The sequence below is a fragment of the Sphingomonas lycopersici genome (assembly GCF_026130605.1).
Taxonomy (GTDB): Bacteria; Pseudomonadota; Alphaproteobacteria; order Sphingomonadales; family Sphingomonadaceae; genus Sphingomonas; species Sphingomonas lycopersici.
In genome coordinates this window covers 574642-628114 of the sequence record NZ_JANFAU010000003.1, presented here as the reverse complement: position 1 = coordinate 628114, position 53473 = coordinate 574642, and the positions used below count along the sequence as shown (strand labels likewise).

Genomic DNA, 53473 nt, shown 5'->3' with positions numbered 1-53473 from the left:
GCTCGATCCGAGCCCACTCCGCATCGCTCAACCAGGTCAGTTGGCTCGCCATCACCGCCTCCGCTTCAAGCAGAAGCTTTGAATCAGCCAAATCACTCAACCGCAAGCTGATTGAGTACGGACCCTAGAGCCTGACGTTGAAATTGACCGCGAGAACGTGGTTCATGATATTGGGCCCGGGCCGGGCGATCAGTTGATTGAGATAGCCCGGTTCCAGCCTGACCCGATCGATCAGCGGAAGGTTGAGCCCGACGAAGGTGCGGGTCTGGTCGAAGCCGGCCCGGGGCCCCCAGCCGGTATCGTTCAGCCCGAAAAAGGTTTCGTTCCAGACGACCGCATTGACCTTGCTCGCGGTATGCAGCGGCGCCTCGATCCGGACCTGCTGGCGGACGCGCCAGCCGGTCTCGCCGCCTTCGCGGAAACGCTGTTCGAGGCGGGTTCGACCGGTCAGTCGCAAGCCATCGGGGCGGGATAGGATCGTATAGCCGATCTGTTCCCAGACGCGATGTTCGTTGGTCGTCCGCCCGGCTTCGGGATCGTGACGAAAAAAGAGATAGCCCGCGGTCAGCGCGAGATTGGGGTTGAGCTTGTAGCTGACGCTCGGGCGCACCAGAAGCTGGGTCAGGCCCGTCAGGCTGTCGTCGACCCGGGTATGCAGTTCGAGTGTCGCATCGACCTTCTCCGACAAGGCCGTGACCGCGTTGACGGCAAACCATGCCTGGCCGTTTTGCTCGGTCTGCGCATGCGCCGGGGCGGCAACGAGCAGCGCGACGGCGGCCGGAATCCAAATCCTGTACACCGTGTCAGCCTTGGGCCGTATCGAAGCGGTAAGCTAAATTGATCGAGGACCTAAAACAGACCACGGTTGAATCTCATATTACATGCATCGTTACGAAATATGTTTCATCGATCGTCGGTGGATCTTTGCTCCGGCGAGGCGATTGAATTTCCATATATACATTGCATGTTTCTGAATATTGCCAAATTGTAATTTAATGTTGTCTTAAACGAGCAAGCTTTATTGCTTGATTTTGTCCGTACGCTCGCCCGCCAGGATCGTGCCGCTGGGCCGCCATCGGATGCGGCGGACCCTCAGTGGCGGGTCACGCCCCCGGCATCATCGGTGCGACCCGACCGGATGGCCGCGCGCCCTGCGGCAACCGCGAACAGGCACAAGGCGAGGTAGCAGGCGGCCGGCAGGATGAAGGAATGGTGGTAACCGAAGGCATCGGAAATCGCACCGGCCGCAAGCGGCAACACCGCGCCGCCGACGATGGCGGTGCACAACAGCCCCGACGTCGCCTCCTCGCTCGCGGTCGATCGTTCGAGCGTGAGCGTGAAGATCGTCGGAAAGGCGATCGAATTGCACAGCCCGACCGCGAGTGCGGCATAGCCGCCGATCCCGCCGCCGACGAGGAACACGATAAGGCACAATGCCGCCGCCGCCGCCATCGCGCCGGCGAGCAGCCGGTGCGCGGGGAAGGAGATCATCAGCCCCGATCCGATGAAGCGGCCGATCATCGCGCCGAGCCAGTAGAGGCTGACGAAATAGCCCGCCTGCTGGAGCGGGATGTTCCACACGTCGGGAGCGTGGAGGAACAACGCCATCTGCGTGCCGATCGATACCTCCGCGCCGACATAGAGGAAGATCGCGAGCGCGCCGAGCACCGCCCAGCGCGCCGACAGCGCGGCGCCGATCGATGCGCCGGCGGCAAGCGGGGGCGCAGCGGCCTCGATCCGACGGCGCATCGCCCAGATGAAAACGCCGAGCAGCACGATCAGCCCCGCGATGAGAAGGAAGGCGGTGTCGATCGACGACAATGCGGCGTGGCGCGCGGCGTCGCTCAGGATCTCGCCGGGCTTGGTATCCAGCCCGCGCAGCAACAGGCTCGCGCCGACCAGCGGGCCGAGCACGGTGCCCAGCGAGTTGAAGCCCTGCGCGAAGGTAAGCCGGAAATGGCGCCGTGCGGGCGGCCCCAGCGCCGAGGCGAGCGGGTTCGCCGCCACTTGCAGAATCGTGATGCCGCTCGCGATGACGAACAGCCCGAGCAGCACGCCCGCATAAAGCGCGGCATTGCTCGCCAGCAGGATGATGACGCAGCCCGCCGCCATTAGCGCCAGCGCCACGACGATGCCGCGCACGTGCCGGAGCCGCGCGACCAGCATGCTCGCGGGCAGCGAGGCGAGCGCATAAGCGATGAAGAAGGCGAAGGCGCTGAGCTGCGCCTCGACGTTGCTGAGGCTGAAGATGTTCTTCACCGCCGCGACGAGCGGGTCGACCAGCGAGGTGATGAAACCCCAGCCGAAAAACAATGCCGTCACCGCCGCGAAGGCGCCGCCGGCGGGAGCGGATCGGTTCATGACTTTTCTCCGGCGCGCCGCGCGGGGCGGGGCGCGCGTTGTTCCAGGGCGAGCGTCTGGTCGTGCAACATGAGGGTCAGCCGGCGAGCTTCGCCGTCGAACCGCGGATCAGCAATTCGTGCTTGATCGCCGCCGGATCGAGCGCGCCGCCAAGCAGGATCGTCGCGGCGGCGGCGCCGAGAAGCTGGGTCGGCTGCCGTACCGTCGTCAGCGCGGGATAGGCGAGGCGGCTCGCGGGGGAATCGTCGAAGCCGGCGATTGCGAGATCGTCGGGCACCGAAAGCCCGCGGCTATGCGCGACCCGCAGCGCGCCGAGCGCCATTTCGTCGTTGCTGGCGAAGATCGCGGTGGGGGGCAGCGGCAGATCGAGCAACGCCGCCGCCGCCTGCGCGCCGGATTCGAGATCGAACCGCCCCGGCTGGATCAGCGCCGGCTCGGGCTCGATCCCCGCTTCCGCCAGCCCGTCGAGATAGCCGCGAAAGCGTCGCTGGGCGAGCGCGTGCTCGGGATGCGGGAGGACGAAGCCGATCCGGCGGTGCCCCTTTTCCATCAGATGCGCGACCATCGCGCGTGAGATCGTGCGATCGTCGATGACGATCGATTCGCCGTAGAGATCGAGCCCGCCCGCGATGCGGACCAGCGGCACTTTGAAGCGCGCGACATGCTCGACCACCGCCGGCATGTCGCACAGCGGCGGGGTCAGGATCATCCCGTCGGGGCGGAGCGTGGTGATGAGACGCTCGATCACCGGTAGCATCTGATCGTCGAGCTCGACCGGCTCGGAAACGAGGTGATAGCCGTGGTCGCGGCAGGTGCGCGCCGCACCCATCAGGATCTCGGTGATATAAGCGGCGCTGGGGTTGTTGAACGGATAGGCGATGATGAACGATTTGTGCCCGGCAAGCTGGCGCGCCGCCAGATTGGGCCGGAAATCCAGCGCCTCCACCGCGGCCATCACGCGATCGCGCAACTGGGGTCGGACGTGCGCCTCCCCGTTGAGCACGCGCGATACCGATTTCATCGATACGCCGGCGTGTTGCGCCACATCGCGGATGGTCGGCACTCAATTCTCCATTACGGCGCGTGCCGGTGATCGCACATGCCTGTCGCCAGCGTGATCCGGTTCGAACGATGCGGGCGGCTGATGGCGCCGGCCGCAGGTTCGGGATATCCAACCGGTCTGTCTTTGTCACATCCGGCGCGGCGGCGGGTCGGTATGTTCCTGCCGCCGCGCCGGATCATCAATGCCGGGCCGTGGCGCGCCGTTCGGTGAAATCGAGCCGGGCCTTATAGGGATCGTCGCCGTGCCGCGCGCCCGCGCCGTCGATGATCTGGACGGTGTCGTCGCCCGCTACCGCCTTCGGCCAAAGCGGGACGCCCCCTGCGCCGTCGGGGCGGCCGGTCTTGACGAAATTGACCCAGTAACGGTGCGTCAGTGCTGCCACCGGGGCCTCGGCGGGGATCATCTTCGGATCGCGCCGCGCGGCGACCGTGTCGAACGCATAGGGGATCTCGCTCGCATGCGGGGCGCCCCCCATCGCCGCGGCGACGGGCGGAACGGCATAAGCGAAGCGATAGAGATAGACCGGCTGGCGCGCGGCGAGCGTGCGGGCGACCGCGCGTGCCGGCTCGATCATCATCGCATCGGCGCTGGTCGCGGTGCCGAGCGCGAGGCCGGTGGCCTTGCCCTCGGGATCGTAAAGTCGGCGTGCTTCGTCGGCGTCCGCGCCGAACGCGGCGAATATCTTGTCCTTGTCGGTCACGAAGGGAAAGCCGTCGGCCGAGTTCGCGCCGATCATCACCGGCACTTGCGCATAACGACCTGCGGTCGCGGCGGCGACCGGCGACCCGGTGATCGTCCGGCCGTCGATCATCGGCCCCGAATAGCCGGGCTGCCGCATCGTCATCATCGAAAGATCGCCGGTGATCTTCTCCGCCGGCAGCGCGCGGAGCTGATCGGCGGTGAGGTTCGGCGCGAAGGCTTCTCCGGCCTTCGCCGCCTCGGCGAGGGTCGGCTGCGGCAAGGCATCGCGTCCGCCGCCGGATTCGACGATCGCGCGGGCAAACAGCCCGCGCGCCAGCGGCGATTGCAGCAGCATGTGCATCGACATGCCGCCCGCGCTTTCGCCGACCACGGTAACCTGCGCCGGATCGCCGCCGAACTTGGCGATATTCGCCTGGACCCATTTCAGTGCGGCGATCTGATCGAGGAAGCCGAAATTGCCGCCGTAGCCCTCTTTCTCGAGCGCCGGGTGGGCGAAGAAGCCGAAACGCCCGAGCCGGTAGTTGAGGCTGACGAAGACGATCCCGTCGCGGGCGAAGGCGTCCCCTGCATAGACCGCGGGCGAGCTGCCGCCGTTGACGAACCCGCCGCCGTGGACCCACACCATGACCGGCAGCTTGGCCCCGGCCTTCGTGCCGCTGGGCTGCCAGACGTTGAGATAGAGGCAATTCTCCGAAGGCTGGGTTGCGATCGGGGCGGCATCGGGCGGGAAGGGGGCCTGCGCGCAATCGGGCGCGAAGGCGCCGGCGTCGCGCACCGCCTTCCAGGCGGTGACCGGCTGTGGCGCGCGCCACCTGTTCGCCCCGACCGGCGGTGCGGCATAAGGGATGCCCCTGAAGACGGTGACGTCGCCGCTGGTGGTGCCCTTGACCGGGCCCGACAGCGTCTGGACCGTCTGGGCGGCGGCAGGAGCAGCGCCGGCGAGTGCGGCGAGGCCCGCGAGCGCGATCAGCTTTCGCATCGTCAATCCTTCCAGCTACGAGCGGCGATCCGCACGGTGACCGCCGGCCCCAGATGCTCGGCGTCCGATCCCAGCGCGAAGGCATAATCGCCCGCAGGGATCTTCCAGCCGCCGTTATCCCAGTCGGCGAGCAACCGCGGGTCGATCGTCACACTGACCTTCTGCGACGCGCCGGGTGCGAGTTCGACGCGTTTGAAGCCGACCAGCCGCTGTTTGGGGTTGCCCGCTCGCGAGACGAGGTAGAGCTGGCCCACCGTCGCGCCGGCGCGGCCGCCGGTGTTGCCCAGCGTGAAGGTCGCGGTCCTGCCGTCGGTCTTGAGCCCGCCCGCGGTGAAGCTGGTGTAGGAGAGCCCGTAGCCGAACGGGAACAGCGCCTTCTCCCCCTTGCGGGCGAACCAGCGATAGCCGACGTCGGAGCCTTCGATGTCGTAATCGGCGGTCAGCCGCGCATCCTTGCTCGGGGCCTCGCCGGCGAAATTGGGCTCCAGCTCGGCATAGCCATCGAGGATCGGGCGCGGGAGCTGGCCGGCGTTTTTCGGGAAAGTGATCGGCAGCCGGCCCGACGGATTGGTCTCGCCGAACAGTACCGAGGCGATCGCCTCGCCGCCGCGCGCGCCCGGATACCAGGCTTCGAGCACCGCCGCGGTCTTGTCGAGCCACGGCATGTCGACCGGATTACCGGTTTCGAGCACGACGATCGTGCGCGGGTTGGCGGCCGCCACCGCCTCGATCAGCGCATCCTGCCCGTGGGGGAGCGAGAAATCAGCCTGGTCGAGTCCCTCGGTCGACCATTTGGTCGCGAACACGATGACGACATCGGCCTTCTTCGCCTGGTTGACGGCATCGGCGACATAATCGCCCATCCGCCACACCACCTCGGCGCCCGGCGCCATTGCGCGGATCGCCTTGACCGGCGACGAGCGGTGATAGTTTTGCTGCATCAATGCGGCGAACGGCCCCTCCGCGCCGATCGCGACGGTGACGGCCGGTCCGCCTTCACCCTGCACCTGGCTCGAGCCGCCGCCCGACAGCACGCCCTGCGTCGCATAGCCGCCGATCACTGCGATCCGCTTCGCGGTCTTGGCGAGCGGCAGGACATTCCCCTCGTTGCGCAGCAGCACGATGCCCTGCTTGGCGGTATCTTCCGCCACCTTGGCGTGCGCGGCGAAATCGATCGCGCCGCCCGGCTTCGCCGGATTCTTGTCGAGCCCCGCGGCATAGATGGCGGTGAGCACGCGCTTGTTCATATCGTCGAGCCGCGCGGCATAGCGCGGGTCCTTCGCGGCGGCATCGCCCAGCGTTCTGGCGAAGAACACCGCGGGATCGAGCTGCTCGCCCGATTGCTGGTCGAGCCCGTGGAGCGCGGCGTCGAGGCCCGGCACCGCGCCCCAATCGGACATCACGAAGCCCTTGTAGCGCCAGTCCTGCTTCAGCACCTTGTTGAGCAGATAGTCGCTGTCGCAGCCCTGGCTGCCGTGGATGCGATTGTACGAGCACATCACCGACAAGGGGTTGCCGCGCTCGATGCCGATCTGGAAGGCGAGGAGATCGCTCTCGCGCGCCGCCGCATCGGATATCTTGACGTCGATGAACTTGCGCCCGGTCTCCTGCCCGTTGAGCGCGAAATGCTTGATCGTCGAGATGATGTTGTTCGATTGGATACCGGTGATCGCCGCGCCGACCAGTTCGCCGGTCAGCAACGGATCTTCGGAGAGATATTCGAACGTGCGCCCGTTGCGCGGATCGCGCGTCAGATTGGCGCCGCCGGCGAGCAGCACGTTGAAGCCCTTGGCCCGCGCCTCCGCGCCGATCGCCGCGCCCCCCTGGCGGAGGAGATCGGGGTTCCAGCTCGCCGCCATCGCCAGCCCCGAGGGAAGCGCGGTCGCGCCGTCGTGGCGGATGCCCATGACATAGGAGACGCCGAGGCTGGCGTCGGTCTCCTTGAGCGCCGGAACGCCGAGGCGTTCGATCCCGGCGATATAGCCCGCGCCCGGGATCGCATCGGCGGGCGGCCGCGGCGCGTTCGGCGAGAGCGGCAGCGGCATGATGCCGTGGGTCAGCACGGTTTTCTCTTCGGGGGTCATCTGCCGCACGGTCGCCGCGGCGCGCGCCTCGGCCGCCGCGACATTATCGGTCGTGCCCGCGGTGACCGCACTGGGCAGCATCGCCAGCGACGTGGCGGAGGCCATCAGGATCAAACGCATCTTCTTCTCCCGGTTCGTAATTCGGCAATGCGATGGCAGGAGAGGGAAGACCGGCCGCCGGGCCGGCCTCCTCGCTCCGTCAGTTGATCGGATCGGCGCGCCGGCATCAGAATTTGATGCCGGCACGGACGCCGAAGCGACGCGGATCCTGGAAGTTGACCGTACCGTCCCGGCCGAAAATGGGCGTGTTGGGCTTGTTGAAACTGCCGAAGGTCGCCGTCGTCAGCACGACATTATTCTCGAGATTGAGGACATAGGCTCCGATGTAGAATTTATCGTTCGCCGCCTTGTAGGTGATCGAAAGATCGGTCTTGGTAAAGGCCGGCTGGATATAGTCGATCAGGCTGGCGAGATCGGTGAGATAATATTTGCTGCTGTAATTGAGCATCGCATTGGCGACCAGCGAGCCGGCGCTGCCCAGATCGATCGTATAGGTTGCGCCGACACGCCCTGAGACGCGCGGGCTGCGGTTGAGCGCATGCCCGTCGAAGTCGAGCGAAACCGGGCCGTTGGGGCCGACGCGGCCCGGATTGAATTGCGCGTAGCGCGCATCGAGCCAGTTGAACCCCATTTCCACCTGCAGCGCACTCGTCGGCCGGAGATAGGCTTCGAGCTCGACCCCGTCGATCTTCGCCTTCGCGGCATTGGTGGTCAGCTGGCACAGCCCGCAGCCGCCGAAATTGCCGACCTGCGACAATTGCAGCCCCTTGTAATCGTAATGGAAGACCGAGGCGTTGACGCGGAGCGAATTGTCCGCGGTGTGGAGCTTCACGCCCGCTTCATAGGCGGTCAGCGTTTCGGGCTCATAATAGAGTTCTTTCACGCTATAGACGCATTGCGGCAGCGCGCCGGGGCCGGCGAGGCAGCCGTCGTTGAAGCCGCCCGCCTTATAGCCGGTCGCGACGCTCGCGTAGAACAGCCCGATCGGGGAATCGTAATCGATCCCGCCGCGCCACGTCGTCTTGGAAAAGCTGCGCGAGGCATTGTTGATCTGCAGCGTCACGCGGTTGCCGGGGATGCCCAGCGCCGGATCAGTGTCGAACACCGTCGCGCCGACCCGCGATTTGTCGTCGCTCGAATAGCGCACCCCGGCGGTGAGCCGCAGCTTGGGCAGCAACTCATAGCTCGCCTGGCCGAACGCCGATTTGTTGCTCGCGATCGTCGGATCCTGCGGAAATCCGAAGCGCGTGGCGAAGGGCGGCAGCCCGAGATCCTGCGGGTTGAGCAGGAAGAAATAGATGCCTGATTCTTCCTTGAAATAGTAACCGCCGGCCTGGACCTTGAGCGGGCCGTGATCATATGCGAGCCGCACCTCGTGCGAGGTCTGCCAGTAATTGCCGTCGAAGGTGCTGCGGTTCAGCCCGCCGAGCCCCGTTGCATGTTCGTGGCGTTCGCTTTCGCGATACGAGCCCAAATAAGTGAGCGTGAACGGCCCCATGCCGATGTTGAGTTCGCCCATGATCCCCTTGTCGGTGTTATCGACATAAGGGGACCACAATTGCGGGGTGTTGCTGCTGCGTAGCTGGTCGCTGCTTGCGCCGCGGGTGTTGTAGATCGCCTGCGCCGGCCGCGTCGCATTGACGTCGATCAACGGCGCGGCGCCGGTGAAGAAATTGGTGGTGGGCACCGATCCGATGCGCGTGCCCTTCAGCTTGCTGTAATCGCCGACCAGCAACAGGCTGATGTCGCTGGTCGGCTTGAACAGCACCGACAATCGCGCCGATTTATTGTCCTTATAGGGATCGAGCGAGAAGCCGTCGCCGGACGTGTTCTTCACATAAGAATCGTAGCGATCGAAATTGCCGGCAAGCCGGACCGCGAGCACGTCGGTCACCACCGGCGCGTTGACGATGGCGGTCACATTATAGTGGTTGTAGCTTTCGTAGCTTGCGTCGACCTGTGCACCGAGATCGAATTTCGGACGCGCGCTGATCAGGTTGATCAGGCCGGCGGTGGTATTGCGGCCGTAAAGCGTGCCCTGCGGCCCGCGCAGCACCTCGACCCGCTCGAGGTCGAAGAAGCTGACCTCCTGCGCCTGCGGTCGTGCGACATAGACCCCGTTGACAAGGAATGCGGCCGAGGGATCGCCTTTCTCGGTGCCGTCGGTGCTGGTCACGCCGCGGATCGTGATCTGCAGGCCGTTGTTCCGGACGATCGAGACGTTGGGAACTTTCTCCGCGAGCTGGGTCGGATTGGCGACGCCCTCCTGGACGAGCTGGTCGCCGGCGACCGCGGTCATCGCGATCGGGGTCTTTGAGAGGAGCGTCGCCGAGCGAGTCGCGGTGACGATGATGTCGCCGCCGTTCGCGGTGGAATTGGCGCTGTCCTTCGGCGGCTGCGGCAGATCCTGTGCGGCGGCGGGAACCGCCGCGAGCGCGAGTGCCGATGCGCAGGTCGCCCATGCAATTCTGTTCATGATCCCCTCCAATAATGTAATATTATTGTTTTTGTGCACGCTAGGGGCGTGTCTTTCTTACTCCCGGGCTTTGGCGTAACCGATTTGACAACGTAGTCAAGATAGCGTTGTCAATTTTTTCCGGCTGCGTTGTCCGGTGGGCGTCGCCATCGCCGCGGGCTGATCGGGCCGGTAACGCCTTTCGTCGCAAGCCGCGGGAAACGAACGCAAAAACGATGCCAAGCGCGGGTTGGGCGGTTGAAACATTCCGTTTCCGAAACCGCTCTTGAGGGCTGGGCGGGGGATCACGATCTGCGCTGACAGAACAGACCTTGGGAACAGGCAGCGATCCCCCGATCAAGGATCGACCTCAGGCGAGGGACCAAAGCGCAGGGGTATCCTGCTGATCGCGGCCCTTCTTCTTGAACAGCCAAATGGAGCCCGTCGCCCGCCGTCTTCGGCGGGCGGTGGACGCGCCCATCGCCCGTTCAGCAATGAATGGAGAAACGAACATGCGTACGATCCTTGCAGGCACCGCTCTTCTGGCCGGCGTACTGGCCGCCGCGCCGGCGATGGCGCAGAATTTCAACGGGCCTTATGTCGGGGTTCAGGGCGGCTGGTCCGAGGAGATCGCCCGCAATCCGCGAACCGATCTCGGCGTCGCGCCGCTTGATGCGACGCGCGACTCGGCGACATTGGGCGTCTTCGCGGGCTATGATCACCAATATTCGGACAAGATCGTGGTCGGCGCCGAAGGGTCGTTCAACTTCAACACCAAGGACAATCTGCGCAGCTCCACTGCCGCGAGCGACGTGACGATCGATCCGAAATATTCGTTCGATATCACCGCGCGCGCCGGGTACCTCGTGACGCCCAAGACGCTCGTCTATGTCCGCGGCGGCTATGCCAACGAGCGCTTCCGCACGACCATCGCGCAAGCCGCGGGGAGCGCATCGGCCGCGCAGAACCGCGACGGGTGGCTGGTCGGCGCCGGGGTCGAGCGGATCATCATCCCGCACGTCTCGGGCCGCGTGGAATATCGCTATACCGATTTCAGCAAGGACGGCGGCCAATTCGATCGCCATCAGGTGCTCGCCGGCGTCGCTTATCGCTTCTAGGTCACCACAATATCCCGCGGACGGGGAGGAGCGCCGGCGGCGCTTCCTCCCCGAGCGACTGAAGGAGATCGATCTCGATCGTGCGGCACATCGCGGACAGCGGCACGTCGTGGACCGTGTTGGAGAAAGGATCGACCAGATCGTCGCCGATCCGAAGCACCGCGAGGAACATCAATCCCGCGACGGTCGAGCCGAGCGGGGTCGCGATACCGAGCGTTTCGACCAGCCCGACCGGCAGCAGCAGGCATAGCAGGTGGGTGAAGAAGGTCGGCACGAAGCGATATTGCGTCGGGAGCGGGGTATTTTTCAGCCGCTCCATCCCGCCTTGCGCATTGGCGATATCGACCAGGGTCGCTTCCAGCCGCGATTGCAGGATCGTGTCGATCCAGCCGTGGCGCCGCGCGTCGTCGATCCGGCGGCCGGTGCCGTCGAGCAATCCATTGGCGATATTCGCGCGGATCAGCGCCGGTTCGGCCTCGCCCTTCGACAGGAAGTGCAGCACCTCGTCATCGACCGGCTGGCGGCGTAGCTGGCAGCGCAACGCGTTCACATAAGCGAGCTGGCGCAGGACGATCCGTCGCCGCAGATCGTGCGCCTCGGCGATATTGAGGAAATTGCGGAGTTGCCGCGAGAGGTTGCGGGAGGCGTTGATCATCGCCCCCCATAAGACGCGGCCTTCCCACCAGCGCTGATAGGCAGAGTTGCTGCGGAACCCCAGGAACAGCGCCAGCGCCGAACCGAACAGCGTCAACGGCAGCGAGGGGGCGTGAAACGGCAGCACGAAATAGCCGACCGTGACGGCGACATCCCACACGAACAGCAGCGCGAGCGGGCGCCACACCTCCTCGACGAGCCGGCTGAGCCGGGGAACCGCGGCGACGATCATGGCGCGGGGAAACCGCGCGTCGCTTCGCGCGACTCAGCGCCAGGGCGCGGCGCGGTCAATCAAGCGCCCCGATCGTGCGGCGCCAGGCTATTGTATCGCGACAAAAGTCGGGTGGTGCGTCCGCGCTCATATCGTTCCCCGCTAGCAAGGCTCGCTAATTCATGACAGCGCGACGGCGATCGAGAAAGCCCGCAAATTCCGGAGCCGGTCGGGTGCCGATTTTATCCCGTCGGCGGCGGCGCTTAACCCTCCTTGACAAATAAACCGTCGGATTCGAAAAAAATCGAAAGTCGATGCGGACGACCGCGCCGCAAGGCCGTTGCGGTTCCACCGTGCGACGAGAAGCAAAAACATGAAAAGAGGTGCTGCGTGGGACGGCGAGAGGGTCTGAAGGCGATTGTCGTCGCGCTGGCGGTCTGCGTCGCGCCGGCTGGTCTCGCGCAGACGAGCAAAGCGCCGCCGCGCTATCTCGAGACCCCCGCCGGCGCGAAACCGCGCGTGGTGATCACCGCCGACCCCGAACTGGACGACAATAATTCGCTGATCCGCTATCTGCTCTACAGCACCGATTATCGCACCGAGGGGCTGATCTACGCCAGCAGCCAGTTCCACTGGAAGGGCGACGGAAAAGACACGAGATTGTCGGTGCCGGGGCGCGAATATACCCGTTTCGGGCTTCACATATGCCCGTGCACCTCGTGGCGTTGGGATCCGCACGAGCGGTTCATCGACGATGCGGTCGCCGCTTATACGGCCGCCTATCCCAATTTGCGGGTCCACGATCGCGACTATCCGTCGCCGACACTGCTCAAGTCGAAGATTCGCTGGGGCAATGTCGCGTTCGACGGCGAGATGGCCAAGGATACGCCGGGGTCGGACCTGATCAAGTCGCTGTTGCTCGATCGGGAGGAGGCGCCGATCTATCTGCACGCCTGGGGCGGGCAAAGCACGATCGCGCGCGCGCTCAAGTCGATCGAGGAGCAATATCAGGGCACGCCGCAATGGCCGGCGATCCGCGCCCAGGTGATCCGCAAGGCGGTGATCCACCCTTCCGGCGATCAGGACGACAGCTACGCTCATTATATCAAACCGCACTGGCCCGAGATCCGTTATCGCCAGCAGGCCGGCGGGGTGCCCTTGGGCTATAATGCGCAGGCAATGGTCAGCGAGGCGGACGCGGCCTATTTCACCCCCGCCTGGATGAGCGAGAATGTCGTCGAGCGCGGCCCGCTCGGCGCGCGCGAGCGCGTCTGGGGGGACGGCAAGCAGATGGTGAAGGGCGATATCTTCGATTATTTCGGGATCGCCGATACCCCGGTCGAGGACCTGCGCAAACAGGGCTATATCGTCTGGACGCCGCCGCACGCGAAAGGTGCGTTCCTCGGTGAGGGCGATACGCATACGTTCCTGAACCTGATCGACAACGGCCTGCGCGGCTATCGCGGCGACAGTTTCGGTGGCTGGGGCGGTTATGCGCGCAGCGGGCCGCCCGACGGCGGTTTCGGGCTGGCGATGGTGGAGGCTGCCGCCAACAGCCCCGACGGTTTGCGGCGGCCGATCGTGCGCGCGGCGACGCATCCGTTCCTCGCCGCCGCGCAGCGCGACTGGGCGGCGCGGTTCAAATGGGCGGTGACGCCGGTCTATGCGGGCGCCAACCACAATCCGGTGATCACGCTCGCTGGCCCGCACCAGCTGCGGGCGCGTGCGGGGCAGCGGATCGCCTTGTCGGTGCGGACGTCCGACCCTGACGGCGATGCGGTCTCGGTCAAATGGTGGATCTGGAAAGAGGCGGGGAGCTACAAGGGCGATATTGCGCTGGCCCCCGATGCCGGCGAGCGCGGCGGTTTCGCGGTGCCGGCCGATGCCGCGCCGGGCGATCAGATCCAGTTGATCGCGGAAGCGACCGACAATGGCGCCCCCGCGTTGACCCGTTACGAAAAGGTGGTGGTCACCGTCGTGCGGTGAGCTGGGCGCGGCGGCCGCGACGGGCCGCCACGCTCGGGCAGTCTATGCCCGCATCAGTTTGCGCAGGTCGGCGTGGGGATCGCTTTCTACGCGGCTTTGCAGATCGAAGATCATCGTCTGGCGCCGCGCAAGGTCGTAGCGCGGCCAGGCGGGGATCGCCGGCGATTGCGGGTCGCCTGTCCGCGCGAACGCGACCCACGCCGAATGCATCTGCGCGGACATCCGCGCGGGGGGATCGCCGGGGCCGACGAAATCGCGGATATTCTCGTATGTGCCGAACACATAGGACAGTTCGGTGGCATGCCCGGCCTTCAGCCGGCCGCCGAGCGTCGGCAGCTCGCGGTCCATGCGATACATCCACACCGGCGCCGGCTGCTTGAGCTTGCGCTCGACGAGCGTGATCGAATCGACCCAGAACATCCGGTTGCCGTTCATCGCAGTGATCAGGTCGCCGGGCGAATAGCCGGGATAGGCGGCGCGCAGCGCCGGGACGAGTTGCGCGGCCGTCTTGGGATAGGCCTTGCGCGCCGCCGCCTCGAGATCGCTCTCGGTCGCGCTCGCCAGCCCCTTGTCCCCCATCGCGAACATCGTGCCTTCGTCCTTGTTGGTGCCGATGATCAGCGGGATGTTCGCCGCCGTCGCCGCCGCTTCCGGAGTGAAGGGGCCGCGCGACAGCGCGTTGCCGTCGATGCTCGGGGTGAACCCGCCGGACAGAAAGCCGCCGCGATCGAGGCTGGCGACCTTGCCGATCGCGGTCTGCTGGCTGTCGAAGATCTTCTGCGCATCGATCGCCGCGAGCGCCGCGACGTCGCCCGGCTTCACTCCCAGGGTCTCGGTCAGGGCGCCGCCCAGCGCCTGGGCATAATCGCGCGGAGTGGCGTTGAGCGCAGCGCCGCTCTGGATGATCGCCTTGTGATAGAGACCGCGGGCGGGGGGCATGCCGAGCAACAGCGAGACCTTGGCGCCCCCGCCGCTTTCGCCGAAGATGGTGACGTTATCGGGATCGCCCCCGAACAGCGCGATATTGGCTTTCACCCATTTCAGCGCCTCGACGATATCGAGCATCCCCGCGATGCCAGAGGCGGCGTAATCCGGCCCCCAGCTTGCGGGGAGCTGCGTATAACCGAACACGTTGAGGCGGTGGTTGACCGAAACCAGCACGATACCGTCGCGCGCGAAATGATCGCCCCAATAGGTCGGCCGGCCCGCCGCCCCGGTCGAGAAGGCGCCGCCGTGCAGCCACACCATCACCGGCCGCTTGCCTTTCAGGTCCGGCGTCCAGACGTTGAGGAATAGGCAATCCTCGCTGTGCTTCTCGTCGAACGGCATGTCCCCCTGGCCGGGGCTTTGGATCGCGGCATTGCCGAACGCGGCGGCATCGGCGACCTCGGTCCACGGCGCGAGCGGCTGCGGCGGCCGGAAACGGAGCGGGCCGACGGGTGGGGCGGCATAGCGCAGGCCCTTGAACGCCTGTACTCCGCCCCATTCGAAACGCCCGCGCACCGGGCCGTTGACGGTGTTCACCACCGGCGTCGCCGCGCCGACATCGCCGGCATCGCTGCGGGTGGCGGTGAGCGCGCCGACTGCCGCGATCGATCCCAGCAGCACGCGCCGCGTGATGCGAGTTTCGTTCATCATCGAATACCCCTCCTGCACGCGGATTCCTGCCTGTCGTTTCCCGTCGTTCTATTTTTGATATGAAGATAATCGAAAGTAGTCAATTGCTATCCGTAGTTCGTGCCGCTATGAGGCGAAGCCGATCGTCGTGCTCGGGCGACAGATTCGTGCCGCAAATCGTGCGGGCGGATCAATCAGGAGAGGGGATAAATCAGTGAAAGAAATCGCAATGCGGCGTACCGCGCTCGGCACGGCAAGCGCGCTGGCGCTCATTCTCGGCTGGGCCGGTGCCGCCTCGGCGCAGACCGCGCCCGCGCAGGATGAACTGCCCGCCGCCAAGCCACAGGGCAGCCAAAGCGACGCCCCCGAAATCGTCGTCACCGGCACGCTGCTGCGCGGGATCGCGCCGGTCGGCACCAACGTGATCGGTGTATCGCGCGAGGATGTGACCGCAACGGGCGCGCAATCGTCTAACGATCTGCTCGCGACGATTCCGCAGGTAAGCAATTTCAACACGATCCCGACCGGGACGGCAGGGTTCGGCCAGCCGATCGTGCAGACCAATTTGCGCAACCTCGGCGCATCCGGCGGGACGACGACGCTCACCCTGATCAACGGCCATCGCGTCGTCGGGCAAGGCATCCTGCAGACCTATGTCGATCCGCAGATCATCCCCCCGGGCATGATCCAGCGCGTCGAGGTGATTCCCGACGGGGGCTCGTCGATCTACGGCTCCGATGCGATCGGCGGCGTGATCAATTTCATCACCCGCAAGCGCATGAACGGGATCGAGGCGAACGCGCGTTACGGCTTCGCCGCCGGATATAATACGTTCGATACCAACATCACCGCGGGCAAGGATTGGGGCTCCGGCTCGCTGATGGTGTCCTATGCTTATGCCTGGCACAATAATGTGCAGGGTTACGAGCGCGATTATGTCACCCAGGATTTCCGGGCGCACGGCGGCGCGGACAATCGCAGCTTCAACTGCACACCGGGCAATATCCAGATCGGATCGACCTTTTATCCGCTTCCCGGCAACACCGCGGGCGCGCCCAATCGCTGTAGCACCAACAGATATGCCGATATCTATCCGCGCGAGAACCGGCACACCGTGTTCGCGACGCTCGATCAGCAGCTCAGCAGCAGCATCTCGACCAATATCACCGCTTATTATTCGCGGCGCGAAACCAGCATCATGCAGGCGACGCTCGCCGGCAGCGGAACGATTACCAGCGCCAACCCCTATTTCCGGCCGATCGGCAGCGAGACCAGCCAGCGCGTGACGTTCGATTTCGCGCCGGTTTTCGGCAATGGCATCGCCAGCCCGGCGCGGTTCGATTCATGGGGCATCACGCCGACGTTCGACGCCGATCTCGGCGGCGGGTGGCATGTGCGCGGCCTCGCCAATTACGGCCACAGCTATAACGAGACGATCGAATATCAGGCCAACGCCGGCAATATCGCGAGCGCGCTGGCCGGCACCACTACCGCGACCGCGCTCAATCCCTATAACGTGGCGCAGACCAATGCCGCGGTGCTGACCGCGATCCGCGACGCACGCAATTTCTCCCAGGCGAAGCAGGATCTCGCCGAGGCGCGGCTCGTCGCGGACGGGAGGCTGCTGACCTTGCCTGGGGGCGACGTGAAACTGGCGGTGGGCGGCGAATATCATTTCGAGAAGATCGCGGCGAATATCGCGTTCGGCTCCGCCGCGGCGCCGTTCCGCAATTCGGCAACCGGTTCGCGCAACGTCGCCTCGGTCTTCGGCGAGGTCTTCGTGCCGATCTTCGGAGAAGCGAATGGGTTCGTCGGGGTCCGCGCGCTCGATCTGACCGGTTCGGTCCGCTATGATCATTACGACGATGTCGGCGGGACGACCAACCCCAAGATCGGCTTCAATTACAAGCCGATCGATGGGGTCACCATTCGCGGCAACTGGGGCACGTCGTTCCACGCGCCCAGCCTGGCGGATACGGTGGGTGCGGTCGATTCGCGCATCTCCTTTACCACCGGCGTCGGCTATACCGCGGGCGCGCCGCTGATCTGGATTTCCGGCGGCAGTTCGACGCTGAAGCCGGAAACCGCGCATACCTGGTCGTTGGGGGCGGACATCAACCCGTCCTTCTTCCCCGCGCTGACGGTGAGTGCGACCTATTACAACATCGATTTCACCAATATCATCAGCGTCAATGCCGGCGGTCTGGTCGGCGGATCGACCGCCTGGTACGGCGATCCGCAGAACGCGCCGTTCTTCATCCGCAATCCGACGATCGCGCAGGTGAACGCTTTTTCGGGCGGTTTGCGGCCGGACAACTTCCCGTCGCTGGGGTTCCTCTACGGCAATTTCGGCACGCCTTATGCGGTGCTCGATCTGCGGCGCTACAACCGCGGCCGGTTGTTGCAGGATGGCATCGATTTCAACGTCCGGCTGAATCAGGCGACCGGCTTCGGATCGATTAACGCCAGCTTCGGCGGCACCTATACGCTGCATCGCCGGTCCAGCCCGTCCAACAACGGCATCTATATCGAGCAGTTGGACAATGGCGTCAGCCGCTTCAGCTTCATCGCCGCGCTCGGCGCGGAGGCGGGGCCGGTCACCGGGCGGGTGCAGCTTAGCCATAGCGGCGGCTACCCGATCCAGTTCGACGCAACGCAAAATCACGTCGGGAATTTCGATACGGTCGATCTCTATTTCGCGCTCGACCTGGAGAAACTCGGCGTGCTCAAGGCGACCTCGCTGACGCTCAATGTCGACAATCTGTTCGATCAGAACCCGCCGTGGCGCAACGCGACCAATGGCTATGCCAATGGCTCGACGCTTGGCCGGCTGTTCCAATTCGGTATCCGCACCAAATTCTAGTGCTCCTCCCTTCCCGTGGGCACCATTTCCGGTGCCCACGGGACTTTTTTGTTCCCATCGCGCGAGAGATGAACATGAGCCAGATTTCGGGGTCGGTTCGCAAGATCTGCCACCTGCTCGCGGGCGTGGCGCTGGCGATCGGCGGCGCTGCCGCCGCCGCGGCGCCCGATCCCAAGCCGCGCGTGCTGGTGTTGACCGATATCGGCAACGAGCCCGACGATTCGGAATCGTTCGTCCGCCTTCTGCTCTATGCCAACGAATTCGACATCGAGGGGCTGGTGGCCGTCACCTCGACCTGGCAGCGCACCCGCGTCCAGCCGCAATTGCTGAACGAGCGGATCGACGGCTATGCGCAGGTGCTCGCCAATCTGCGGCGTCATGCGGACGGCTATCCGGCGCCGGCCGCGTTGAAGGCGGTGGTGCGCGCCGGGGTGGCCGACTATGGCATGCGCGCCGTCGGCGACGGCAAGGACACCGATGGATCGCGCCGCATCATCGAGGTGGTCGACCGGCCCGATCCACGCCCCATCTATATCCCGATGTGGGGCGGCGCGGCGGATCTGGCGCAGGCGCTATGGACCGTGCGCCGCACGCGCACGCCGGCGCAGGTGGATGCCTTCGTCGCCAAGATCCGCGCTTATTCGATTTCCGATCAGGACGATTGCGGCCCGTGGATTCGGCGGAATTTTCCCGACCTGTTCTGGATCGCGAGCGTCCACGGCTGGGGCCAATATGGCTTGGCGGCGTGGACCGGCATTTCCGGTGATCTGTTTCTCGAACAGAAATGGCCCGCCGCCGAGACGGTGACCAACGCCTGGCTGGAAACGCATATCCGCCGTGGCGCGCTGGGCCGGCTCTATCCGCCGCACGCTTTTATCATGGAGGGGGATACGCCCTCCTTCCTCGGGCTGATCCGCAACGGGCTGAACGATCCGGAGCATCCGGAATGGGGTGGCTGGGGCGGGCGTTACCTGCCGGTCTATGAGGGCGCTGGGCATCGCGCGGATGCGCAGGATCTCTACGCCGATCCGAGCGGCAAAAGCTGGATGAGCAGCCAGGCGACGATCTTCCGCTGGCGACCGGCATTCCAGAACGATTTCGTCGCGCGCATCGCCTGGACGCTGTCGCCCGAAGTGAAGCGCGCCAACCATAATCCGGAGGTGGTGCTGAACGGCGAGCGCGGGCTTGCGCCCGTCATGATATCGGTGAAGTCGGGGGCGACGGTTCGCCTGTCGGCGGCGGGAACCCGCGACCGCGACGGGGATCGACTTACCTATCGCTGGTGGCAATATGCCGAGCCCAGCGGCGCGCCCGGGATCCCCACGCCGAAGCTGGTGATCGCGGGTGCGGACACCCCGGAAGCGCAATTTTCGGTGCCCGCGTTCAAGATCGCCGCGGCCAATGTCCCGGTTCCCAGCACCCCGCTTGCCTATCATGTGATCCTCGAGGTCACCGATTCGGGCGAACCGGCGCTGACCAGTTATCGTCGGGCGATCATCAGCGTCCTTCCGTAGAGCATCGTCCATTTAATTGGATTGCCCTTGTGTCCCCGCGAAGGCGGGAGCCCAGACTGGGGCCCCGCCTTCGCCGGGGTGGATCACATTTCGTGCGCGGCGCCTAGACGGTCAGAACCGGCGTTCCTCGACGATTTTCAGGCCATAGCCTTCGAGGCCGATCAGATCGCGGTGGCCGCGCGTCAGCAGGACAATGTCGTGAATGCCGAGGTCGGCGAGCACCTGCGCGCCGATGCCATATTCGCGCAACTCGCCATCGGCCTCGCGCGGCCGGCTTCCGTTGTCGAGCAGGACCAGCACGCCCGCCTCTGCCTCGTCGATCGCGCGCATCGCGCGCTCGACGGCGTCGGCATAATCGCCCGTGCCGCCGAGAATGTCGGTCAACGGATCAGAGCGGTGCATCCGCACCAGCGTCGGCGCCGGCGAGACGAGGCGGCCCTTCACCAGCGCCAGGATCGCGGTGCCGTCGAGGCGGTTGCGATAGGTGATCGCCTTCCAGGCGCCGCCCCAGCGCGAGTCGAACGGCTCTTCGTCGATCCGCTCGACGAGATTGTCGTGGCGGCGGCGATAGGCAATCAGGTCGCGGATCGTCCCGATCCTGATGCCGTGCTTCGCGCCGAAGGCGACGAGATCGTCGAGCCGCGCCATCGTCCCGTCGTCGTTCATCACCTCGCAGATCACGCCGGACGGGTTGAGGCCGGCGAGCCGGGCGATGTCCACCGCCGCCTCGGTATGGCCGGCGCGCACCAGCACCCCGCCGTCACGCGCGATCAGCGGGAACATATGCCCCGGCGTGACGATCGCGTCGGCGCCATTGGCCGCGTCGATCGCCACCGCCACGGTCCGCGCGCGATCGGCGGCGGAAATGCCGGTGTCGATGCCGTGTCGCGCCTCGATCGACGCGGTGAAGGCGGTGCCGTGGCGCGTGCCGTTGTGGCGCACCATCGGCGCTAGCCCGAGCGCGCGGACGCGCGCTTCGGTGAGCGTCAGGCAGATCAGCCCGCGACCGTGCACCGCCATGAAGGCAATGGCCTGCGGCGTGCATAATTGCGCAGGAATGATCAGATCGCCCTCATTCTCGCGATCCTCGTCGTCGACCAGAATGACCATCCGGCCATTGCGGGCATCGTCGAGAATGTCTTCGACCGGGGAGATGACGGGCGAGCGGGGAGCGGTAACGATCATCGGAGAAGCCTTTAGAGAGGTGGTGTCGCTTGCAGGATGCTCGCGGTCCATTGGCGGTGAATGGCCTGCCGGCGGTCGTCGCGCATCGCGGGAACGAAGAGTTCGAGGTTGTCGGCAGCCGCGGGCCGTGCGGGCAGACCGAGCGCCTCGGCCGCCATCCGCGCCGCGCCCAGCGCGCTGAGCTCGGGGTCCGCGCGGCGTTCGACCGCGCGATCGAGCAGATCGGCAAGCAATTGCAGCAGGAAGGCGTTGCGCGTCGCTCCGCCGTCGACCGAGATCGCGGGCATCGTGATGCCCAGATCGGCCTCCATCGCGCGGCACAGGTCGACGATCTGCAGCGCGATCGCCTCGAATGCGGCGCGCGCGATATGCGCCGGGGTGGTGCCCAGCGTCATCCCCGCGATCAGCCCGCGCGCGCGATCCTGCCAATGCGGCGCGCCGAGTCCAGCAAGCGCCGGGACGACGACCACCCCGCCGCTGTCATCGACCGTCTCGGCAAGTGCGGACAGCGCGGCTTCGTCCGCCATCCCCAGCAGCCGCGCGACGAAGGCCGCGGTATGCCCCGAAACCGCGATATTGCCCTCGAGCGCATAATGCGCGCGATCCCCGCGGCTCCACGCGATCGTGCTCGAAAGGCCGTTGGCCGATTGCACCGGCCCGCCGGTGAGCGCCATGATCGACGATCCGGTGCCGATAGTTACCTTTGCGGCGCCAGGCTCGCGGATGCCGTGGCCGAACAGCGCGGCGTGCGAATCGCCCATCACGGCGTGGATCGGGATGCCGGCGGGCAGCGCGGTGCGCCCGGCCGCGACGGTGCCGAACAGGCTGTCGGAGGCGCGCAGGTCGGGCAGCAACGTCCTTGGCACGCCGAACAGCGCAAGCAGCGTCGCATCCCATTCGAGCGTACGCAGGTTGAGCAACTGGGTGCGCGCGGCATTGCCGTGATCGGTCGCATGGACCGTCCCGCCGGTCAGGTTCCACAGCAGCCAGCTATCCACCGTCCCGGCGCGCAATTCGCCGGCGGCGGCGCGATCGCGCGCGCCGGGGATCGCATCGAGCAGCCAGGCGAGTTTCGCCGCCGGGAACAGCGGGTCGAGCCCAAGGCCGGTGCGTTCCAGCACCATCGCCTCGTGCCCGGCGGCGCGCAATACGGCGCATCGATCCGACGAGCGACGGCATTGCCAACTGATCGCGGGGGCGAGCGGCCGGCCGGTCGCCGCATCCCACAGCACGATCGTCTCGCGCTGGTTGCTGATCGCGACCGCGGCGATCGTCGTGTCGGGCGCGCCGGTGACAAGCTCGTCGACGGCGGCGGCGACGCTCGCCCATATGGCATCGGCCGATTGCTCGCTCCACCCCGGCTGCGGATGCGTCAGCGTCATCGGGCGGCTGGCGCGCGCGCGGATCGCGCCGTCGGGGGAGACCAGCAGCGCCTTGGTGTTGGTCGTCCCTTGATCGATCGCCAGGATCGCCGGCTGAGGCATCAGCCCCGCTTTCGGGCGGCGAGTTCCCGTGCGGCGTCGGCGATTCCCGGCGCGGTGAGATGGGCGCGTTCCATCAGCCATTCGGCCGAGCCGGTCGGCTGGAACCCGTCGAAACCGAGGATGCGCATCGGCACCGGATGCCGCGTCGCGACGATTTCCGCAACCGCCCCGCCGAGCCCGCCGCGCACGACATGCTCCTCCGCGGTGACGATCGCGCCCGTCTCGCGCGCCGCGGCGAGCACCGCGTCCTCGTCGAGCGGCGCGATCGTCGCCATGTTGACGACGCGCGCCGTGACGCCTTCGTCGGCTAGCGTCGCCGCGGCATCGAGCGCGCGATGCACCAACGTGCCGGTGGCGATGATCGTGAGGTCGCTGCCGTCGCGCAACGTTTCCGCCCTGCCGATCGCGAACGGCGCGGGATGCTCGATCCCCGGCACGGGCATGCGGCTGATGCGGATGAACACCGGCCCCTGGTGCGCGGCGGCAGCGCGGATCGCGGCGGCCGTCTCGGCCGGATCGGACGGCACGATCACGACAAGATCGCGCATCGCGCGCAGCCAGGCGAGATCCTCGATCGAATGATGCGTCGCGCCCAATTCGCCATAGGCCACCCCGCTGGAGATGCCGCACAGCTTCACATTGGCGTTGCTGTAGACGAGATCGGCCTTGATCTGCTCCAGCGCCCGCGCGGTAAGGAAGCAGGCGGCGCCGCTGACGAAGGGGATCTTGCCGCCATTGGCGAGCCCCGCGCCGACCCCGACCAGATTCTGCTCGGCGATGCCGACATTGATCAGCCGATCGGGGAACAGGTTGCGGAATTTGCCGAGTTTGCTCGATCCGACGCTGTCGTTGACCACCGCGACGATCCGCGGATCGTCCGCCGCGAGCGCCTCCACCGCGCGCACATAAGCGTCGCGGCAATCGAACATGCCGGTGGCGGCGGGTGCGGCGGCGCTCATGCCTCTTCCTTCGACGCCAGTTCGGCGAGCGCCTGCGCGAATTGCGCCGCATCGGGCACGCCGTGGTGCCAGTTCACCTGATCCTGCATGAACGAGATTCCGTAACCCTTCAGCGTGTTGGCGATCACGCAGCGCGGCCGATCGCGCGGCGGCGCGCCTAAAGTATCGAGCAGCGCGGCATGATCGTGGCCGTCCACCTCCACGACCTCCCAGCCGAAGGCGCGCCACTTGTCCGCCAGCGGCTCGAGCGCATTGGTATCCTCGGTGCGCGCGCCCTGTTGCAGGCGGTTGCGATCGACGATCGCGGTGAGGTTGCCGAGCTTGCGGTGGCCGGCGAACATCGCCGCTTCCCACATGCTTCCCTCCTGCAGCTCACCGTCGCCGGTGAGCACGAAGGTGCGATAGTCGGCGCCGTCGATCTGCCCTGCCACCGCGATCCCCACGGCGACGGGAAGGCCGTGGCCGAGCGGCCCGGTGTTGGTCTCGACCCCCGGCAGATAGGTGCGATTGGGATGCCCGTTGAGCCGCGAATTGGGCTGGAGATAGGTTGACAGTTCCTGCTCCGGAAAGAAGCCCGCGCCGGCCAGCGCCGTATAGAGCGCCCCGGTGCAATGGCCCTTGCTCATGACGAACCGGTCGCGCGTAGGATCGTCCGGGCGCGCAGGATCGTAACGCATCACCCCGAAATAGAGCGCGGCGAGCACGTCGGTGGCGGACATGTCCCCACCGGGGTGCCCCTGCCGGGCGTCGAACACCATTTGAAGGCTGCGTCGCCGCATCCAGTTTGCGCGGGCACGGACCACGCCGACGCGCACTTCGGCGTCATTCGGCCCGGCGATTGGATTCTGTAGCAATTCGCCCTCCTGATGCGGCGACCGTTAACCGGATCGCTGCGCAGCTACAAGCAAAACTTTCGATTATCTTCGTTTCGCGCTTCGTATTGCCCTTACCGCAATAGACGAAAAGCGCCGGGCCCGCGCTAAGATCGTTTGACATCGCGGATTTCTGAAGCCAATCCGTGTATCGGAAAATGAAAGTTACCGAAGCTAATGCGCCATTGTGCGCTTCGGGAGGGGCTTTGAATCGCATTGCACGCTCATGCCGGTCGGGTTGCGCGATCTCGCTTGCCGCGCTGCTTGGCGCGCCGCTGTTGAGCGGGTGCAAGGTGATGACGATTCAGGAGGACGCCGCCTTGCGCGCGCGCCGCGCGGCGAATTTCGATGCGGCGCATTATGTCGATGAAATCTGGGCGAAGAAGGCGGTGCCGACGATCGAGCGCCGCGCCGTGCCGGCGGACAAGCTGGTGCGCGCGATCGATACGGGGCTTGATCGCGCCGGAGACGATTATGGCCGGCGCGTCGGCGAAGGATCGGCCTGGACCTTCGTGATCAGCGGCACGGGCGTGGTGACCGCTATCGATACGACCTCGCGGCGCGGGAGTGCGGACGTTGCCTTGTCCGGCGGGGCGGCGGGCCGCGTCGTCCGGCTTCAGATCGGCCCGATCGTCTCGGGCACCGCGATTCGCGACGCACTGCCGTTCGTTTCGTTCAACGATTTCGCCGATCAGCTCGCTTTCGCCGATGTCGGCCGCGCGCTGACGAAGCGTTCGCTCGACAATCTGCGCCCGGTGCTGGCTCGATTGCGGCCGGGCGCGTCGATCCGCTTCACCGGCGTCGCCAATGTTCGCGCGCCGGGCGAGCCGCTGACGGTGACCCCGGTCGCGATCAGCGCCGGCGGGGTGAGCTGACCGATCATGTCGCTCCTCTCGTCTATCAAAGTCCCGCTTCGCGCCGAGGGCGTCGCCAAATCCTATGGCGCGACGCGGGCGTTGCGCGGGGTCGACTTCGATGTCGTGGCGGGCGCGGTGAACGTACTGATCGGCGAGAATGGCGCGGGCAAATCGACGCTGATGCGGATTCTCGCCGGCGTCGAGCGCCCGGACGAGGGCCGGCTGCTGCTCGATGGCGAGGCCGTATCCTTCCTGTCGGTGCGCGATGCCGCCCGGCGCGGGATCGGCATCGTCTTTCAGGAACTCAATCTCTGCCCGAACCTGTCGGTGACCGAGAATATTTTCCTCGGACGGAGCGTCTCCGCCGGCCTCGGGATCGACAAGAAGCGCGAGCACGACCGCGCCGCCGCCGTGCTCGCGCGCCTCGGCGCGGCGATCGACCCGGATGCGTTGGTCGGCGACCTGCGGATCGGCCAACAGCAGATCGTCGAGATCGCGCGCGCGCTCGCGGAGGACGCACGCATCCTGATCCTCGACGAGCCAACCTCTGCGTTGAGCGACAGCGAGGTGGCGACGCTGTTCGAGGTGATCGCCGAGCTGAAACGCGACGGCGTCGGCATCGTCTATATCTCGCACCGGCTCGAGGAGCTGATGCGGATCGGCGATTTCATCACCGTGATGCGCGACGGCGCATTGGTCGCCTCAGTGCCGGTGGCCGAGGCGTCGGTGCCGTGGATCGTCGAGCAGATGCTGGGCGAGACCGGCGGGCTCGACGTCCGCTCGGCCGCGAATACGCCAGGCGCACCGGTGCTGGAGATCGAGCACGCCACGGTGCGACGCCCCGACGGCATGGCCTTGGTCGACGACGTGTCGCTGACGCTGCGCGCGGGGGAAATCGTGGCGATCTACGGCCTGCTCGGCGCCGGGCGCACCGAATTGCTCGAACATATCTGCGGCGCGCGGCGCGGGGAGGGGACGATCCGGCTCAATGGCGAACGGATCGAGCGGCTGTCGATCGCCGCGCGGATCGAGCGCCGGCTGCTGCTGGTGCCGGAGGATCGCCAGCGCGAGGGGCTGTTCCCCAATCTCCAGGTCGGGGGCAACCTCGCCATGTCGTTCCTCGATCAGCTGGCGCCGCGCGGGTTGATCTCGCGCCTGTCCGAAAACCGTGCGGTCGCCGCGATGATCGGGCGGCTGGGAATCAAGGCGCGGTCGGGGGCGACGCTGATCGGGGCGCTGTCGGGTGGCAACCAGCAGAAAGTGGTGATCGGCCGCTGCCTGATGCGCGATCCCGTCGCGATCCTGCTCGACGAGCCGAGCCGGGGGATCGATGTGGGCGCGCGCGCGGAGGTGTTCGCGACGATGCGCACGCTCTCCGCGGAGGGGCTCGCGATCCTGTTCACCACCTCCGACCTGTTCGAGGCGCTGACCATCGCCGATCGCGTCGTCGTGATGGCGGCCGGGCGCGTGACGGCGGACCTGCCGGCCGATGTGGCCGACCAGACCGGCCTCGTCCGGGCCGCGAACGGCATTCCTCTCCGCCCGCCGGCGATCGCCGCGCACGGGGCGATTTGAAGGCGATCATGGCAACCAATATTTCCTCCGCCGCTGTCGATGGCCGGGCCGATGCGAAGGATGGCGGCGTGGCGCTTCTCGCGTTGCTGATCCGTCTGCGGGCTTTGGTCGCGCTATTCGTCGTTTTCGGATTCTTTGCGGTGCTTGCGCCCAATTTCCTGTCGCTCGGCAGCATGTTGATCATGGCCAAGCATATCGCGATCATCGCGGTGCTGGGCATCGGGATGACCTATGTGATCCTGACGGGTGGGATCGATCTGTCGGTCGGTTCGATCGCCGGCTTGTCGGGGATGGTGGCGGGTGCGCTGATCCTCAACGGGCTGACGGTGGCGCCTCTCGGTTGGGTGATCTATCCCTCGGTGCCGCTGGTGCTGCTGATCGCGCTGGCGCTCGGCGGGTTGATCGGGCTGGCTAATGGCGTGCTGGTGACGCGCTTCGGCGTCGCACCGTTTATTGCCACGCTCGGCATGCTCTATGTCGCCCGTGGTGCGGGGCTGTTGCTGTCGAACGGCACGACCTTCCCCAATCTCGTCGGCAGCGCGGATTACGGCAATCAGGGTTTCCCCTTGCTCGGCGCGAGCCGCGTACTCGGCGTACCGCTGCCGGTGCTGATCGTTGTCGCGCTCGCGCTCGCCGCAGCGCTCGTTGCGGCGCGTACGCCGTTCGGGCGGCATGTCTATGCGGTCGGCGGCAATGCGCGCGCGGCATTGCTGTCGGGGGTGCGCGTCGCGCGGGTCAAGATCGCGGTCTATGTGATTTCGGGCATTTGTGCCGCGCTGGTCGGCCTGATCGTCGCATCGGACCTTGTCTCGGCGCATCCGGCGAGCGGCGAGACCTTCGAATTGAGCGCGATCGCGGCGGTGGTGCTGGGCGGCGCGTCGCTCGCCGGGGGGCGCGGCACGATCGGCGGCACGATCATCGGCGCATGCGTGATCGGCACGCTCGGCGACGGCATGGTGATGATGGGCGTCAGCGAATTCTGGCAAATGGTGATCAAAGGTACGGTAATCGTTGCAGCCGTGGTACTCGACCAGCTTCAAGGCCGATTTGTCGGCACGAAGGACTGAGGGCAGGAATGGCACGGCAGCGCAAGATCCAGACCGAGAAGACACAGACGCCGCAGGCCGGGGCGAAGGCGCAGCCCGGTCGGCGCGGTGCGATGCATTCGAACAGCTCGCTGCTCGGCGAGCCGCGCCGCATGAAAATGCTCGACTGGTTCCAGGAAGTCGGCAGCGCGCGCGTGCGCGATCTGGCCGAAGCCTTTTCGGTATCGGAGGTGACGATCCGCCAGGATCTGGAGCGTCTCGAATCCGAAGGCCATATCGTGCGGGAGCATGGCGGCGCCTATCTCAAATCGGTGCCGCAACAGGTGCGCGCGATGGCGCTGCATCATCTCGTCAACATGGACGCCAAGCGCCGGATCGGGCGCGCCGCGGCTGCGCTGGTCGAGGATGGCGAGACGATAATCCTCGATTCGGGCTCGACCACCACCGAGGTCGCGATGAACCTCGGCGATCGCGAGCATCTGACCGTGATCACCAATGCGCTCAACATCGCGTTGGTGTTGGGCGCGATGCCGACCTGTACGGTCCATATGCCCGGCGGCCAGTTCAAGGCCCCGACATTGTCGGTTTCGGGGGAGCGTTCGGCGGACTATTTCAAGGGATTGTTCGCGCAGAAGCTGTTCCTGGCGACCGCCGCCGTCTCGTTCGAGGCGGGGCTCACCTTTCCGGCGCTTGCCGATATTCCCGTCAAGCGTGCGATGATCGAAACCGCGTCGCGCGTCTATCTCGTCGCTGATTCGAGCAAGATCGGGAAGACGTCCTTCTCCTCGCTCGGCGGGATCGAGAATATCCACGCGCTGATCACCGACAACGGCATCCGCGATGAGGATCATCGCGCCTTCACCGACGCAGGTATCGAGGTAATTGTTGCATGACAGCATGGCGCTCCCGAACCTTTCTCATTGCGGGAGCGCTGGTCGCGGCACTGGCGGCGGTGTGGATATTTGCCGTGCCGGCGTCACGCGGGCCGAAGCTGATCGTGATCGTTACCCCGTCGTTGGACAACCCCTTCTTCGGGCAGGAAGCGCTCGGCGCCGAGGAGCGCGCACGCGAGCTAGGCTATCAGACGCTCAAATTCTCGCACGGAGACGATGCGTACAAGCAGAGCGAGCTGATCGACACCGCGATTGCGCGCAACGCCGCGGCGATCATCCTCGACAATGCGGGCGCGGATTCGAGCGTCGCGGCGGTGACGCGCGCGAAGAATGCCGGGGTGCCGGTGTTCCTGATTGACCGGGAGATTTCGGCGCGGGGCGCTGCGGCGGTACAGATCGTGTCGAACAATTATCAGGGCGCGACGCTCGGCGCGCAGGCCTTCGCCGAGGCGCTGGGCGAGCGCGGCACGTATCTCGAACTGGTCGGCCGTGAATCCGACACCAATGCGCGGATCCGCTCACGCGGTTTCCACGACGTGCTCGATCAATATCCGGGACTGAAGATGGCCTCGCGCCAGAGCGCCAACTGGGATCAGGCGCAGGCGTTCGCGGTCACGCAATCGGTGCTGCAGGCACATCCCGAGATCAAGGGCGTGATCGCCGGCAACGACACGATGGCGCTCGGCGCGATCGCCGCGCTGGAGAGCGCGGGGCGCGGCGACGTCACGGTGATCGGCTTCGACGGGTCGAACGACGCGCGCGACGCGATCCTGGCCGGGAAGATGCGCGCCACGGTGCTCCAGCCGGCGCGGCGCCAGGCGCGCTATGCGGTGGAGCTCGCCGATCGCTTCCTGAAGACGGGGACGACGCGCCAGCCCGAAAAGCTGCTGATGGATTGTTTCCTGATCGAGCGGGCCAATGCGCCGCAGCTCAAGGATTTCGCGCTGGCCGAAAAGCCGGTCTCAATCGCCGCCAATTGAGGATATTATGACGACTAAGCAACGCTTCGGTGCCGGCATCTGGCACTTCGCAACCTATGTCGACCGCTATGCGACCGACGGCTACGGCCCGCCGCGTAGCTTGCTGGAGATGATTGATCTGGCCGGGCAGGTCGACGATCTCTCGGTGGTCGACATCAATTTCCCTTTTCCCGGCGGCACGGTGTCGCTTGCGGAAATCGACGCCGCGCTGGCGCGCAACAAGCTGTCGGTGATCGGGATCACGCCGGAGATCTATACCCGGCAGTTCGCCAAGGGGGCGTTCACCAACCCCGATCCGGGCATCCGCCGCCTCGCCAACGACTTGTGCAACGAGGCGGCGCAGGTGGTTCGTCACTTCGGCGCGGATTATGTCAAGCTGTGGCCGGGGCAGGACGGCTGGGACTATCCGTTTCAGGTCGATCACAAGGCGCTGTGGACGCATTCGATCGAGGGCGTGGCCGAACTGGCGGCGCAGAACCCCGATCTCAAATTCGTCATCGAATATAAGCCGCGCGAGCCGCGCGTGCATATGAGCTACGATTCGGTCGCGCGCACCTTGCTCGGGATCGAGCGGATGGGGGTGCCAAACGTCGGCATCCTGCTCGACTTCGGTCACGCTCTCTACGGCGGCGAATCCCCCGCCGACGCCGCGCAACTTGCGATCGATCATGGCCGGCTGTTCGGCATGGACGTCAACGACAATATGCGCGGATGGGACGATGACATGATCGCCGGTTCGGTCCATCCGATCGAATTGTTCGAATTCTTCTGGACCTTGCGCAAGAACGGCTGGGAGGGCGTGTGGCAGCTCGATCAATTCCCGTTCCGCGAGGACTGCGTCGCCGCGGCGAACAGCGCGATCGGTTTTCTGAAACGGATCGAAGCAGCGCTCGACCGGCTCGATGTCGAGGCGCTGCGCGCCGCGCAGGCGCGACAGGATGCGGTCGAGGCGCTCAACCTCGCGCGCAAGGCGTTGTTCGGCGATTGATCCGCCGCCGGCAGGCGAACTCGCTGATGCTCTGCAATAACGGCGATTCCGCCAGCACATGTAGCCTTTGCCGTCGACGCGCGTTGACCGCCCGACATGTCCTTCTTGCATCGACATAGCGCGAAAAACGCATTCGACACCGCCGGCAGACCGCCTATTGAGGTGGGGCGATAGCTCATGCATCTTTCTCCCCTCCGCTTCGACGCGCTGCGTTTTCTTCGGCCCCGCCGCCGCGGGATCGCCTCGGTCAATGCCGAGGTGCGCGACGGGATCGTCCCCGCAGCCGATGCGCTCGCGCGTACCAGCGATCTGGAGGGCGGTACGCCCGCCAGCGCCAATTACCGCACCGTTGCGCTGATCATCGCCTGCGCGATGTTCATGGAAAACCTCGACGCCACGGTGCTGGCGACCGCGCTGCCGACGATGGCGCGCGACTTCGGCGTGCGCGCACCGGAACTCAGCATCGCGCTGACCGCCTATCTGCTCGCGCTGGCGATGTTCATTCCGGCATCGGGGGCCGCGGCGGATCGTTTCGGCGCCAAACAGGTGTTCCGGGCAGCGATCGGGCTGTTCCTCGCGGGCTCGTTGGTGTGCGGGCTGGCGCCGAACCTGACGATCCTGGTGATCGCGCGTTTCGTCCAGGGGATCGGCGGCGCGATGATGCTGCCGGTCGGGCGGCTGGTGTTGCTGCGATCGGTCGCCAAGCGCGATATGGTATCGGCGATGTCGTGGCTGATCATCCCCGCGCTGATTGGCCCGATCATCGGCCCGCCGGTCGGCGGCCTGATCGTCACCTATTTCGACTGGCGATGGATTTTCTGGCTCAACCTTCCGATCGGCATCGTCGGGATCTTCCTCGTCGGGCGGTTCATCGCCGACATCCGCGAGCCTTCGGTGCATCGTTTCGACCGGATCGGTTTCGTGCTGTCGGCGGTCGCGCTGGGCTGCTTGTTGTTCGGGTTCGAAATGTCGAGCCGCTCGGGGGCCGGCGTGCTGGCCGCGATCTTGATCGTCCTGGGGGCGGCGAGCGGCGCGCTCTATCTGCGCCACGCGGCACGGACCGAGCATCCGATCCTCGATTTCTCGCTGATGCGCATCCCGACCTTTCGTTTGTCGCTGCTGGGCGGGTCGCTGACGCGCATCACCCAAGGCGCGCAACCGTTTCTGCTGCCGCTGATGATGCAGCTTGGCTTCGGGTTGTCCGCCGCGCAGAGCGGCGCGATGACGCTGGCGACCGCGATCGGATCGCTCGGGATGAAGGGCGTCGCGCCGCGCTTGCTGCGGCGTTTCGGGTTTCGCTCGAGCCTGATCTGGCTCGGATTGCTTGGGGCGGGGAGCTATGCCCTGTGCGGACTGTTCCGCCCCGGCTGGCCGCTGGCCGCGGTATTTGCGGTGATGCTCGTATCGGGGTTTCTGATGTCGTTCCAGTTCACCGCCTATAACACGATCGCCTATGACGAGATCGCGAAGGATCGGATGAGCGTCGCGACGAGCTTCTATTCGACCTTCCAGCAGCTCATGCTATCGCTCGGCATCTGCACCGGGGCGACCGCGCTCCACGTGTCGATGGCGATACGCGGGGAGGTCACGCCGGGCTTCACGGATTTCTCCGCCGCCTTCTGGACCGTCACCGCGATCTCGCTGTTGTCGGTGTTCGTCAACGCCCGGTTCGATCGCGACGCCGGCGCCGAAATCAGCGGGCGTGGCTACGGATCGCGCGGCGGCCTATCCAACCGCGAGTCTCCCGCCGGCTGAGCCTGGCGGCATCCGCTTTGGTGGTCCCGGCGATATCGAACGCGCCGGGACCGCCGAAAGCGACGATGGTCAACTACGCCAGTCGGCCGGAACCTGGCCACCGTTGGCGGCAAGGCCATCCATGACGGCCTTGTGAAGGGCGATATTCTGCTCGGCCGTACCAGCGTCGCCGGCATGGACGTTGAGTTCGTCGGCGAGCTCCTTGCGGGCGTCGAGGCTCGAATCGAGATCGAGCAGCTTGAGCAGATCGACGATCGAACTCTGATAATTGCCGCCGCCACCTTTCTCGGCCGCAATCTGCGCCAGTACGGCGCCGACATCGACCGGCGCAGCGGGGGCTGGCGGGGCGGCGACTGTCGTATCGGTATTGGTATCGGCATCCGCCGCAGGGGCCGCGGCCGCGTCGGCGGGCGCGGGTGCCGCAGCATCGGACCCACGGTGGAAAATCTTGTTCATGATCGAGCTGAAAATACCCATCGCGCTACTCCTATACCGTGACAGGAAGTCGGCCATGCGCTTCGCCATGATCTGCGGCGGAGGATTCGGCTTGGCACACCTCCAAGCCGAGTAAGCCCGTCTCGACGAAGGTTGGCAAGCCCCCCAGTGATGGGAGACCGCGCGATTGGGCCGCGAAAATTCGGTCGCCTGCGAACCACTTCGCAATCCAGATCAGCTTTCGCGGGATTTTGCCCGATATGGCGCGATCCCGGCCGCTCAGGCGGGAACCCGGTCGTCGGGCTGGCGTCTGTTGGTCGAACGGACAGGAGCTGAACATGCCCGATCGACCGAAAGACAGTCATGCCCGCAGCGATGCCGACCTCCGGGACCGGGAAAAGACTCCGACGCAGTCGGGGTCGGCAGGCGGCGAAATGGCGCGCGATGTGGGATCGCGCGACGAAGAGCGTAGCGCAAAAGGCGCCGACCCCGAGATGACGCGGGTCCAGAAGAAGGACAAGATCCAGCCGACGACGAGGACGCGCGCCGATCACGAGGGCGCGTCGCGATAAGCCGCCGATATCGCCGGTTCGCTGCAATGGCGCGGATCGTGACGGATCGCGGGACATATCGGCGCTGACGGTGCGCGCTCATCTGGTTGCGATCCCCGTTCCCCGATTGGGTGACGTCCGAGCGATATTGCCTTTCCGGCGGGATAGATGGGGGGATCGCTTGGCGCGTCCGCCAGCGGAAAGGGCCTTGGAAGGGGCCTGCCGCAGATCAGCGGGAAAGATATCGAAGAAGTTCAACGCATCGCGCGCGTCCCGAGCGGTGTCGGTCTCCGCGCCCTTCGATTTGAAGAACGCGATCTTCCTGAGCGCGGGAAGATCGTGCACGCGCAGTTTTTTCGCACTGAGGTCGATCAGCCCGGATCGCCGCATCTGTCGCAGCGTGCGGTTGACGTGGACGGGTGTCAGGCCGGTGATGTCCGCCAGGTCCACCTGGGTCAGCGGCATCTCGCACGAGCCGCATCCCTTGCTCACCTGGCCGGCGCGTTCGACGAGCTCGCAAAACAGATGCGCCAGCCGTTCGAGGCCGTTGCGCCGGCCAAGCGAGATCAGCCATTCGCATTGCCATTCGGACTCGAGATGCGCCTTCTTGCGGATGACATGTCGTGCAAGCGGATCGCATTCAACCAGCCGTTCGAGCGTGGCGGTCTCGATCCGCACCGCGCGAACCGGCGTCAGCGTAATCACATGCTGGGGAGCAGCCGGCGTCCGCCGCCACGCGAGGTCGCAAAAGTCGCCCGGCACGTAAAGCGCGGTTATCTGGCGTCGGCCGTCGCTGAGGAGGCGATAGCGCGCGGCCCAGCCGTCTATCAGCAGGTAGATATGGGTCGTCTCGTCCCCCGGTCTCGCAAGGTAGCTGTGCGCCTTGCGGGTGATCAACCTGTCGGTCGTTTGCATATCCGTCATCGCCGAAACCGTTTCGGTGGCTGCAATCGGTGACCCGTGCACCCTCTCCTCCTGTTCGTTCCCCGGAACCGAAATGCTTGGAACGGCGCGAGGGTGCGGCCTCTTGATCGCGCCCGCGCAAGAGAGGGCCGACGCGTTTCGTTTATGCGGTCAACGGTGTCTTCAGGCTCGCGGAAAGTCAGCATAACATATTGGTTTTACGAATTTTATTACGGTGGCGTCCTAATCCCAGGTCAGGATGATGCGGCCGTTCGCCGACACGCGGAAATCGATCCGGTCGTCATAAGTGGCGTGAGGCTGCACCGCGTCGCCGGCGGCGGTGACGAGCGACGCTTTGGGCAGTTTTCTTCGTCCTGCTCGCACGACGCTCAGATCGGCCGTGCATGTCTCGCCGCCTTCGAGTTGCAGGCTGATCGCGCGCTCGCCGGTTCGCTCGCTGGAGCGGATGAATTCGTTGCAGAAAATCCGGAACGGCGCGTCGGTCACGAGATGGTGCGAGCGAGTCGCGTAGACGAATGCGGCACCGCAACCGTAAATCTCCTGCCCCACCTGGCCGGCGGGCTGGCCGTCGCCGTAGAGATCCTCGAGCGGAAAGGAGAGGTTGCGGTCGATCCGACCGCTGCGCGATTTATCGGCCAGTGCGTCGGGCGGCAGGATATCGGGATAATAGAACCACGCACGATCGAGCGAATATTTGCAATATTCGCTGACCAGCAGTCGAACGGCGGGTTCGACATCGGGGCCGCAGTTGGAAAGATAATGCTCGAATGCCGTGAAGGAATCAAAGCATTCGTAAATCGCCATATAAGGTGCATCGTGCAGGCAGGTCGGGCCGAGGAAGGTATGATAATGCTGCGCGTTGCCGATCTCCGATTCCCAGATCTCGCAATTGTGGAAAAAGCTGGCGAGATAGGCGTAGCTTTGCGCGAGATACTGGTGCTCGGTGGTGATCCGCCATAGCCTGAGGCATGCCGCCGCTCCCCAGGCGGTGAGGTTAGCCTGATACATGAGGTTGAAGCGCTTGCCGATCGCCGCATCGATCGCGGCGCGCGCTTCGCGAAGATATTTGTCGTCATCGGTCAGCTCGTAGAGCTGGATCATGACATAAGCATAGATGCCGTTGACGTCGGTCTGGCCGAACTTGCCGTCGTCGCGCGTCTTGGTCTTGATCGAAAAGTCTTTGATGTCGTAGGTTATCGGCCAGATATAGTTGAAATGCCGCGCCGCGCGGATGCCGTAGTCGATCGATTTAAGCAGCAATTCCCGCGCTTCATCATCGCCGTCGAGCGCCAGCCGACCGAGGTTGAGCAGCGGGTGATAGAAATACCATGAATCGATTGCGTCGGCGTCCTTGTCGTCGCCGACATTGGGGAGGTAGCGCCGCGTGGTGCCGACTGCGGGGTCGTAGAATTTTCCCAAGCCGCGCTTGAGCTGGCCTTCGAGCGCCACCGGCGCGCCGCGCCATTTGCCATAATCGTGCAACGCCGCGATCACCGACATCTGCACCATGAAATCGGGATATTCGGCGTCGAGATAGGGCATGACATAGGATTGCCCGTAATGGCGGACGACCGTCGGCGATCCCTTTTCGAGATCCGCGAGCGTCCGTTCGGCGCGCCAGATCCAGTCGCGATATTCGAATGCGGGCGGCGTCAGCTCCTGATAGGCGACGCCCAGCATCTGCAGGAACTGGCGCGCCATCTCGGCCTCGTTGTCGGCGGCCCAGTCGCGGAAAACGAGGATCGCGTCGGACACCACGACGTCCTCGCCCGCCGGGAGCGGCGCGGTGGGCGGCGTGCCGCTTTGCGGCGGGGAAGGGGGCAGATAGCCGAGCTCGGGCCATTCGCCACCCACCGCGCCGTCGGGCTTGGTGTCGGTGGCGCGATAATATGCGTTCATCGCGGTGAGGTTCTGGAAATAGAGCGCGCTGCCGAAGGCGGGCTCGTCGAGCCGGAAATAGAGCAGCCCGCTGTTCATCCCGCGCTGTGCCGCCTCCACCTTTCCCTGGGCGCCGAGCGGATCGTCATCGCTGTCGAGCGGATAGAGATCGCGCGGCGCGAACGGGATCAGCAACGGCGCCGCCGGCGTCAGCCGCACCGTCATCCGCAGCCGGTGGAGGTCCGCGCCGCTGGTGCGGAAGGCGACGACGTGCCGGCCGACCGGGCTGTCGATCTCGAGCCGCAACGCCTCGTCATCGGAGCGTTCGGCCTTGCGGCAGGAGAGATTCCCCGCCGCGACATAAACGGCGCGCAGCGCAAGGCCGCCGCGCCCCGGTCGGCGGATCAGCGCCCACACCGAGTCCGATCCGACGCAGACCTCCACCGTCAGATCGCCGAGCGAGAAATCGCCCAGTTTCTTCATCCCGGCGCGCAATTGCTCGCGCAGCGCGAGGACGAAGCCGCTGACGCCGGGCAGGTCGCCGTCGAGCGCGGGCGCACGATCGGTGGACGATTTTTTCGCGGCCGGGGCGGCGCCGTGCGATCGGGTCGCGTTCATTGCAGCGACGCCTCGACGCGATAATGGATCGGCTTGAAGCTGCCGCCGTTGGAATCGGGCGCCGAACAGGCGGTCAATCCGATCACCAGATCCATCTCGGCGCGAAACGCGATCCGGTCGCCGGCCTTGCTGACCGGCGGCAGCACGCTGAGCTTGCCCGATTCGCCGTCGACCGCGACGTTCATGAAGCAATTGAACGCGATCGGGATGCGATCCGGCGCCACGCCATAAGGGCGCAACGCTTCGGCGAGATTGCCGAAACATCCGCGATGCGGCGGCAGATCCGGGTAGAAATGCAGGAAAGTGTCGATCGAGCAGGGCGTCAGCAGAAAATCATGCACCCCGACGCTGTCGTCGATGATCGTCAGCATCGCGCGCGAGCGGTTCGAATAGAGCCGGTGCCCCGTGGTAAGCCTGATCGTCTCGGCATAATCGAGCGTCCGCCCCGACGAGATGACTTCGTCCATGTCGCGCGCATTGTACGCCAGCAGATCGGCGACCTGCTCGCCACACGGATCGATCACCGTCAGCGTCGCGCCGCGCGGCAGGGAAAAGGCGGTGCCGCTGCGTTCGGCGATGATCTGCACCTCGGGAGTCACGCGTCGTCCCCGCGATATTCGAAGGGCGCTTCCCAATTGCCGTCGACCATCCGGCCCGAATATTGCCGCGCCTCGCTCGCCTCGCCGTAGCGCGCGAGCATCGGATTGCTGGAACCGGCGAGCTCGCGATCGCGCGCCAGTATCTTCTCCCGCAGTCCTTCATATTTGTCGGCCTCGCGCAGCCGCTCGAACTGGTCGTGAAGATTGAACACCAAAGCGGGGTGATCGAAGCGCCGCGCGGGCCGGCTGGCATTGGGGTTCAGCCCGACGATGAAAAAGGCCTCCCCGCCGAAACTCAACGAGAAATGCGGATTGGCCGGGTCCGCGCTGACCCGCGCGTCATAGCGCTGGCCGCGCCACACGTCCTTGTCGCTCAGCGATTGCACGCGCGCCCAAAGCGCGGCTTCGAATGCATCTTCGCTCAGATCGGTGGGGCCGTTGAAGACGACGGCATAGCTTTGAAACAGGATCGGCTCGCCACGATAGCTTTCGACGAACCGCAACAGGCCCTCGTGGATGCGCAGATCGTCCCACGCGCTGTCGATCCTGTCGCACGCCAGAACGGTCAGCCGCCCGCGCGCCAGCGCGGATTTGGCGCCGACGCAGGGAAATGACGATGCGGCGACGTGCGCGAAAAGTTTTCGCTCAAGTTTCGCCTGCGCGTCATGAGTCCAATGAAACATCGATCGATCTCGCCGGGGAAATTGGCCTGTGGGATGACGACTAACGATCCGGGCGCATGCCGGTTTCAAAACATTAGAAGCGAATCCAGCCGCGGCGCGTTGTGGAGCGGTGGCGAAAGACGTCTTCCTGATCCCGCAAGTCTTGCCGATGGAAGCGCGTATCGCGGCCACGCTGCCCGACGGCCCCGAGTGGCAATATGAACCCAAGTGGGATGGCTTTCGGTGTCTCGCCTATATCGCGCCGGGAAACGTCAGCCTCTATTCGAAAACCGGCAAGGATCTCGCGCGCTTCTTCCCCGAAACCGTTGCGATGCTCGCGCGGCTTTTCGCCGAACCGTGCGTTCTCGACGGCGAGCTTGTCATCACTCGCGACGGTCGTTCCACGTTCGAGGCGCTGCAGGCGCGATTGCATCCTGCGGCGAGCCGGATCGAGCGGCTCTCGCGCGAGACCCCGGCGCGCTATGCGCTGTTCGATTGCCTGCAATCGGGCACCGAGCGGCTGATCGACGCGCCGCTCGATGCGCGGCGCGCGGTACTCGTCCGATTGCTCGCCGGGGTCGACGATCCGGGGCTGTTCCTGTCCGACGCGACCTTCGATCGCGCGCGCGCCGCGGATTGGCTGGCGCAGAGCGGCGCGGCGACCGACGGCGTGATCGCCAAGCGACGCAGCGACGGCTATCACCCGGGCGAACGATCGATGATCAAGGTTAAGCGTCGACGCACCGCCGACTGCGTCGTCGGCGGCTTCCGATATGCCAGCAACGCGCCGATCGTCGGCTCGTTGCTGCTCGGGCTGTACGACGAAGACGGCCGGCTCGATCATGTCGGCTTCACCTCCGGGCTCAGCGATGAAGAGCGCGCGGTGCTGACCCCGCAGCTCGAAAAGATGATCGAACCGCCCGGATTCACCGGCCGCGCCCCCGGCGGCCCGAGCCGGTGGTCGACCGATCGCTCGGCGGAATGGCAGCCGTTGCGCGCCGAACTGGTTGTGGAGGTCGAATTCGATCAGGTCACCGGACAGCGCTTCCGACACGGCACGCGCTTCCTGCGCTGGCGGCCCGACAAGGCGCCCGGCCAGTGCACGATGGAACAATTGTGCGGCTGATCCCTGAGGAGGAAGAATGATCGTCGACGCGCTGGGGTGGATCGCGCTTGTGGCGACGTGCATCGCCGCGCTGCTGACTGCGGCCAACCTCGGCGCGCGTGCCACCGGCGCCGGCTTCGCGGTGTTTTTCGTCGGGGCGCTGGCGTGGTGCGTGGTCGGCTATGCGACTGGGCAGCGCCAATTGCTGCTGTCGAACGCCTTTCTCGCGCTGGTCGATCTGTTCGGCGTGTGGCGCTGGTTCTATCATCGCGCGCGCGCCGATGATGCGGTCGATCGCGTCAAGAACGAAGAAGAGCGCCGCGCGCCGCTGTTTGCGCTCGAGGAACTGATCGGCAAGCCGCTGCGCGGGCGCAACGGGATCGCGCTCGGCACCGTGCAGGGCGCGCTTGCCGACGGCCTGACCGGTCAGCTCCGTTTCCTCGTCGTCAAACCCGAAAGCACGATCGCATCGGAGGACTTTCTGCGTCTCGTCTGGCGTCGCGGATTGACGGTGTCGGCCGAGGCGATCGATTGCAATCTCCTCCCGCACGACCTTGCTGCGGCGCCACATCGTGACGCCGATCGGCGAAGCGATGTGGCGGTGATCGACCAGCGCAATTGATCCACGACCGGGGTAGGTTCAGGCCTTGGTGCGCCCCGATCTGGTGGTGGCGTTGGGATTGGGTGGCCCCTCGTATTTCTTGTCGCTCTGCCCGCCCGCGAAGCGCCCTGTCGGGTGGTCCTGATGCGGATTGGGATAAGCGCCGCCCGTGCTTTCACCCGCGCCGGCGGGCTCGCTGACGCCGTCCTTGTGTGCGGGACGCTGGCGGTTCGCGGTCGATTTCCTGGGCATGGGGCTCTCCGTATCGCAGGTTCGGGTTCCCGGCGCCCCCGGGGGAGGGGGGAAGGGGCGCCGGGAGCTCTGGATCAGACGGCCTGCGCCTGACGCGTAGCCTCGGCGATATCCTCTGCGCCGCCGAGATCCTCGCCGGACATGCGGCCGGCACCCGGACCCGCGCCGAGATCGGCGCCGGTGGTGACGTCGTGATCCGGGCGCGATCGCGTCCGTTTCATCAGGTCGGCCGCTGCCTTTGCCGCGGGGTCGGGCAGGTCGACGGACGCGCCGCCGCTGCCGCCGTCGACCGGGAGATTGCCGACCACATCGTCGATGCGATCCCATTGCTCGCCGTCGTTCCACGGCCCGGTCATGTCGCCTTCGCCCTGCGAGGTATTGACATAGGTGCTGGCATAACGCGCGATACCGGGCAGCTTGCCCGGCGGGAAATTGTCGCTGATCGCGTAGAGCGCCTTTTCGAAACTCTTCTGGTGCGCGATCTCTCGGGTCATCAAAAAGCCCAGAGCATCCTTGATCCCGGGATCGTCGGTGATGTTGATCAGCCGTTCGTAGATGATCTTGGCGCGGCTCTCGGCGGCGATGTTCGAGCGCAGATCGCAGGTGGGGTCGCCGCGACTGTCGACATAGGCCGCGGTCCACGGCGCACCCGACGAATTGGTCAGCGCGGGGCCGCCGCCGAACAGGATTGACTGGGTATGGCTGTCGCCGCCCTTGGTCAGCGACATATAGAGTTCCGCCTCGGACAGCGCGGCTTCAGCGAGCTCGGCCTTGGCGCCCTTGGTGAGCATCGCGACGATCGAGCCGATCACTTCGAGGTGGCTGAGTTCCTCGGTCGCGATGTCGAGCAGCATGTCCTTGCGCCCCGCATCGTCCTCGCCGAGCCCTTGCGTGAAATAGCGCATCGCCGCCGCGAGTTCGCCGTCCGGGCCGCCGAATTGTTCGAGCAATAACGAGCCGAGCACGGGATTGGGTTCGGCGACGCGGACCGTATATTGCAGCTTCTTGTTGTGCATGAACATCGCTTTGGCTCCCAAAGCCGCGATAACCGGCAGGAAAGCCGCCCGTTCCGGCCACAACAACTTAGTTTAGCAAATCATCATTTTGCCGCTCGATTGTTGCGCTTGTCGAACGATCGATCGGAAGGAACCGCGATCAATCAATGTCGTTCTGATCTTCATCGAGATAAGGAGAAAGACATGGGCGAGCTGACGGACAAGGTCAAAGGCAATGTCAACGAAGCGGTCGGCAAGGCGAAGCAGGCTTTGGCGCGGAAGGAAACCGATCCGAAACGAACCGCAGAAGACGATAAACTTGCCGCCGAAGGCAGCGCTCAGGAGCTGAAGGGCAAGGGCCAGCAGTTCAAGGGCAAGGTCAAGGGACTTCTCGGCGACGATATCTGAGCGGCGGTATCAGGCGACTGCGCGGCCGGCGTCCCGATAATCCTCGGCGTCGCAGAATTGGACTTGCGCCTTGCCGCGCGCTTTCGAGCGATAGAGCGCGGCATCCGCGCAGGCCATCAGATTCTCGAGATCGACGCCGAATTCGGGCGCCAGTGAAATGCCGACGCTGACCGTGACGCGCATCTCGATGCCGTCGATCAGATAGGGTTCGCTGAGCTGGCGGATCACGCGGCGCGCGAGGATTTCGGCCTGGTCGCGGTGCTGGACGCAGGTCTGGACCAGCAGGAATTCGTCCCCGCCGAGCCGGCAGGCGACATCGTCCGCGCGGACGATCGCGTTCAGCCGCCGCGCCACTTCGAGCAGCATTTTGTCGCCGGTGGGGTGGCCGTAGCGGTCGTTGATCGACTTGAACCCGTCGAGATCCATATAATGGATTGCGAGCTGGCTTGTCGCCTGCTGCGACGATCGGAGCCCCGACTGGAAGGATTCGCGCAGCGACAGCCGGTTGGGCAAACCGGTCAGTGCATCGAAGCGCGCCAGCTTGGCGAGATCGTGCTTGGTGGTGAGGTGGTCGACCATTACGGTGTAGAGGTGACCGATCGAGCCGAGGCTCATTCCGGCGACGGCGAGCAGCAGCAGCGCCTCGAAAATGAAGAATTCCGCGTGGAGCGGCTCGGCATAATCGCTCGCGGCATGGATGAACATCGTCAGGGCGGTGGGCACCACCGAGAGCGCCAGGGCGATCACGCAGAGCCGCGGCCGGCCGGCGTTCCGCGAGACGATGCCGGCGCCGAAGGTGAAGACCAGGCTGATCGTGCTGATATGGACCAGCGGCTCATGCTCCATCAGCACGCGGATGTTGATCCCGGCCAACAGCAGCGCGAAGAGATAGGTCAGAATCTCGTAACGACGTTCCCAGCGCCGGAGGCCGGCGACGGGCTGGGCCGAGCCGCCGGCGCGATCATAAGCGGAAATCAGCATGACGCGCGCGACGGTGACCGCGATCGCGCTCACCGTCAGCGCGGCGATCCCCACATCGTGCCACTTGGAATAGATCAGCGCGCCGACGATGACGTAAAGCGCGCCGAAACCGACGATCACCGCGCGCATCGAAAAGAGCGTCGATACGAGATCGCGATACACCGGATCGGGCAAGTCGCCCGCGCAACGCATCCAGAATTTGCCGATGGCAAGACGTTGCCGGCTGCTCGTCCGGGTCGGTTCCATGACCCATTGTTCAACGGAGAAGGTTAACGCATTGCTATCGGCGCGCCGAACCGACGCGCGCGGCGGCGATCGCCGGGGCGGTTACGCCTCCTGGATCGCCGACAATTTCCAGACCCCGTCCGCGCCGCGCACGAAGGTCCAATATTCGAGCGTCTCGGTGACGCGGTCCTGCGAGCCTTCGGCGATCGCGCCGGTGGCCCGGTCGCGCATCACGTCGCGGCTTTCGTAGCGCATCGCGATCGTCGCATAATCGCTGTCCGCCTCGCGCCACGCCTCCGAAACCTCGGCATCGAGCAGTCGCGTGCCGGTGACGTCGTTGCGCAGCCCGTGGGTCGCATTCTGGCTCAGTTCCTCGGAGAGATAGGACATGATCTCCGGCGTGGTGAGCTGGCGCAGCCGCGCATAATCCTCGCGGCCGAACGCATCCTGCACGTCGATCAGCAGCCGTTCGAAATCGCGCTGGTCGGCGGGAGTGACCGGAATGTCGATGCCCTGATCGGCGACCGGCTGCGGCTGCGACGGCGCCACGGCGCCGCCCCACGGACCGGCGCCGGGCGAGGGGGCTTGCGGCGTGTAACCGGCAAAGGCCTCGCGCGCATTGGGCATGGCCTGCGGCTGCGGCTGTTGCCGGCGGCGACGGATGAAGCCGATCACCAGCCACAGCACGCCGCCGATCAAGGCGATCTGGAGCAGCGCGGCGAGCATCCCGCCGCCGGCGGCGCCCCAGCCGCCGCCGAGGAAATGACCGATCAGCCCGCCGGCGACGAGCCCGCCGAGCAGCCCGCCCGCAAAGCCGCCGAACCGGCTGCCCGGCCGCGCCGCCTGGTTCTGGCCGAAGCCGGGATTGTAGCCGGGCGCCTGCTGCGTCGCGGTGCGCGGGGTCATCGAGCGATCGACCGGCGCGACATAGCGCGGCGAATTCTCGGTCTGGCGCGGCGCGGTATAGGTGCGCGAGCCGCGGCTGCCGAAACTGCCGCCGCGGCGCGCATCGGCCGGGGTGATGGCCGCGCTGGACAGGCTCAGCATCAGCATCGTCAAGGCCAGCGCGCGGGTCGACTTCTTGGTCACGGGGTATCTCCTTGGTGCACTGATATAGTAGAATAAGGCACCGCTTCCAATCTCCCCCGGCGGGAGATTTCGCACCGGACACATTTTGATACCGAATCCGCGCCCCCGGCACGCCACAAACCGGCCGTCACCCCGGCATGACGGTTGAAAAAAGACCGGAACCATCCGTCTGAAGCTATCCACTAGCCCCCGAACAGCCCGACCACCGCGTCACGCTTGATCTTGCCGGTCGGGGTGCGCGGCAGGTCGGCGACGAAGAGGATCGTGCGCGGATATTTGTACGGCGCGATCGCCGCCTTGACGTGGTTCTGCAATTGCGCGGCGAGATCCGCGTCGGCGCTGACGCCGGCGCCGACGACGATCGCAGCGGCGACCTGCTGCCCGCGCTCGGCCGAGGCGATCCCGACCACCGCGCATTCTGCGACCGCCGTATGCGAGAGCAGCGCCGCCTCGACCTCCGGCGCGGCGATATTGTAGCCGCTCGAGATGATCATATCGTCGGTGCGCGCGACATAGCTGAAATAGCCGTCGGCATCGCGGCGATAGATATCCCCGGTCACGTTCCAGCCGTCGACGACGTAGCGCGTCTGGCGCGGGTCGGCGAGATAGCGGCAGCCGGTCGGTCCCTTCACCGCGAGCCGGCCGGTGCCGGTCGCGATCGGCGCGCCGGCGTCGTCGAGCAGCGTCGCTTCATAGCCCGGCACCGCCTTTCCGGTCGTGCCGGGGCGGATATCGTCGCCCGCGGCGCTGATGAAGATGTGCATCATCTCGGTTGCGCCGATGCCGTTGATCAATTTGATCCCGGTTGCGCGATGCCAGTCGTGCCAGATCGGCTCGGGCAGATTCTCGCCCGCCGCGACGCAGCGGCGCAGCGTGGCCGGCGCGCCGGCATCGCCGAGCATCGCGAGCATCGCCTTATAAGCGGTGGGGGCGGTCGCCATGATCGTCACGCCGAGCGATCGCGCCGCCTCCAGCAAGGCTTTGGGGCCGGGCACCTCCACCGTCGCCGCGGTGCCGCCGAAGCGGAACGGGAAGATCACCTGCATCCCCAGCCCGAAGGTGAAGGCGAGCGGCGCCGAGCAGATCCAGATATCGTCGGGACGGGGTTCGAGGATCGTCGCCGCGAAACTGTCGGCGCAGGCAAGGATATCGCGGTGGAACTGGACGCAGCCCTTGGGGACGCCGGTGGTGCCCGAGGTGAAGGCGATCAGCGCCGGATCGTCGCGGTGGGTCGTGACAGGGGTGAAATCGGCGTCGATCGCGCCGAGCAGGCGTTCGAGCTCACCGTCGCCCGCGTCGCCGTTGTAGCAGAGCGTTGAGCGTAATGTCGGCGACGCAGCGGCCGCAGCGGCGAAATCGTCGCGGGTGCGGCTGTCGACGATCGCGTGGCTCACCGCGCCCTGCGCGATGATCGTGCCGATCTCCGCCGCGCGCAGGATCGGCATCGTCGTCACCACCACCCCGCCCGCCTTGAGCACCGCGAGCCAGCTTGCGATCATCATCGCGCTATTGGGCCCGCGCAACAGCACGCGGTTGCCCGGCACCAGCCCCTCACGCTCGACGAGGATATGCGCGATACGATTGGACAGCGCGCGCATCTCGCCATAGGTCCAGCGGCCCGCTGCGTTGACCACCGCGATATGCGTTGGATCGCCGCGATCGATCAGCTCGACCGCTGCATTGAACCGGTCGGGATAATGCAATGCAGGGAGGTCGAAGCGGAAATCGGGGAGCTGGTCGTCGGGCGGCAGGCGATCGCGCACGAAACGATCGACATGGGCGGTGGGGCGCGCGGCCATTTCCATGATGTCCTTGTTTATTATGCTTCATTCCGCGGCGTGGACCGCCGCTCTCCTGTGGCGGACCTTCCTCAACTGTCGGTCGCCGGTCAACGGTCGGATCGCTCGATTGCGGCATCGTCGGTTGATGCGCGCAGCAATTATCGGCATCTTCTGTCGCGCAGACGGCGGGAGGCCGGACGATGACCCCAGAACAAGACAAAGCGTGGTTCGCGCCGAAGCGGTTTGGCTATCGCGCGGGTTTGCCGATCGCCTGGCAGGGGTGGGCGGTTCTCGCGCTCTATTTTATCGCCATCGCGCTTGCGCTGGGGCTTCTGTCGTCGGTGGTGGCGCGCCTGGTCGCGATCCTGGTCGCGACCGTCGTGCTGATCGGCATATGCAAGAAAAAGACCGCCGGCGGATGGCGCTGGCGCGACGGCACCTGACGCCGCCGCGCGCGGGGTCTAATGGCGCGCGGCTTGCCCCGCGGCGTCATGAAGCTACGATGATGCGGATGGAACCATCCCCCTATAAAGCGACGCCGCGCGAGACGGCCGGTTTCACCTTGCTGCTGATTGCGGTCACCGCGGCGATGATCTGGTCGGTCTGGGCCTTTTCGGGCGCGATCCTGTGGGCGATGGTGCTGGCGGTGGTGTTCAGCCCGCTCAAGGAGCGCATCCAGCAGAGCATGCCCGAACGGGCGGGGCTGGCCACCGCGATCACGCTGCTGATCATCGTCGGCGGGGTGATGCTTCCGGTCGTCATGCTGGTCGAGATGATCCTCGGCGAGGCGGCGGGGCTGGTATCGCGGCTGCAATCCAAGTCGGTCGACTTCCCCGCGCTGTTCAACCAGACGGTTCATTCGCTGCCGGATTGGGCGCAAAGCTGGCTGCATCAATCGGGCTGGGACAATCTTTCGACGTTGAGCGACCGCGTGGCCGCCAATATCCAGTTGCTCGCGCAGGCGGTGGCGAAGCGCGCGCTGTCGATCGGCGCGGATCTGTTCAGCTATCTCGTTGCGCTGCTGGTTGCGCTCTATCTGATCTATGTGCTGCTGCGGCACGGCAAGACGATCGTCGCGCGCGCGGGCGCGGTCGTACCGCTCGCGCCGCACCGCCGCGCAGTGCTGGCGACCAATTTCGTCTCGGTGGTGCGGGCGACGGTGAAGGGCACGGTGGTCGTCGCGGTGGCACAGGGCAGCGCGGGCGGCGTAGTGATGTGGGTGCTCGGGGTGCCCAACGCGCTGCTCTGGGCGGTGGTGATGACCTTTTCGGCGCTGCTCCCCGCGGTGGGCACCGGATTGGTATGGGTGCCCGCGTCGCTCTATCTGCTCGCGATCGGCCATGTCTGGCAGGGGATCGTGATGGCGCTGATGGGGGCGTTCGTCATCGGCACGATCGACAATATCCTGCGCCCGATCCTCGTCGGGCGCGAGACGCAGATGCCCGATGCGCTGGTGTTGCTCGTCACGCTGGGCGGGCTTTCGGCGTTCGGGTTCAACGGGTTGATCATCGGGCCGGTCATCGCTTCGCTGTTCCTCGCCACCTGGGAAATGGTGCGCGAGGAGCAGGAGCATGCCGTCGCCGAGGCCCAGGCGCGATCTCCCGGCCACCCGCCCGCCACCGTGCCGCCTGCGCCTGCCGCAACCGCGGGCGAAGGTTAATAAGTGATCGTGATCACCACGCTGTCGGTATAGGCGCCGGCCGCCACCCATTGCCGCGCGGGAATGCGGCCATAGACCGGCACCGAGTTGGTGAAGCTGAGCACGCCCAGGGGCACGGTGCTGGTCACCTTGCTGGTGCCGCCGGTGCCGTCGCCCCATACGATCGTGCGCGCAACGTCGGTATAGAGATTGTAGTTGAGCTGGTTCGAGCCCTTGCGAAGCTGACGGGCGAGCGCGGTGCCCGAAACGCCGGGGCTGAGCGTGACGTCGATCGTTCCCGACAACGCGAGCAACCCGGTGCAACTGATCGAGATATTGCCGTTCACATCGTCCGCGGTCGGGGCGGTGGGGTCATAGGCGCCGAAGGCGATATTGGTGGTGCTGACGGTGCAGGTGCACAGGGCGCACAGCGCCGCTGCGGGCAGCGGAAAGGCGAGCCCGGCGAGGAGCGCCGCGATGCGGATGCTGGTGCTCATTGATTTTCTCCGTTGGTCGCCGCGATGCAGCGCACCGGTTTCTTGTCTTGCGGGGCGGCGGGGACGGTCGCGCGGCAGGTCAGCGCGGCGCCGCGCACCGTGATTGTCGCCCCGGGCCGGGCATCGGGCAGATAGATTTGCCCGTCATAGCCCGTCACCCCCGCCACCCCGCCTGCCGATACCGCGAGCCCGGCGGGCAGGATCGCGCCCTGCGCGTCGACCAGTGTCAAGGTCGCGGGATGGACTGGCGCCCCGCCGAACCGCACCGCCACCGCCTGCCGATATCCCGGCACCACGGTCTGCTCGGCATAAGTGACTTCGGTGTCGAGCGGCAGATCGTCGAGATCGACCGCGATGCGATTGGCGGCATAAGGTTGAAGCCCGGTGACGATCGTCCGTGCGCCGCCGCCGGCGCGCCCCGCGACCGGCTGGTTCTCGAAATAGACCTGCGCCTTGGCGTCGCTCTCCACCTCGACCGCGGCAAAGGCCGAATCGAGCCGTTGCGCGGGCGCGAGCGTGCCGCCGATCATCAGCAACGCGCCTTGCGCGTGAAGCCGCACCCCGGTCGACCCGTCCTGTTGCGCCGCCGCCAGTTCGAAGTCCCCGGCGCGGTTGCGCCACGAGATCGCCCCTTCCGCCAGCGACGGATCGCCGGCACCGCGCGCGAAGAGCAGGCGATAGCCGATCCCCTGATCGGGCGGCGGAACATGGGTGAGCGTTGCGGTGGTGCGACCGCCGTCGACGAACAGGCTGCTGCTGGTGCGCCGGCCGAGCGGCACGGTCAGCGCCGCGAACACGCCGCGATCGCGGTTGCCCGCCGTATCGGTCTGCCGCGCGCTCACCGACATATAGGCGGGGCCGACATTGCTCGAGAAGGACAATGCGCTGATCGAATAATGCAGATTCTCGCCATGCCTGTCTTCGGCGTGGCTTGCGCTGATGCTGCCGAGACGGCCGAGCGAGACGCTGCCGGCGACGACCAGCTCGCTGCGCGACGCGCCGTCCGGGGCGGGACCGCCGACCTGGACGAAGGCGGCGCTTTCCTCCTGATAGCTGGCGGAAATGGTATAGATGGCGGTGATCTGCTGGAATTGCGCGCGCCACAAGATGCCGTCGCCCCATGCGCTGTGCGAGGCGGCGGCGGAGACGCTGAATTCGCCGATCGGCGCGATGACCAGCCCGGTGCCGACGCCCGCGGCCTGCGATCGCGCATCGCCTTCGATCCGGCCGAACACGGTGAGCATGTTCGACAGGCCGTGCCGCCACGAGGCGGCGGCGAAGGGCGCGCCGTAGGAGAAGCTGCGCCACCCATAATCCTTGCGCAGGAAGCCGGCTTCGAGCGAGAAATCGTCGAGCTCGGGACGCAGCAGGCGCGGCGAGGTGTAGAAATTCTGCGTCACGGTGCGCAGGGTGCCGGCGGCGTCGCGGATCGTCATCGACACGCTGCCGGCGCCGTTGAAGGTCGGCTGATAATCGACCGTGAAATCGCCCGGCTGGACATCGAACCGCCGCCCGCTGTTCGCGGCGACCAGATCGACCACTGATGGCAGCGCGGCCGACCCGCGGAACACCGGCAGCGGATAGGTGATCTCATTGGGGGTCAACGAGAAATCGGTGCCGAGCCGGATTCCGGCGAACCGCACCGGCAAGTTCCAGTCGCCTGCGTTGGTCAGCGTATCGCCGATCGCGAGGCGCAGCCGCTGGTCGGGAAAATCGCGCCGGAAGCTGGTGTCGAGCCGGATGGCGCCGCCGTGGCTCTGCACCGCGGCGGTCGAGCCGAGCACCCCCCAGGCGCCGGATATCCCGCCGTCGAGATAGGCGGAGACCGCGGCATGTCCGTCGGCGCCGATCAGCGACAGATCGTAGCCGAGGAAGGCCGCCGGCACGATCCGCGTCCGCGCCAGCGGCGTCCGCGCGGGGCCGAAATGGGCCGTGGGGAACAACCGGTGGTCGGCGTCGACCAGCAGCGTCGTCCCGTTCGCGTCGAGCCGCACGGCGATCCCGGCGCGGCCGTCGAGCGCGGTGAACGCCTGCCCGTCCAGCGTGAAATCGCCGGCGAGCGGGGGCAGATCGAGCCCCCATTGCCGTGCCGCCTCGGTCGGCACGAACAGATGCCCGTCGCGCCGCGCGACCAGACAGGGATCGTCGAGCGAGCGGCCATTGAGCGCGACCCCGACCGGGATCGGGAGGCGACTGTCGGGCGTGGCGGGGTTGCGGGCGGGGGGAATGGCGGCGGTGCCGGGCGGTTCGTCGGCGGCGATGGCCGCGGCGGGCGAGAGTATCATCAGCGCGAGCAGCGCGCCTTTCGGCATCCGTTGCGCGCCGCGGCAGGGGCAGGTGATTGTGGGGATCACCGTCGCCGCCGTGGTTCAGCCGCCGCCGCCCGGATCGGGGGGAGAAGCGCGAAGCCGGCCGTCGGTCGTCTCCAGCTCCACCGCGGCGATCCCGCCGGGGGGCATGTCGGGCAGCGCGAGATCGATGCTGCCTTTGGCGAGAAGGTAGAAGGCGCGCACGACGCGGCGTGGCGCCGCGCCCGGCGCGCGCGGCTGCACCACGATCGCGGTGACCTGGGTATGGCGATCGCCGTGGTTGCCGATCACCAGATGGGTCGCGCCTTCCTGCGTCGCTCGCGTCGCCCAATCGAGCGCGGGCGCGGCGCGGGCCGGCGCGCGGAACACCGGGATGCTGATCCGCAACCGCGCCTGGATCACCCCCGGCAACGGGTTGGCATCGGGCAGTTCGTCGACGATCAGCCGCCAGCTTTGCTCGGTCGCACCCGGCGGGCCGGGCAGGCTGCAGCGGATCAGCCGCGTCTCGCCCGCGGGAATCGCCACGATCGAGGGGTTGAGGCTCGGCCCCTCGGCGGGATCGAGCAGGTCGTTCCCCGCCGTGTCGCGCCGCCACGCGAAGGCGCGGATCTGGATCGTCGTCGGCCTGGCATCGTCGTTGGCGATCGTCAGCGCGCAGAACCTCTTGTCCTGCGCGACCTCGATCCGCACCGGCAGGATGCGCAAGGTTCCGGCGCTCGCTCGCCCCGTCGGCGCCGCGAGACAGACGCACAGCAGCAGCGCTCCGGCGCGGCATGGGATCCGCGCCCGGCTTTTCTTTTCCATGACCCCGCCGTCAATAGTTGATGGTGATCGTGATCGTGTCGGTATAGGCCCCCGCCGCGACATTCTGCTGCGCGGGGATGCGGCCGTAGATGGTGAAGGTGGAGGCCGAGGTGCCGGCGATCGTCGCGGCCGGCGTATCGGTCCCCGGGGTATTGCCCCAGTTGGTCGTACGCGTCGTGTCGCTGTAGAGCGCATAGCCGAGCGAACTGGCCCCGTTCGCCATCTGCCGCGTGGTGACCGTGGCGCCCGATGTCGTGCCCGCGTTCAACCCCACCGTGAAGCTGGTGCCGGTGGTGCATGTCACGTTGAACGTGCTGGTCGCGTCGGTCGGGCTGGCCGCGGTCGGGTTGTAATTGCCGAAGGACAGATTGTTGCTCGTCACCACGCAGGCGCTCTGCACATTGGCGGAGACGCCCATCGTCGTGGTCGCGGTAGATGCCGCCGCCACATTGGGCAGCAACATGGCGATGGCGGTGAAACCTACCCCCAGCGATTCAAATCGCATCACCGACCTCCTTTCATCAGAGTGTCCCGGCCGGCTTTAAGGCAGAATGGTTGTAACGATATTAACATTGGTGTCAGGTGGGTTGTAATGCGCCGCGGGGTTGCTGGCGAAAGCGGTTGTTGTAGAGATGCCGCCCGATCCGGCGCCGTCGCGCGATGCGGACGGGATGAGGCGGGGGGCATCGATAGTGGCTGTTGAGAATGTCTCCGGGTCGGGCAGCGCCGGGTCGCTCGATTTGCGCCTGTGGGTCCGCCTGCTCGGCTGCGCGCGGATCATCGAAAAGCAGCTCCGCCGCAACTTTCAGGAGCAATTCGATACGACGCTGCCGCGGTTCGACGTGATGGCGGCGCTCGATCGCGCGCCCGATGGGCTCAATATGGGGGCATTGTCGCGTGCGTTGCTGGTGTCGAACGGCAATGTCACCTCGATCGTCCGGCAGTTGCAGGAACAGGGCAGCGTCGTCGCGCGCCCCGATCCCGGGGACGGCCGCTCGGCGATCGCCGCGCTGACCCCGGCGGGCAAGGCGCATTTCGCCGAGCTGGCGCGTGCGCATCACCAATGGGTCCGCGCCGCGCTCGCCGAATTCCCGCCCGACCGGCAGGAGCAATTGCTGTCTTTGCTTGGCGAGTTGCGCCGATCGCTCTTGGGGGAAGAGGGGGAGTGAGCTTCGAAACCACCCCCAATTTATTCTGCCGACCTCCCAATGCCCGCGAATATATTTTAAGCTTGAAATAAATCCCGCGCCCGATACACTGCCGTCAATTCCCGGTGAGGATGCGCAGATGAAGGTGGCGTGCGTAGGCGGCGGCCCGGCGGGGCTGTATTTCGCGATCTCGATGATGCTGCGCGATCCGTCGCACGACATCACCGTGTTCGAGCGCAACCGCGCCGGCGACACCTTTGGCTGGGGGGTGGTGTTCTCCGATCAGACGATGGAGCATCTCCAGGCCAACGATCCCGTCAGCGCGCAGTCGATGATCGACGAGCTGGCGCATTGGGACGATATCGAGGTCCATATCGAGGACGGCGGGCGCACCGTCACCAATCGCTCCAGCGGCCACGGCTTCATCGGCATCGGGCGCAAAAGGCTGCTCAACATCCTGCAGGATCGCGCGCGCGCACTGGGGGTGAAGCTCGAATTCGAGGTGGAGGTCGAGCCCGACAGCGATTTCCTCGCCGATTACGATCTGGTGATCGCCGCCGACGGATTGAACAGCAAGTTGCGCCGACGCTACGAGGCCCAATTCGCGGTCGATCTGGACGTCAAGCGCAACAAGTTCGTCTGGCTCGGCACCCGCCAGAAGTTCGACGCGTTCAACTTCATCTTCAAGTACACGCGCTTCGGCTGGATCTGGGCGCACGCCTATCAGTTCGACGCGGACACCGCGACGTTCATCGTCGAATGCGATCCCGAAACCTATGAGCGCGCCGGCTTCGGGCGGATGTCGCAGGAAGAAAGCTGCCGGTTGTGCGAGGAGATCTTCGCCGATCACCTCGGCGGGCACGAACTGATGACCAACGCCAGCCATATCCGCGGCTCGGCATGGATCAACTTCCCGCGCATCATCTGCCGTCAGTGGAGCTACAGGAACATCGTCCTGCTCGGCGATGCCGCGCATACCGCGCATTTCTCGATCGGCTCGGGGACCAAGCTCGCGCTGGAGGATGCGATCAAGCTCGCCGAGGTGATGAACCGGCCCGGGTTCGGCAGCGGCGAAGCGTTGCAACAGGGGCTGGAGGAATATCAGGCCGAGCGCCAGCTCGAGGTCGTCAAGCTGCAGAATGCCGCGCGCAACTCGACCGAATGGTTCGAGCATCTCGATCGCTATCTCAAGATGGACGCGATGCAATTCACCTATACCTTGCTGACGCGCAGCCAGCGGGTGAGCCACGAAAATCTGCGGCTGCGCGATCCGGCATGGCTCGCCGCGCTCGAACGCAGCCTCGCCGAAACCGCATTGGGCGCGCCGGTCGAGGCGCCGGTGCCGCCGATGTTCCTGCCGTTCCGGTTGCGCGGGATGACCTTGCGCAACCGCGTCGTGATGTCGCCGATGGCGATGTATTCGGCGGTCGACGGCGTGCCCGACGATTTCCACCTCGTCCATTATGGCGCACGCGCGCTGGGCGGGGCGGGGCTGATCGTCACCGAGATGACCTGCGTCTCGCCCGAGGCGCGGATCACCCCCGGCTGCACCGGTCTGTGGAATGCCGAGCAGGCCGCGGGGTGGCGGCGCATCACCGATTTCGTCCACCGCACGTGCGATACGCGGATCTGCATGCAGCTCGGGCATAGCGGATCGAAGGGCTCGACCCGCGTCGCGTGGGAGGGGATGGATGAGCCGTTGGCCGAGGGC

The 53473-nt window shown here is 66.0% G+C and carries 45 protein-coding genes (1 of these 45 cut by a window edge); 19 read left to right on the top strand and 26 right to left on the bottom strand.

Annotated elements, in window-relative coordinates; all coding sequences use genetic code 11:
• Positions 1-124: 124 nt before the first annotated feature.
• From NED98_RS09505 to NED98_RS09480, 6 genes are all read right to left on the bottom strand, one after another.
• The gene (locus NED98_RS09505; RefSeq protein WP_265312805.1) at positions 125-799 is read right to left on the bottom strand and encodes a DUF2490 domain-containing protein; all 675 of its coding nucleotides are present in this window, start codon (positions 797-799) and stop codon (positions 125-127) included.
• A gap of 293 nt (positions 800-1092) precedes the next feature.
• Positions 1093-2361 (bottom strand): glucose/galactose MFS transporter, encoded by a 1269-nt coding sequence (gene gluP, locus NED98_RS09500; RefSeq protein ID WP_265312804.1) that lies wholly within the window; start codon positions 2359-2361, stop codon positions 1093-1095.
• Between the two features lie 76 nt (positions 2362-2437).
• Positions 2438-3424, bottom strand: a complete 987-nt coding sequence (locus NED98_RS09495; protein ID WP_265312803.1) for a LacI family DNA-binding transcriptional regulator — start codon at positions 3422-3424, stop codon at positions 2438-2440.
• Between the two features lie 178 nt (positions 3425-3602).
• Complete coding sequence (locus NED98_RS09490; protein ID WP_265312802.1) at positions 3603-5105, bottom strand: carboxylesterase/lipase family protein; 1503 nt, start codon at positions 5103-5105, stop codon at positions 3603-3605.
• Between the two features lie 2 nt (positions 5106-5107).
• Positions 5108-7309, bottom strand: a complete 2202-nt coding sequence (locus NED98_RS09485; RefSeq protein ID WP_265312801.1) for a beta-glucosidase family protein — start codon at positions 7307-7309, stop codon at positions 5108-5110.
• Between the two features lie 106 nt (positions 7310-7415).
• Entirely contained in the window at positions 7416-9725 is a 2310-nt protein-coding gene (locus NED98_RS09480) for a TonB-dependent receptor (RefSeq protein ID WP_265312800.1), read from the bottom strand.
• A 491-nt stretch (positions 9726-10216) separates the two neighbouring features.
• Between NED98_RS09480 and NED98_RS09475 the strand changes: the two genes are divergently transcribed.
• Positions 10217-10822 carry an outer membrane protein gene (locus NED98_RS09475; protein ID WP_265312799.1) on the top strand — a complete coding sequence of 202 codons (606 nt, stop codon included), beginning with the start codon at positions 10217-10219 and terminating at the stop codon, positions 10820-10822.
• 1 nt (position 10823) lies between these two features.
• Here NED98_RS09475 and NED98_RS09470 read toward each other — a convergent pair whose 3' ends face one another.
• Entirely contained in the window at positions 10824-11708 is an 885-nt protein-coding gene (locus NED98_RS09470; RefSeq protein WP_265312798.1) for a bestrophin family protein, read from the bottom strand.
• Positions 11709-12077: 369 nt separating this feature from the next.
• Here NED98_RS09470 and NED98_RS09465 point away from each other — a divergent pair, with 369 nt between their 5' ends.
• Positions 12078-13673 (top strand): DUF1593 domain-containing protein, encoded by a 1596-nt coding sequence (locus NED98_RS09465; protein ID WP_265312797.1) that lies wholly within the window; start codon positions 12078-12080, stop codon positions 13671-13673.
• A gap of 42 nt (positions 13674-13715) precedes the next feature.
• On the opposite strand, the gene NED98_RS09460 is transcribed toward NED98_RS09465, so the two are convergent.
• Entirely contained in the window at positions 13716-15311 is a 1596-nt protein-coding gene (locus NED98_RS09460; protein ID WP_265312796.1) for a carboxylesterase/lipase family protein, read from the bottom strand.
• A 208-nt stretch (positions 15312-15519) separates the two neighbouring features.
• Here NED98_RS09460 and NED98_RS09455 point away from each other — a divergent pair, with 208 nt between their 5' ends.
• Together NED98_RS09455 and NED98_RS09450 are read left to right on the top strand one after the other, a co-directional pair.
• Positions 15520-18153 carry a TonB-dependent receptor plug domain-containing protein gene (locus NED98_RS09455; RefSeq protein WP_265312795.1) on the top strand — a complete coding sequence of 878 codons (2634 nt, stop codon included), beginning with the start codon at positions 15520-15522 and terminating at the stop codon, positions 18151-18153.
• A gap of 74 nt (positions 18154-18227) precedes the next feature.
• Positions 18228-19667, top strand: coding sequence for a DUF1593 domain-containing protein (locus NED98_RS09450; RefSeq protein WP_265312794.1), 1440 nt, complete (start codon positions 18228-18230; stop codon positions 19665-19667).
• 111 nt (positions 19668-19778) lie between these two features.
• On the opposite strand, the gene ribB is transcribed toward NED98_RS09450, so the two are convergent.
• The 4 genes from ribB to NED98_RS09430 are packed head-to-tail and all read right to left on the bottom strand — an operon-like array spanning position 19779 to position 24149.
• On the bottom strand, positions 19779-20852 hold the full coding sequence (gene ribB / locus NED98_RS09445) for a 3,4-dihydroxy-2-butanone-4-phosphate synthase (RefSeq protein ID WP_265312793.1): 1074 nt from the start codon (positions 20850-20852) through the stop codon (positions 19779-19781).
• 11 nt (positions 20853-20863) lie between these two features.
• Positions 20864-22336: an FGGY family carbohydrate kinase gene (locus tag NED98_RS09440; RefSeq protein WP_265312792.1), complete on the bottom strand. Its 1473-nt coding sequence runs from the start codon at positions 22334-22336 to the stop codon at positions 20864-20866.
• Positions 22336-23295, bottom strand: coding sequence for a transketolase family protein (locus NED98_RS09435; RefSeq protein WP_265312791.1), 960 nt, complete (start codon positions 23293-23295; stop codon positions 22336-22338). Before NED98_RS09435 ends, NED98_RS09440 begins: the two co-directional genes overlap by 1 nt.
• Complete coding sequence (locus NED98_RS09430) at positions 23292-24149, bottom strand: transketolase (protein WP_265312790.1); 858 nt, start codon at positions 24147-24149, stop codon at positions 23292-23294. Before NED98_RS09430 ends, NED98_RS09435 begins: the two co-directional genes overlap by 4 nt.
• Before the next feature lie 224 nt (positions 24150-24373).
• On the opposite strand from NED98_RS09430, the gene NED98_RS09425 reads away from it, so the two are divergent.
• From NED98_RS09425 to NED98_RS09395, 7 genes are all read left to right on the top strand, one after another.
• Positions 24374-25042, top strand: coding sequence for a DUF2291 family protein (locus NED98_RS09425; protein ID WP_265312789.1), 669 nt, complete (start codon positions 24374-24376; stop codon positions 25040-25042).
• A 6-nt stretch (positions 25043-25048) separates the two neighbouring features.
• Entirely contained in the window at positions 25049-26599 is a 1551-nt protein-coding gene (locus tag NED98_RS09420) for a sugar ABC transporter ATP-binding protein (protein WP_265312788.1), read from the top strand.
• 68 nt (positions 26600-26667) lie between these two features.
• Positions 26668-27666, top strand: a complete 999-nt coding sequence (locus NED98_RS09415) for an ABC transporter permease (protein WP_265312787.1) — start codon at positions 26668-26670, stop codon at positions 27664-27666.
• An 8-nt stretch (positions 27667-27674) separates the two neighbouring features.
• A complete protein-coding gene (locus tag NED98_RS09410; RefSeq protein ID WP_265312786.1) occupies positions 27675-28538 on the top strand; it encodes a DeoR/GlpR family DNA-binding transcription regulator in 864 nt (287 codons plus the stop codon).
• Positions 28535-29518 carry a D-ribose ABC transporter substrate-binding protein gene (locus NED98_RS09405; RefSeq protein WP_265312785.1) on the top strand — a complete coding sequence of 328 codons (984 nt, stop codon included), beginning with the start codon at positions 28535-28537 and terminating at the stop codon, positions 29516-29518. The genes NED98_RS09410 and NED98_RS09405 overlap by 4 nt, the downstream gene beginning before the upstream one ends.
• A 7-nt stretch (positions 29519-29525) precedes the next feature.
• Positions 29526-30506: a sugar phosphate isomerase/epimerase family protein gene (locus tag NED98_RS09400; RefSeq protein WP_265312784.1), complete on the top strand. Its 981-nt coding sequence runs from the start codon at positions 29526-29528 to the stop codon at positions 30504-30506.
• A 177-nt stretch (positions 30507-30683) separates the two neighbouring features.
• Complete coding sequence (locus NED98_RS09395) at positions 30684-32261, top strand: MFS transporter (protein WP_265312783.1); 1578 nt, start codon at positions 30684-30686, stop codon at positions 32259-32261.
• A gap of 69 nt (positions 32262-32330) precedes the next feature.
• Here the strand turns inward: NED98_RS09395 and NED98_RS09390 are convergent, their stop codons facing one another.
• Positions 32331-32738 (bottom strand): DUF3597 domain-containing protein, encoded by a 408-nt coding sequence (locus NED98_RS09390; protein WP_265312827.1) that lies wholly within the window; start codon positions 32736-32738, stop codon positions 32331-32333.
• A 296-nt stretch (positions 32739-33034) separates the two neighbouring features.
• Here NED98_RS09390 and NED98_RS09385 point away from each other — a divergent pair, with 296 nt between their 5' ends.
• Positions 33035-33268: a hypothetical protein gene (locus NED98_RS09385; RefSeq protein WP_265312782.1), complete on the top strand. Its 234-nt coding sequence runs from the start codon at positions 33035-33037 to the stop codon at positions 33266-33268.
• A gap of 78 nt (positions 33269-33346) precedes the next feature.
• Here the strand turns inward: NED98_RS09385 and NED98_RS09380 are convergent, their stop codons facing one another.
• The 4 genes from NED98_RS09380 to gntA form a co-directional block, all read right to left on the bottom strand.
• The gene (locus tag NED98_RS09380; RefSeq protein WP_265312781.1) at positions 33347-34171 is read right to left on the bottom strand and encodes a Crp/Fnr family transcriptional regulator; all 825 of its coding nucleotides are present in this window, start codon (positions 34169-34171) and stop codon (positions 33347-33349) included.
• Between the two features lie 222 nt (positions 34172-34393).
• Positions 34394-36667: a glycoside hydrolase family 88 protein gene (locus tag NED98_RS09375; protein ID WP_265312780.1), complete on the bottom strand. Its 2274-nt coding sequence runs from the start codon at positions 36665-36667 to the stop codon at positions 34394-34396.
• A complete protein-coding gene (locus tag NED98_RS09370) occupies positions 36664-37266 on the bottom strand; it encodes a DUF1989 domain-containing protein (protein ID WP_265312779.1) in 603 nt (200 codons plus the stop codon). The genes NED98_RS09375 and NED98_RS09370 overlap by 4 nt, the downstream gene beginning before the upstream one ends.
• Entirely contained in the window at positions 37263-37949 is a 687-nt protein-coding gene (gntA, locus tag NED98_RS09365) for a guanitoxin biosynthesis heme-dependent pre-guanitoxin N-hydroxylase GntA (protein WP_265312778.1), read from the bottom strand. The genes NED98_RS09370 and gntA overlap by 4 nt, the downstream gene beginning before the upstream one ends.
• Positions 37950-38058: 109 nt before the next feature.
• Between gntA and NED98_RS09360 the strand changes: the two genes are divergently transcribed.
• Both NED98_RS09360 and NED98_RS09355 read left to right on the top strand, forming a co-directional pair.
• Complete coding sequence (locus tag NED98_RS09360; RefSeq protein WP_265312777.1) at positions 38059-39054, top strand: ATP-dependent DNA ligase; 996 nt, start codon at positions 38059-38061, stop codon at positions 39052-39054.
• Positions 39055-39070: 16 nt separating this feature from the next.
• Positions 39071-39655: a PRC-barrel domain-containing protein gene (locus tag NED98_RS09355; protein WP_265312776.1), complete on the top strand. Its 585-nt coding sequence runs from the start codon at positions 39071-39073 to the stop codon at positions 39653-39655.
• An 18-nt stretch (positions 39656-39673) separates the two neighbouring features.
• Here the strand turns inward: NED98_RS09355 and NED98_RS09350 are convergent, their stop codons facing one another.
• Positions 39674-39886, bottom strand: a complete 213-nt coding sequence (locus tag NED98_RS09350; RefSeq protein ID WP_265312775.1) for a hypothetical protein — start codon at positions 39884-39886, stop codon at positions 39674-39676.
• Positions 39887-39960: 74 nt separating this feature from the next.
• The gene (locus NED98_RS09345) at positions 39961-40908 is read right to left on the bottom strand and encodes a manganese catalase family protein (RefSeq protein ID WP_432423309.1); all 948 of its coding nucleotides are present in this window, start codon (positions 40906-40908) and stop codon (positions 39961-39963) included.
• Between the two features lie 177 nt (positions 40909-41085).
• On the opposite strand from NED98_RS09345, the gene NED98_RS09340 reads away from it, so the two are divergent.
• The gene (locus tag NED98_RS09340) at positions 41086-41289 is read left to right on the top strand and encodes a CsbD family protein (protein ID WP_265312826.1); all 204 of its coding nucleotides are present in this window, start codon (positions 41086-41088) and stop codon (positions 41287-41289) included.
• A 9-nt stretch (positions 41290-41298) separates the two neighbouring features.
• Here the strand turns inward: NED98_RS09340 and NED98_RS09335 are convergent, their stop codons facing one another.
• The 3 genes from NED98_RS09335 to NED98_RS09325 all read right to left on the bottom strand — a co-directional run bounded on the left by NED98_RS09335 (position 41299) and on the right by NED98_RS09325 (position 45383).
• Positions 41299-42516 (bottom strand): GGDEF domain-containing protein, encoded by a 1218-nt coding sequence (locus NED98_RS09335; RefSeq protein WP_265312773.1) that lies wholly within the window; start codon positions 42514-42516, stop codon positions 41299-41301.
• An 81-nt stretch (positions 42517-42597) separates the two neighbouring features.
• Complete coding sequence (locus tag NED98_RS09330) at positions 42598-43584, bottom strand: Tim44 domain-containing protein (protein ID WP_265312772.1); 987 nt, start codon at positions 43582-43584, stop codon at positions 42598-42600.
• A 182-nt stretch (positions 43585-43766) separates the two neighbouring features.
• Positions 43767-45383 (bottom strand): AMP-binding protein, encoded by a 1617-nt coding sequence (locus NED98_RS09325; RefSeq protein ID WP_265312771.1) that lies wholly within the window; start codon positions 45381-45383, stop codon positions 43767-43769.
• A gap of 182 nt (positions 45384-45565) precedes the next feature.
• Between NED98_RS09325 and NED98_RS09320 the strand changes: the two genes are divergently transcribed.
• Both NED98_RS09320 and NED98_RS09315 read left to right on the top strand, forming a co-directional pair.
• Positions 45566-45808, top strand: a complete 243-nt coding sequence (locus tag NED98_RS09320; protein ID WP_265312770.1) for a hypothetical protein — start codon at positions 45566-45568, stop codon at positions 45806-45808.
• 68 nt (positions 45809-45876) lie between these two features.
• Positions 45877-47025 carry an AI-2E family transporter gene (locus tag NED98_RS09315; protein ID WP_265312769.1) on the top strand — a complete coding sequence of 383 codons (1149 nt, stop codon included), beginning with the start codon at positions 45877-45879 and terminating at the stop codon, positions 47023-47025.
• Here the strand turns inward: NED98_RS09315 and NED98_RS09310 are convergent.
• Genes NED98_RS09310 through NED98_RS09295 form a run of 4 tightly spaced genes read right to left on the bottom strand, consistent with a single transcriptional unit; the run spans position 47022 to position 51119 of the window.
• Positions 47022-47501: a Csu type fimbrial protein gene (locus tag NED98_RS09310; protein ID WP_265312768.1), complete on the bottom strand. Its 480-nt coding sequence runs from the start codon at positions 47499-47501 to the stop codon at positions 47022-47024. The genes NED98_RS09315 and NED98_RS09310 overlap by 4 nt on opposite strands.
• Complete coding sequence (locus NED98_RS09305; protein WP_265312767.1) at positions 47498-49855, bottom strand: fimbria/pilus outer membrane usher protein; 2358 nt, start codon at positions 49853-49855, stop codon at positions 47498-47500. The genes NED98_RS09310 and NED98_RS09305 overlap by 4 nt, the downstream gene beginning before the upstream one ends.
• 15 nt (positions 49856-49870) lie before the next feature.
• Positions 49871-50614 carry a fimbrial biogenesis chaperone gene (locus tag NED98_RS09300; protein WP_265312766.1) on the bottom strand — a complete coding sequence of 248 codons (744 nt, stop codon included), beginning with the start codon at positions 50612-50614 and terminating at the stop codon, positions 49871-49873.
• Between the two features lie 10 nt (positions 50615-50624).
• Positions 50625-51119: a Csu type fimbrial protein gene (locus tag NED98_RS09295; protein WP_265267632.1), complete on the bottom strand. Its 495-nt coding sequence runs from the start codon at positions 51117-51119 to the stop codon at positions 50625-50627.
• 187 nt (positions 51120-51306) lie between these two features.
• Here NED98_RS09295 and NED98_RS09290 point away from each other — a divergent pair, with 187 nt between their 5' ends.
• Both NED98_RS09290 and NED98_RS09285 read left to right on the top strand, forming a co-directional pair.
• Complete coding sequence (locus NED98_RS09290) at positions 51307-51783, top strand: MarR family winged helix-turn-helix transcriptional regulator (protein ID WP_265312765.1); 477 nt, start codon at positions 51307-51309, stop codon at positions 51781-51783.
• 118 nt (positions 51784-51901) lie between these two features.
• Positions 51902-53473, top strand: the 5' portion of a protein-coding gene (locus NED98_RS09285; RefSeq protein ID WP_265312764.1) for a bifunctional salicylyl-CoA 5-hydroxylase/oxidoreductase. 747 nt of this gene lie beyond the right edge of the window; only the first 1572 of its 2319 coding nucleotides appear in the window; its start codon is at positions 51902-51904; the stop codon falls past the right edge of the window.

Bases quoted from the DNA above. Each gene is read 5' to 3' on its own strand.
- gluP (WP_265312804.1), bottom strand. From the start codon at position 2,361: ATGAACCGATCCGCTCCCGCCGGCGGCGCCTTCGCGGCGGTGACGGCA.
- NED98_RS09490 (WP_265312802.1), bottom strand. From the start codon at position 5,105: ATGCGAAAGCTGATCGCGCTCGCGGGCCTCGCCGCACTCGCCGGCGCT.
- NED98_RS09485 (WP_265312801.1), bottom strand. From the start codon at position 7,309: ATGCGTTTGATCCTGATGGCCTCCGCCACGTCGCTGGCGATGCTGCCC.
- NED98_RS09480 (WP_265312800.1), bottom strand. From the start codon at position 9,725: ATGAACAGAATTGCATGGGCGACCTGCGCATCGGCACTCGCGCTCGCG.
- NED98_RS09475 (WP_265312799.1), top strand. From the start codon at position 10,217: ATGCGTACGATCCTTGCAGGCACCGCTCTTCTGGCCGGCGTACTGGCC.
- NED98_RS09470 (WP_265312798.1), bottom strand. From the start codon at position 11,708: ATGATCGTCGCCGCGGTTCCCCGGCTCAGCCGGCTCGTCGAGGAGGTG.
- NED98_RS09460 (WP_265312796.1), bottom strand. From the start codon at position 15,311: ATGATGAACGAAACTCGCATCACGCGGCGCGTGCTGCTGGGATCGATC.
- NED98_RS09455 (WP_265312795.1), top strand. From the start codon at position 15,520: ATGCGGCGTACCGCGCTCGGCACGGCAAGCGCGCTGGCGCTCATTCTC.
- NED98_RS09450 (WP_265312794.1), top strand. From the start codon at position 18,228: ATGAGCCAGATTTCGGGGTCGGTTCGCAAGATCTGCCACCTGCTCGCG.
- ribB (WP_265312793.1), bottom strand. From the start codon at position 20,852: ATGATCGTTACCGCTCCCCGCTCGCCCGTCATCTCCCCGGTCGAAGAC.
- NED98_RS09440 (WP_265312792.1), bottom strand. From the start codon at position 22,336: ATGCCTCAGCCGGCGATCCTGGCGATCGATCAAGGGACGACCAACACC.
- NED98_RS09435 (WP_265312791.1), bottom strand. From the start codon at position 23,295: ATGAGCGCCGCCGCACCCGCCGCCACCGGCATGTTCGATTGCCGCGAC.
- NED98_RS09420 (WP_265312788.1), top strand. From the start codon at position 25,049: ATGTCGCTCCTCTCGTCTATCAAAGTCCCGCTTCGCGCCGAGGGCGTC.
- NED98_RS09410 (WP_265312786.1), top strand. From the start codon at position 27,675: ATGGCACGGCAGCGCAAGATCCAGACCGAGAAGACACAGACGCCGCAG.
- NED98_RS09405 (WP_265312785.1), top strand. From the start codon at position 28,535: ATGACAGCATGGCGCTCCCGAACCTTTCTCATTGCGGGAGCGCTGGTC.
- NED98_RS09400 (WP_265312784.1), top strand. From the start codon at position 29,526: ATGACGACTAAGCAACGCTTCGGTGCCGGCATCTGGCACTTCGCAACC.
- NED98_RS09395 (WP_265312783.1), top strand. From the start codon at position 30,684: ATGCATCTTTCTCCCCTCCGCTTCGACGCGCTGCGTTTTCTTCGGCCC.
- NED98_RS09390 (WP_265312827.1), bottom strand. From the start codon at position 32,738: ATGGGTATTTTCAGCTCGATCATGAACAAGATTTTCCACCGTGGGTCC.
- NED98_RS09385 (WP_265312782.1), top strand. From the start codon at position 33,035: ATGCCCGATCGACCGAAAGACAGTCATGCCCGCAGCGATGCCGACCTC.
- NED98_RS09380 (WP_265312781.1), bottom strand. From the start codon at position 34,171: ATGACGGATATGCAAACGACCGACAGGTTGATCACCCGCAAGGCGCAC.
- NED98_RS09375 (WP_265312780.1), bottom strand. From the start codon at position 36,667: ATGAACGCGACCCGATCGCACGGCGCCGCCCCGGCCGCGAAAAAATCG.
- gntA (WP_265312778.1), bottom strand. From the start codon at position 37,949: ATGTTTCATTGGACTCATGACGCGCAGGCGAAACTTGAGCGAAAACTT.
- NED98_RS09355 (WP_265312776.1), top strand. From the start codon at position 39,071: ATGATCGTCGACGCGCTGGGGTGGATCGCGCTTGTGGCGACGTGCATC.
- NED98_RS09350 (WP_265312775.1), bottom strand. From the start codon at position 39,886: ATGCCCAGGAAATCGACCGCGAACCGCCAGCGTCCCGCACACAAGGAC.
- NED98_RS09345 (WP_432423309.1), bottom strand. From the start codon at position 40,908: ATGTTCATGCACAACAAGAAGCTGCAATATACGGTCCGCGTCGCCGAA.
- NED98_RS09340 (WP_265312826.1), top strand. From the start codon at position 41,086: ATGGGCGAGCTGACGGACAAGGTCAAAGGCAATGTCAACGAAGCGGTC.
- NED98_RS09335 (WP_265312773.1), bottom strand. From the start codon at position 42,516: ATGGAACCGACCCGGACGAGCAGCCGGCAACGTCTTGCCATCGGCAAA.
- NED98_RS09325 (WP_265312771.1), bottom strand. From the start codon at position 45,383: ATGGCCGCGCGCCCCACCGCCCATGTCGATCGTTTCGTGCGCGATCGC.
- NED98_RS09320 (WP_265312770.1), top strand. From the start codon at position 45,566: ATGACCCCAGAACAAGACAAAGCGTGGTTCGCGCCGAAGCGGTTTGGC.
- NED98_RS09315 (WP_265312769.1), top strand. From the start codon at position 45,877: ATGGAACCATCCCCCTATAAAGCGACGCCGCGCGAGACGGCCGGTTTC.
- NED98_RS09310 (WP_265312768.1), bottom strand. From the start codon at position 47,501: ATGAGCACCAGCATCCGCATCGCGGCGCTCCTCGCCGGGCTCGCCTTT.
- NED98_RS09300 (WP_265312766.1), bottom strand. From the start codon at position 50,614: ATGGAAAAGAAAAGCCGGGCGCGGATCCCATGCCGCGCCGGAGCGCTG.
- NED98_RS09295 (WP_265267632.1), bottom strand. From the start codon at position 51,119: ATGCGATTTGAATCGCTGGGGGTAGGTTTCACCGCCATCGCCATGTTG.